This window comes from Paenibacillus hodogayensis (genome assembly GCF_039536325.1).
In the GTDB taxonomy this organism is placed as follows: Bacteria; Bacillota; Bacilli; order Paenibacillales; family NBRC-103111; genus Paenibacillus_AB; species Paenibacillus_AB hodogayensis.
The window spans coordinates 1,165,448-1,223,118 of sequence record NZ_BAAAYO010000001.1; the positions used below are offsets into that span (position 1 = coordinate 1,165,448).

Below are 57,671 nucleotides of genomic sequence, written 5' to 3' on the forward strand. Positions count from 1 at the left end.
GGCGGAGCTGTTGTAGCCGAGCTTGGCGGAAATGTCGCCGATTTTCCAGTCCGTTTCCGTCAGCCACCGTTTGGACAAGCCCAGCCGGTATTGCGCCAAATAATCGCTGAACGAAACGCCAAGCGATTTTTTGAACACGCGGCCGACATGGTTCGGATGAAAATGAAGCTGCGCGGCGCAGCTTTCGAGCGTCAGCTCGGTGCCGAACCGTTCGTGGATGATCTTCAGCGTATCCTTCGTAATGCTGTCGTGCTGCTCCTCGATTCGCGCGGCGAGCAGCTCGACAACCGGATAGAGCACCTCAAGCCGAAGCCATTCCTTCTTCTCCTCGACCGACTCCGCCTGCGCCAGCCGCTCCAGCGCCGCCCGGCCGCCGAACAAATCGCGCAAAAAGGCCGCTTCCCCGCGTATCAAGTCCAGCAATCCGGACAGCAGCCGGAGCGTCATGTAATGAAACTGCCCCGGCGATACGTCGCGCTCGACCAAATAACGAAAAAACGCGTTCAGAGCCTCGTCGGCCCAGTCGCGGCGGGACATGCGGACCGCCTCCAGAAGCTGCCGCTCGAGCGGCTCCGGGTAATCGGCCAGCGGACGGTGTCCGTCGGATTCCGTCTCGTCGTAATGGACGACGACGCCGGGGCCGAAGCGGAGCCGGCACGACAAAGCGTCCGACGCTTCTGCGTAAGCCCTCGTCGCTTCTCCGAGCGAGTGAAACGGACGGCTGACGCCGATGCTCGCCTGAACGCCGAGCGTTTCGGCCGCCCGAACCCGAATCGCTTCGCCCCGCCTGCTAAGCTCCGTCCTCCATGCTTCCTCCGTTCCGTCCGGCTGGATCATCAGTACAGCCTGCGTCCGGCCGAGCAAGACCGGCTTCAAATATTCGCCGGCCGGCAGCGTTTCCTCGACGAGCCGGCCGATGGCGAACAAGATGACGTCCCGGTCGATCGAGACGGCTGCGTCGCTCGCGGGCTCGAACTGGAGCGCGAACACGGCGAGCCGTTCCCAGGCGCCGGGAAGCTCCAGGAGGCGCCGTTTCTCCTCCGCTTGCTCCTTCTGCAACTGACCGGTAAAGAGCTGGAGAGCGAACAACTCCTTCGCCTGCGGAAGCACGACGGCAACCTGCCGCCGCATCTGCGATTCCGCATTCATCAGATGCGCCACCCCTTGCTCGATCTGTCCGAAATCGTCCCGGAACCTTCCTCGATCCGGGCCGGGGGCGGCTCGTCCCGCTTGCGCGAGAATATCGTGCAGCTTTTTGACCGGACGGTACATCTTTTTTGAGCCGAACCAGACGAACGCCGCCGTAACGGCCAGTAAAGCCAAACATGCCGCAAGCGTCATCCATCCGATGGAGCTCGCGTCGCGCCGCAGCTCGTGCAAGGAGTAAACGGAAACGATCGTCCAGCCCGTATACGGCGAACGCGTGTACATGACGCCTATGGAACCGTCGTCGCCGATCCGGAACGTTCCTTGCATGTCCGGACGGTCGGAAACGAACTTGCGCACGGAAGCTTCGAGCGGCTCCTTCATCTTCGGCGTTTCGGCGGCGCCGAGAAGCGTCCGGTAATCCGCGTCCAAAATCGCCCCGATGTTCTTCTCGCTTAACCGTCTGGCCATCTCCGGCAAATCGATTTCCGCCACGAGCAATCCGGAAGGCTTCGCCGCGCCCGTGGCAACCGGCAGCTTGCGGACAAAGACGAGCGCATTCCCGCCTTCCCCCGAAGATTCGGTCAGCCAGGCGGATGCGTTCGGCAGCGACGCGTAGTCCGCATACCGCTGCATCCCGGCAAGACTGCTCAGCCGGTTCAAACGGGTACGGTCGATCGCCCAGTCGTAGTCGAGATTGACCAAAGTTAACGAGCGGATGCCGGGGTTGCCGGAGGAGAGCTTGCTCATCATCCCGGCCAATGCTTGATACGCCTCGTAGTTTTCCTCGGTCAGCGGCTTGCGCATCCATTCCGACACATAGGGGGAGCCGGCGAATTGAATCGCTCCGTAATCGATTTTGGCCAGCATGTTTTCCAACTCTCCGCGAGTTTGGCCGAGCAGCTGCAAGTTCGTCTGCGCCGCCTTCGTCTGAAGCTCTCCGGTGAACAGATGATACGAGAAGTACCCGATAGCAAGCAGCGGCAGCGCCCCGATCAGAAACGTAAAGCCGACCAGCCGGAGCCGGTAAGCGGACAATCGCGCGAGAACGGCCGTTTTTCGCGCGGCGAATCGATGCAGGCCTTGAGACGTCGGTATCAGGCCCATCTGCTTTTCCCGTATTCGCAATCGCAGCCGGGCCCATAAGCGCTTGCCGCAGCGAAACCGCCGCGGGCTGGCGTTGCCGGCTCGAGTATGTGTTCGGCCGCGAGCGGCCGCTCCGCTCGAATAGTCCACTCGATGTTCAAGTTCGTCTCTCCCCTGTCGTATCGGCCATTCCTTATTAATCCGATATGATTAATTATTTGAATCTTAACAACCGCTTCTTCGTCTGTCAATCCAAATAACCCGTTTCCTAGAAACATGTACCGGCTTACGGCTTATCGGTCTGCGGACCGAATGGCAAATCGTTCTTACGAGGGTTTCATGTCCGGCTATATATCCTTACAATGCAAATATATGGATGCGGGTAACGCACAATCCTTAAAACGGTTCGAAAAAAGGAGAAAGCTCGATGGACAATACACGGAAGGAAGCACGTTCGGACAATACGGAATGGGCCGTGGAAGCTCGAGGGCTCGTCAAGACGTTCGGCGACAATCGGGCGGTGGACGGCGTAGACTTGAACGTTCGTGCCGGCTCGATCTACGGCGTGCTTGGTCCGAATGGGGCCGGCAAGACAACGACGATTCGGATGCTGGCGACTTTGCTGCGGCCGGATGCCGGGGAGGCGCGAATACGATCGGGGCGGATCTCGGCATCTTCCTCATTGGAGCCGCAGCCATTGTAGCTGTCTTTGCGCCGCTTACAGTGCGCGCCTACATGCGCCGGACTTAGAAAAAGATTGGTCAGTCGGACTTGGTCTAACGGACGCTGGTCTTTGCAGTGACATCGGCTGAACCGATCCGCGCAAACGGGTAATGACGGCAGCTCATTTCTTATTTCAGAACAACCACCTCGCCTTGTATTAGTATAGTAGTACAATAAGTGCAAAAAAAATCCGTATCCCGATTATTCCCAATGCTCGCTGATCAATTCGACGACCGATTTGAACGAAAGCTGCATGTCCTTCGCCGACTCGATGAACGATATGACGAGATTGCGGGTGAGCTCCGCCTCGATTCGGGCCGAAATAGCCTCATCGACGAAAATGACGCTGCCCTGCGTACTGCTTGTGCGCACAAAGCCTTCATCTTCCATGAGCTTAAACGCCTTTTGAACCGTATTGGGGTTTATATTAAGCTGCGCGGCGATCTCCCGTCTGGACGGCAGCTTGTCTCCCGACACCACCCTGCGAAGCATAATTTGCCGTTTTACGTACATAACGACTTGTACATAAACGGCCTCCCGGTTGTTGAGCTTAAGCTCATAAAAATTCAGCACGCGCATTCACCCGCTTTCTTCACACTATTGTATTATTACACTAGTACAATGTAGCAGTCAATAGCGCCCCCGCCTATCCCGGTCCAACATCCGCCCATTTCATACAGGCAAGCATCCTGTTAAATAACTTGATCATATGATGACTGTAAACCATCAGGAGGGGGCTTTATTATGGCTTATCACCCTTACCATCCTTATAGTCAACACCAGCATCAAGTACACCCCTATTATCATCACGGTTATCACCCGCATTATTACCACCCCTACGGGTACGGTGGCTACCCTTACGGGCATTATCAAACGGGGCATCATTATCACCACAGCGGAATGCAGGGCGGAACGCATGACGGAATGCAGGGCGGAATGCAGGGCGGAACGCATGACGGAATGCAGGGCGGAATGCAGGGCGGATCGCATGGCGGATCGCATGGCGGATCGCATGGCGGATCGCATGGCGGTTGGCATAGCGGTCAAGGCGATGGATACAGAAAAAAATAAGAACGAAGATAAACTTTCTTTAAACGTTAAAAATTTGCAAAGAGGAGAAGGTCCGCCTTCTCCTCTTTGCATGCTTGCCATCATGAGCGCAATAGCAACTAACTCCAGCCCTACCCTATATCGTCCGCCTTCGCCCCGGCCTCATGCGCCGCTTCCTGCCGATATTCCGACGGAGTGACGCCATACCGCTTGCGGAACACCTGCGCGAAATGCCGCACATCCTGATAGCCGATGAGCTCGGCGATGTCGGCCAGCTTGCGCTTGGGATTTGCCAGCAGCAGCCTCGCCTTTTCCAGCCGAAGCTGGATGACGTATTCCTTGAAGCCCTGCCCGGTCTTCTGCTTGAAGAGCTGGCTGAAATAGACCGGGTTGAGGTACACGATCGCCGCCACCTTCTCCAGCGACAAATCGTCCTGATAATGTGACCGCATGTACTGCTGCGCCACCTCGACGGAGCGTTCTCCGCTCCCGGTCGCATGGTGCTCGTAGATCTGCGTCGTCGATGCCTGACGCATACGCTGCACCTCCTCGGGCACCGCCGAGAATCGGTCGATCCGCTCGGTATGCATGATCTGGAACGGCACCCGCAAATAACTGATCAGGTGGCTGCGCAGCTCGCCGAGCAGCCCGGCAAGCCGGGCTTCGCCATGCAGCGTGACGAGGCCGAGCAGGCTGCGGCTGTCGTGGACGGTGACGAAGCCGGCGCCGTACCGTTCGATCAGCTCCGACAGCACGTTCTCGATGATATACAGCTCCAGCCGAACCGCACGGTCGGCCTCCATCTTGATCATGATCAAATGAAAATGCGGATGATGCTCGATCATCGCGCCCATATCGATGCGGCCCGTATCGAGCCCGGCCGCGAAGCGCTGGAAGACGGCCTCCTGCAAATATTTGCGATTCCGCTTGAGCAGCTCCGCTTCCTCCGTCTGCGCCGTTTCCTTGCTGATATCGGCGCTCAGCTTCTCGATCATGTCGCCAAGCGCTTCCTTGCCGATCGGTTTGAGCAGGTAGTCCTTGGCGCCGAGCCGGACGGCCTCCTGGGCGTAGGCGAACTCGGAGTGAGCCGAGATGACGACCCATTTGAGCTGAGGATGCCGGTGACGGGAAACCTTCATCAGCTCGAGTCCCGTCATGCCGGGCATAAGAATATCCGTCAGCACGATATGGATGCGATGCTCGCGCAGCAGCGCGATCGCCTGCTCCGCATTGGCCGCGAGATGAATACGACACTCGGAAAAGCGGTTATGCAGCGTCCGCTGGATGCCTTCGCGGATCACATGTTCATCGTCTACGATCAGGATCTGAATCATCGAGCCTAACCTCCTTTGCGGGCAGCGGCATCGTCAGGACAACCGTCGTTCCTTCCCCCCGAATACTCCGGACTTGAAGTCCGTATGCGTCTCCGAACATCAGAGTCATCCGGCGATGGACATTCGTCAGTCCGATTCCGCGGCGCGCTCTGCCGGGCGACGACAGGGCGGCAGGTCCGTTTTCGAGGGGACTCGGGCCTAAACTGTCCGGGCTTCCGCCAATCCGTACGGGAGCTGCTCCCTCTGACGCGTCCGTCGGCGCCGTATCCCCTAGAAACGAAGCGCGTATCTTCTCCAGCACGTCCGGATCGATGCCTACTCCGTTATCCTGGATGACGATACGCAGCTCGTCGTCGTCCGCTTCCGTATAGACGCGCACCTCGCCCGCACGCTCATGCAGCGGCTCCAATCCGTACTTGACGGCGTTCTCGATCACCGGCTGAATAGTCATCTTGGGCAGCGGAATATCCAGCCACTCCGGCTCTACGCGGATTTCCGTTCGCACCCGGCCGGCCAATCGGTTCTCGATAATGGTCATGTAGTGCTGCATCTGCTCCAGCTCCTGGCGCAGCGTCGTCTTGGACGCTTCCTCCCAGTCGCTGCTGTAGCGGAACATCTGCGATAATGCCAGAATCACCCGCCCCAGCCGGTCGTTCTCTTGCTCGTCGAGCATCCAATAGATCATATCCAGCGTGTTATATAGAAAATGCGGATTGACCTGCGACTGCAAAGCATGCAGCTCCGCGTTTTTTTCACTGATGGAGGCCAGCTTGATCCGTTCGATCAACTCGTCCATCCGGTACACCATCCGGTTGAAGGAAGAAACAAGCGAGTTGATTTCGTCGAACGATTTGACTTTGACCGAGCCGTTGAAATTCCCCATCTCGACCTGCCTCATCTCGCGGATCAGCAGCTTGAGCGGCGAGGACATGCTGCGGGAAATCAGCGTGGCGAGAGCGGTCGCGACCAGCACAAGCGCCAGGACCACGATCAGCAAATAGTTGCGGGTCTTGACGACCTGGGCGTCGATATCCTCTTTGGGGGTCAGGCCATAGACGGTCCAGTCCGACAGCTTGGCGTTGGCCGCGACAATGAGCTGGTCGGTCCCGTTGTCGACGACGATATTCTCCGCTTCCGGACGGGGAAGGCCGCTTAAAGAAGGGCGCTTCGCCTGATCCGTCGAGGCGATGATCCTGTCTTGGCGGTCGATAATATAGACCCGGCTGTTCGGGCTGATCGTAACGTTCGAGAGCGCCGCAACAATCGGCCGGGGATCCGTTTCGATCAGCATGACCCCAATCTCCTTATGCTCGCTCAGGTCGAACAGCTTGCGCCCGAAGACGAACACCGGGTCCTCGCTGAACTGGTTGATGACCGAATCGGGATACAGGCCGAGCCAAACCATTTCGCCGGAGGAGCTCGTAAGCTTCTGGTACCAGTCCGAGGTGAAGTAGTTGGCGTCCATGACGCGGGCGAAGCGCCGCTCGTAGCTGTAATTTTTGCCGCCATTGGTAATGATGTGGATACCGACGATATCGTCCCGCGAATAATAGATCGCGCCGATAATGTTCGTGACCGTGCGCTCGTTGATGACGCTGACAGCCTCTTCCTTGCTCGCATCGCGCTCCTCGATGAGACGCAGCATCTCATAGTTGCTGTTCAATGATTTAGTAACGCTGTCATAACCCTGCAGCAGCAAGTCGAACAGTCCGACGGTTTGCGAAATATTTTTTTCCGCCAGATCGCTGATTTTGTCGTGAATGATCTCGGTCGTCTTTCTGTCGTATAGAAAGCTTACCACAAACAGCAGAATGAGCATGCAGGCCAGAAACAGCAGAAACAGCCGGCTATGAATGGAATTCAGGCTCCGTCTCATGAGGCTCTCCCCTCCTCACACTCCCTCCCGCTATTGTAACATAATGGAAGCGCAAAAAAAGCGGGCGGCCGCTTACCCTTTGACCGCTCCCGCCACCATCCCTTTTGTAATTTTGTCCGCAAGCAAGAAGTAAATGAGGATAACCGGCAGCGCCCCGAGGACGAGGAATGCTCCGATCGCTCCGTAGTTGACCGAGTATTGGCTGACGAAGCTGTTCACGCCGAACGGCAGCGTTTTTAACCGTTCCGCGGAGATGAACGTAGCTGCAAGAATATATTCGTTCCATATATTGATAAAGGTCAGAATGCTGACGGTCATCATCGGCGGAACCGAGATCGGCAGGGTGATGTTGACGAAAATCCGCATGATGCCCGCGCCGTCCATAACGGCCGATTCTTCGATTTCCGCAGGGATCGATTTCATGAATCCGCTCATGATGAAGACGGCGATCGGCGTCTGGAACGCCATGTAAGGCAGGATGATCGATAGATGCGTATTGAGAATGCCCATGTTTTTGAAAATAATCATAAGCGGCAGCAAAGTCGCCTGCAGCGGAATCATCAGGCCGATCAGGAAAACCAGCATGACGGCTTGCCCGTATCTCCACTTGAACCGGCTGATGGCGAACGAGGCCAGCGTGCTCAGCAGCAAAACTCCCGCCATGGTCAACGTAGTCACGAATAAGCTGTTTTTCAAATATTGAAAGTAGTGGCCGGCCTGGATCGCATCGGTGAAGTTTTTCCACTGAGGAGAAGAAGGAGGCGCGAAGAAGGCGCCGGATAAAATCTCCTCATTGCTCTTCAGCGAGTACAGAACGAGCCAAAGCAGCGGATACAGCTGAGTAACGACCAGCGCAGACAAGAAGATGAGGACGAGCGCTTTCGTGAAGGAGAAGCGACTGCCTCTCGCCCGGACGGCCGGTCGGATCGTTGCGGATCGGGATATCGGCTGCATAAGAGAGAACACTCTCCTTTCTACGAAAATTTGCGTTCGAGCCGGTTGAAGAACAGATTGATCACCATGGTCGCGATCAAGCATACGATAACCAGGGAAGCCGCGATGGCGCTGCCGTAGCCGTATTTCATGGACAAGAAGGACATGTTGTACATATGCGTCGAGATGACGTCGGTCGCATGGGCCGGGCCTCCGCCTGTCATGACCATGATCATGTCGAAAGCTTGCAGAGAGCCGATGAACGCCAGTACGATCGAAATTTTGAAAATCGGAACGTTCATCGGAAACGTGATGTACCAGTCCGCTTTCAGTCCTTCGGCGCCATCGATCTTGGCCGCTTCATAAATATCGGCCGGGATGTTCTGGATGCCGGTAAATTGAATGAGCGTATGATAGCCCAAGTATTGCCACAAAGCTACGAAGTACAGGGAATACATCGCAATGGCCGGGTCGGTCAGCCACGATCTTTTCCAGCTTCCGAGGTTCAGCAGATCGAGAACCTGGTTCAGCATCCCGCCCATGGCCGCCGGGTTATAGATCGTTTTCCAGAGCTGGCCGACGATCACGACAGAGAGGATAACCGGCAGGAAGTAGCTCGCTACCAGGAAGTTCGGTTTTTTGATAAAGCGGCTGAGCAGCATAGCGACGAACAGAGCTATCGGAATTTCAGCCATCGAGAACACGGCAAATAGGAACGTACGGCGAAAGGACGACCAGAATACGGGATCCGCGGTCAACAACGTCTTGAAATTGTCAAGACCGATGAATGTAGATTCCCCGATCCCGTTCCAATCGAGCAGACCGCTGTACATGGAGACGAGAATCGGAACGAAGACCAGACTGACATAGAGCAGCAGGCAAGGCAGAACGAAAGCCGCAATGGTCCATTTGGAGACGCGTAATACGTTCACTTGGCTTCCCCCTCCTTTCTTGAGCTTTATCGACATGAAGAGGATCGAAACCGCCGCCCTACCCGCCTGGTAAAGGAGCGATTTCGATCCGGCTGAGAGCTCTTATTTTTTGTTCGATTCGTAAGCGGTTTGATGTTCTTTGGCAACATCCTGAGCGTTCTTCTTCTGTACGAACAAGTTTTGGATGCTCGTCAGATGCCCTTGAGCCGTTCCCGGGTTCATCGTATTGTCGAACGCCAGGTCGCCGCCCTTGACTTGCTTGAAAAGCCCCAAAACTTCCATCGCCATATCGGAGTAACCGGCCGCTTTGAAGTCGCCGTCCACCTTTTGGGCCAGACCGACCGCTCCCTTCGCCGTGAATGCTTCTTTCGGGAAGTTCAGCATGAAATAGTTCAAGAAGTCCTTCGTTTCCTTCAAATGCTTGCTGTTAGCCGACACGGCGAAGGCGCTGCCCGGCGCGAGCATGAATTCGTCCGGATTTCCTTTTCCCTTGACCGTCGGAAATTTGAATACGCCGACTTTGCCGTTGACCGAAGAGGTCTCGATGGCGCCCGTTGCCCAAGTTCCCATATAGTACATAGCGGCTTTGCCGGTTTTGAACAGGTTCTCGCCCGCGTTATAATCGAAGGAAGTCGCGCCTTCCTGGAATGCGCCTGCTTGAACAAGATCCTGGAAGCTGTCTACTGCATCGGTGAATGCAGGATCGGTGAATGTCTTCTTGCCATCCAGAACGCTTTGCAGGAAGCCGGGACCGCCGTTCGTACGGAGCAGAATGTTCATGAACAAGAAGGAACCAGTCCAGGAATCCTTTTCCCCGATCGCAAACGGCTGAATGTTTTTTGCTTTCAATTTCTTGACCACGTCCACGATTTCCTCGAACGTTTTGGGCACTTCGACGCCAGCCTGCTTGAACAGCTCTTTGTTGTAGTAGACAACGCCGATGTTGTTGCCGTCAGGCAGCGCGTACAGATTGTTGTTGAAGGTGTAAGAGTCCAGAATGGAACTTTGGAACGTATCCTTTAATCCGTTTTGCGCGACCATGTCGTTTAGCGGAGCGAACAGTCCGGCATCGACGAAAGGCTTCATTTGTGCCGCAGGGTTTACGATCGTGATATCCGGTACTTCCTTGGAAGCGGCTTGCGTTTTGAGTTTGAGCTTCTGCTGGTCGGTGTTCAGCGTGTCGAGCTCGATCTTGATTTTCGGGTTTTTGGATTGATAATCGGCGACGATCTTCTTGAGCATGGCGTTCTTCGGCTCGGTCGGGTCCGGATAAATGTTTTGGAAAGTAATGGTGATCGTTTCGCCTTTTTTATCGTTGCCGCCGGCAGCGGGAGTTGAAGCGGAATTGCCGTCCGTACTGGCGGTGCTTCCGGATCCGCAAGCGGTCAAGCTCGCGGCCAGCGTACTTGCGAGCAGGGCTTGGAGTGCCGTTTTCTTTTTCATCATTCGTTTATCCCCCTTATAGTGATGGATTGGATGATGATTTTATTATCACGATTTCCCATTCTCCTTACAATGTGGGAACTTTAGAAATAAGGTGGGGTTTTTAAAGGTCGGGGACGCCCTGCGGCTCCATAACGACAAAGAGCCTTTAAACACTAAGACTTCCTCGTGTTTAAAGGCTCTTGCTATGTCGTCTTCGATGGTTACGGCAACACGTTTCCAGCCGAGCGATAGATCGCGTACCACTCTTCGCGCGTCAGACGAATATCGGCCGCTTGGCAGCATTGCTTGAGACGCTCGGCATTGGCCGTACCGATGACCGGCTGCATGTTCGCCGGATGACGAAGCAGCCAGGCGACGGCAATCGTCGTATTGGACACGTCGTACTTGGCGGCCACCTCGTCGATTTGACGGTTCAGCTCGGGGAATTTGTCATTTCCCAGAAACACGCCTTCGAAAAATCCGTACTGGAACGGCGACCACGGCTGGATCGTAATGTCGTGCAGCCGGCAGAAGTCGAGTACGCTGCCGTCGCGGTTCACCGCGGAGCCGTTCTCCATGTTGACGTTGAACCCTTGCGAGATCATGGTGGCGTTCGTAATGCTGAGCTGCAGCTGATTGGCGACGATCGGCTGCTTCACCGCTTTTTGCAGCAGTTGAATTTGCATCGGGTTTTGGTTGGAGACGCCGAAATGGCGCACCTTGCCCGAGCTTTCCAGCAGATCAAACGCTTCCGCCACTTCTTCCGGCTCGACGAGCGTATCCGGGCGGTGCAGCAGCAGCACGTCCAAATAATCGGTGCGCAGTCTCTTCAAAATCCCGTCGACGGATTCCACAATGTGCTCCTTGGAAAAGTCGAACATGCCGGGGCGAATGCCGCATTTCGATTGCAGAATCAGGCTGTCGCGAACGCCGGGGTTCATCCCGACCGCTTCCGCGAACACTTCCTCGCATTTGCCCTTCCCGTAAATATCCGCATGGTCGAAGAAATTCGCCCCCTCTTCGAGCGCCGTGCGGACGAAATGCTCCGCCTCCTTCTTATCCAACGACCCGATGCGCATACATCCGATCGCGATGGCCGGAACTTCTAATGTACTGGTGCCGAGTGGTATCGTTCTCATATCGATATTAACCTCCGATGCTAAAAGTGGGTCGTGCGACAGGGCAAAGACGCCTCTTTCTTCATTGTGGCATATGCGAACCACAGTTTCAATGCGGGAACGACGGCCTTGCTCCGTCTTTCAAGCAGAACGTAGTGAACCGATCGCGAGATTATTACAATATAAAGGTGAATGGCCATTCGGAAAGGAGTAGCTACTTGGATATCGAAGAGCTTAGCGAGCTTATCAAGGTTCATGGCAAAGCCATCTATGGATTTTGCGGCAAGCTTGCAGGCAATAAGGCGGATACGGACGATCTTTATCAGGAGACGTTTCTTAAAGCGATGGAAGTACGCCATAAAATGAACGCTGCCCAAAATCCGAAAGGATTTCTTATCTCGATCGCTATCCGACTGCGCAAAAACAACCGCCGGAAATTTGCCTGGAGGCAGCGAATCGCCCCCACGGCGGAGCTGAACGAGGCGGTGAACAAGCCTTGTCAGCCCGAAGGAGCGGCAACGCCGGAGGACACTGTTCTGTCCCAAGAGCTTAGCGGCATGATCCAAGCTGCCGCGGACAGGCTGAACGACAAGCTGAAGATTCCGCTCTATATGCACTACACCGCGGACATGTCCATCGATGAGATCGCATCGACGCTGAAGGTTCCGCCAGGCACGGTCAAAAGCAGGCTTTACCAAGCCAGACAGGCCATGAAAAAAACATTGGAGGTTGAATCCCGTGAATGATGCCGAAAAGTGGGACCGGCTGCTCAAGAAAGCCCTTGCCTCCGCATCGGAGCCCGAGGAGACGTTGAACCAAAGCATTCTAACCCGGTATCAGGAGGAACATACCTTGAAGCGCGCATATCGAAAACGGATTTCCGCAGGCTTGCTCGTCGCCCTATTCACGCTCGTTATGTCGGTAACGGTTTTTGCCGCTACCCAGTTGTTCAGCTCCAAGCAAGTGGCTGAACACTTGGGCGAGACCATTTTGGCCAAAGCATTTGCAAGCCGCAAAGCCGTTGAAATCAATCAAACCGTTGCCTCCGGCGACTATGCCGTTACTTTGCACGGGATCGTCTCGGGCGAGGGACTGCGAGAATTGAACAGCTCGGCGCAAGATATTTATCCCGACAAGACTTATGCGGTCGTATCGATCGCCAGACAGGATGGCCACCCGATGCCCGCTACAAGCGACCCGGAATACGGGAAAGTGCCGTTCTTCGTTTCACCTCTGATCAAAGGCCAGAAGCCGTGGCAAGTGAACATCGCGACGCTGCATGGCGGCTACAGCGAGGTTGTGTTGGACGGCATTACGTACAGGCTGATCGAATGCGACGGAGTCGAAATGTTTGCCGACAGAGGGGTGTATTTGGCGGTCAGCAGCGGCAGCAGCTTCTATACCAACGCTGCGTTCGCCTATAACGAAAGCACGGGGGAAATCAGTGCCAAAACCGACTATAACGGAATCTCGCTACTGTTTGATCTGCCTCTCGACAAAGCCAAGGCCGATCATGCCAAAGCCGAAGCCTATCTAAAGAAGCTGTTGGAGCCCGCAGCCGCCAAAGAGGCTGATAACGCAAGCAATCAGGCCGAAGCGGAGTTCAGGAGCAAGCTGGAAGCATGGACGAAAAAAATACCGCAAGGCACGGTCATTCCCGAATCGGTCAAACCCGCAACCATCGATGACAAAGGCGGAGTCCACTACGAGTATGACGGCTGGAGCGTCATGCTTCACGCCAGCATACTGTTTGCGGAAGGTCAAACCGGGTATTCGGATGCCGTCCAATTTACCGAAGACAATCGCAACGTTATGGCGCTGCAATTTTCCAGGGATGCGAACGGCGTTATTACCGGCAGAGTCATAAAATTGAATTAGCTATTCCTATTCCGGCAAGAGCGGCGCTCTTTGCCGGTTTCTTTTTTCATGCGAGACCGATTCACATTCAGTTCATAAACTTGCTCTACAATCCATAAGTAATCAGTTACGTAGGAGGAATGGAACATGAATCCTGAATACAGAAAAGCACTGGAGGCAAATCATGGCGATTGGGCCGTAGAGGCGCACGGGCTCGTCAAGGTGTTTGGCGATAATCGTGCGGTGGATGGCGTCGATTTGAACGTGCGCGCCGGTACGATCTACGGCGTCCTCGGTCCGAACGGAGCCGGCAAGACGACCACGATCCGCATGCTGGCTACCCTGCTGCGCCCGGACGCAGGTTCGGGGAGAATTTTCGGATACGACGTCGTCAAAGAATCGCAAATTGTCCGTCAATTGATCGGAGTGACCGGACAGTATGCGTCGGTCGATGAAGCGCTCAGCGCTACGGAGAACTTAATCATTTTCTCCCGGCTGCTCGGGCTGGGACGTTCGGAGGCTCGGCGCAAGGCGGAGCAATTGCTGGAGGAATTCGGTTTGACCGAGGCCGCAAAGCGGCCGCTCAAAAACTTCTCCGGCGGGATGCGCCGCCGGCTCGATCTGGCAGCAAGCCTGATCGCACAGCCGCCGCTCATCTTCCTGGACGAACCGACTACCGGGCTGGACCCGCGTACGCGCGCGCAGATGTGGGAAACGATCCGCCGATTGGTGAAGACGGGATCTACCGTTGTACTGACGACGCAATACCTCGATGAAGCCGATCAGTTGGCCGACCGGGTCGCGGTAATCGATCAGGGACGCGTCGTCGCCGAGGGCACCGTGGACGAACTGAAAGCGTCCGTCGGTACGTCGTCGCTGCATCTGCGCGTCCAAAATCCGCTCGACATCCAGAATGCCCGCCGAACCATCGAACAGGTGCTCCAAGTTCCGTCTAGCATATCGTCGGAAGCGGGTAAAATTACGGCGCCGATGGCGGACGCCGACCGGGTCACCGACCTGCTTGTCGCCCTGCGCGCGGCAGGGATTCACTTGGCCGAGTTGAGTGTGCAGAAACCGACCTTGGACGAGGTGTTTCTGACGATTACCGGTCACGGCGTAAAGGAAGCGGCGTCGCCGGGAGCCGATGAATCGTATAAAGCGGAGGAGGCAAGAGCATGAGCCATACGAACGTTCAGCTAAAAAACCACACGAGCTTCGCCCAAACGGTCCGCCACTCCCTTACGATGGCGTATAGAGGTCTGCTGAAAATTAAGCGCACCCCCGAGCAGCTATTCGATGTGACGCTGCAGCCGATCCTCTTTACCTTGATGTTTACCTATATTTTTGGCGGGGCCATCTCCGGCGACGTGCTGAGCTACTTGCCCGTCATCATACCCGGCATCCTCGTGCAAACCGTCATCACGACTTCCGTCGTCACCGGCGTCCAGCTTCGCGAGGATATGGATAAAGGCGTGTTCGACCGGTTCAAATCGCTTCCTATCGCGCGGATCGCACCGCTCGCGGGAGCGCTGCTCGCCGACACCGTCCGGTATACCATTGCGACCGCGCTCACCTTCACGATGGGATATATTATGGGCTACCGGCCGGAAGGCGGTCTGGAGCATGTCGCGATCGCCGCGGTTCTCGTTATTTTTTGCTCCTGGGCCATCAGCTGGATTTTCGCCTTTTTCGGCGTCATTGCCCGTACGGCTTCAAGCGTCCAAGGCATATCGATGATTGTGCTGTTTCCCCTCACGTTCCTTTCCAACGCGTTCGTGCCCGTGAAGACGATGCCCGGCTGGCTCCAATGGTTTGTCAACATCAACCCGATCTCGCATCTCGTCACGGCTGTCCGCGAGCTGGCCAATTCCGGAACGGTGGGCTGGGACCTTGTCATCTCTCTCATCGGCGCGGCTGTCATCGTCGCCGTCTTTGCCCCGATTACCGTACGTGCCTATATGCGCCGTACGTAGCGCAAGCTGCACGGGAGAAGAAGTAAATCGACGGCAGCTTTAGTACAATAAAGCTGGTGGCCCTTTTACTAAAAAGGTTCACCAGCTTTTTGTCTACAGCTTGCGTCGGGTTTTGCTTATTGATTCGTTGCCACGAACGACTCTGCTGCTGCGGAAAGATAATAAGCCAACCCGGTCTGCTGTCCTTCGAGCATCTGCAGATGAAAGTCATCGCTTAAGAAAAATCGGGTCTGTGCGGCAAAATCGTTAGCCGACGTCAAATGACCGTGCTTATTCATAAATTCCAGATGGACTCGGATCAAATTTCCTATCGGCTCCGCGTTATGCTTGATGCCTTCTCTTAACGAGCTTGCCATTTCATTCATGAAAGTCGCGGCTTCGACCGCTTGTTCATTCATTTCCTGAATATTCTCTCCGGCAACTTCAAGCGGTTCCATCCCATACGAATCCTGCAAATATTGATTCTGCTCGGCCAGCGCTTCGTTCCACTGTTCCTCGTTTTCAAAACCTTTGAACATTTCTTTATTGTCCATGGTTTTTCCTCCCTTTATGCATGCAATGGAATTGCGCAACGTTTGGACGATTGTCTCTAGCCTTTGCTTGCGGTCAAGAAGCAGCTCCTCCTGCTGCGAAAGAATGAATAACCGGTCCGAATGACGTTCCATCATTTCCTTGATTTGATCCAAGGAGAAATCCAATTCTCTGTAAAACAGAATTTGCTGCAAACGTTCCAGCTCTTCGTTTCCGTACAACCGGTATCCGGCTTCGCTAACCTGGCTCGGCAAGAGAAGACCGATTTTGTGATAATGATGAAGCGTTTTGATCGTCACCTTGGACAATTCCGATACTTCTTTCACCGTGTACAACATGGCAATAACCTCCTTTCCTTGCTTAGCTTAAAGTGTTACCTAAGAGGAGAGTCAAGAGGAACTTTCGGTAAGAACTTCAGACTGTTTGAGTTTTCTCTTCTTTCGGACGCTGCGAACGATAAGCCATACCACGGCAACTACAGCCCCGGCCCCCAGCAAAATAAGTCCAAGCATTCGATCGACCATTTGTTCCGCAGCTCTGCCGTACACATAAAACAAAAGGCCGACAGCGTAAAATTTGACGGCGCGCCCTATCGCAGCATAACCCATCAGCTTCCACAACGGATATTTCATGACTCCCGACATAATCGTAAACAGCTTGAACGGAATCGGGGTAAAAGAACCGACCAATATCGCCGCTTCCCCATGCTTGCGGAATATCCCGGTCGCCGCATCCAGCCATTTCTTCTTCATCACCTTGTTCAGTACCAGGTTTCCGGATGTTTTGCCGATGGCGTAGCCGATCGGCGTCCCGATCAGACTACCGACATAACCGACCGTTGCCAGCCAGATGGCCGTCTCCGGATTTAGCGCACTAAGCGATACTTGCAGGAAGAAAGCCGGGATAGGGAACAAAATCGCATCGATCATCCCATGGATAAACAGCCCGGCAGCTCCGAAATCGCGAAGAAATTCAACGACTGTACTCAATAAAACACCTTCTTCATGTCACCTCGATTTTGATCTACTCCTCCCATTTTAGACTAGACAAGGACATTGCAATACCGACTCGCGGCGAGAATGGAGTTGGACTTTGGTCGTGTTCTATATGGGAGAATACCAGGGTTGTTGATTATATGGGGGATTGGAATGACTGTATTTCGAGAGGGAGAACCTAGGCTTGACCGCCGCCCCGGAGCCGCTGGCATCCGCCTTCCGCCTCTGTCGCGGCGATCTTTCAGGGGCGCCCGCTCTCGGCTGGATGAGCCAAAAAGCCAAGCATGGCGGACGAATTTTGTGGCATAACGGAGCGACCTACGGCTCCCACAGCTTCGTCGGCTTCGATGAGGACCGGCGGCTCGGCGTGGCGGTGCTGGTGAATCACGGCGTATCGGTATGGAGATTGCTTGGATTTGCGAAAATGCCTTCCGATCAGATCGGAATGGCTCTATTGAAAGAACAATTGTAAAGCTGTTTCAAGCTGCAAGCCGGCACCGGTCCCCACACCGCGCCGGCTTGTTTTGCTTTATACTGGAGGAAAAATAATGTGTTGACTTGGAGTCGGCTCCAACGTTTATCATTCGGAACAAGGACCCCGGAGCCGAGCAAACGGTGGCAGCCGGAGCCCGTACGCCAATGTCGGCGGGTCGGAAGATGGGTTGGCAGATGCATGTATAACGGGCCTAAGGAGGTGTAAAGGATGTATACGATCCGTCAGGTTGCCGAGCGGACGGGGTTTAGTCCCGACACGCTAAGGTATTACGAGAAGATTCGGCTCGTGGAGCCGCCGCCCATGCGGGGTGCAGGGGGCGTGCGCCTGTATAGCGAAGACGATGTCCGTATGCTGAGCTCTTTGCATTGCTTGAAGAAAACCGGGCTGTCGTTGGACGACATAAAGGAATTTATTCAGGAAGGCCGGTGCTTCGCCAACCATGCGAACTTGAACGACGACGATCTGCATAAGGTTGCAGACCGGGTCCAGATTTTAGCCGGACATCTGGAACAAATGGAGCAGCAACGTCAAGAGCTGGATACGATTATTCAGCGGACCAAGGAGAAGCTGGATGCTTATAACGCCATTTTGCAGCAAGCGGATAAATCCAAACCATAAGGGGGCATTTCAAATGAAGATCGCTTGTATCGGCTCGGGGAATATGGGAGGCACTTTAGGGAGAAGATGGGCTTTGCAAGGACATCAAGTCATGTTCGGCTCGCGCGACCCGCACAGCGATAACATGCGCGCCCTGCTCCATGCTGCCGGAGCGAATGCGCAAGCCGGAACGGTAAGCGAAGCGGCCGCCTTCGGCGACGTCATCCTTATCGCCGTATTGCCCGACGTTGTGGAGCGCGTCCTGGACGAGGCTGGCGATCTGAACGGCAAGATCGTCATCAACTGCACAAATCGCTATGACGGAAAGTCGGCCGATTTGGAGGTGCTCCATCTGGCGAAACATGCCCGCGTCGTTCGCGCCTTCCAGACGCTGCCGTGGGAAGCGCTGGCTAACCCTCAATACGGTCAAGTAAACGTGAGCGCGTTCCTGAGCGGCGACGATGCGGAGGCCAAGGCCGTGGTAGCCCGGTTATCCGCCGATATCGGCCTCGATCCGATTGATGTCGGCGGTTCGGCAGACATGGAAAAGATCGAAATGGCAGTCGGACTCTTGTGGGGCACGCTTTCCGCCCGGTACGGACGGGATTACGGCATCCGCGTAGCAAGACGCGAGGCGGATCATCCGGCTTGACGATACAAGGCTGACATCATCGCCTATTTGGGGTAGCTGTAAGGATGCTGACGAATGACCCGGATCAGGTTGAGCGCGGCGGCGGATAGCGGTTCGTTTTTGCGCGTGCAGATGGCGATCGTATTTTGCAAATGGATGCCGTCCACATGAACCCTGCACAGCTCCCCGCGCTCGACATATTCGCGGACGACGAGCGACGACACGAAGTTCGCCCCGTATCCGGCGATAACCGCCGTAATCGCTTCGTGCAGGCCGTTGAACTGCAGCGTAATCCGTGGCGGCGGCGCGTTGTACGTGCGGCACAGCGCCAGCAGCCGTTCCCGGGTCGAGCTTCCCTCTTCGCGCATCACGAAAGCTTCCTTCATCATGTCGAGCAGCGAAACATGCCGGCCGGCATACCGGTGCGTCGGCGACACGACGAACCACAACTCGTCGTGGAACAGCTCCTCGGTTTCCACCGAATCCGGGTATTCCTCCGGCAGCCCCCCGTATATCGCCATATCCGCCTCCATGTTCAAAAGCTGCTTCAGCGCATCGCTGGAATTCGTCGTCGTGATCGTCATTTCCACCTGCTCGTACTGCTGCTTGCATTTGGCAATCCAGGCCGGTATGAGAAAATGCGCCGGCAAATACGTCGCGGCTAACCGGATATGCCCGCTCGTGCCATTACGGTAATCCTCGGCAAACTGCTCGATTTGCTGTTCGACGGCAAACAGCCTCTTGGCGAGCAAAGCCAGTTGTTCCCCCGCCTCCGTCAACGCGATTCCTCTCCCTTGCGGCTTGAGCAAGGACAAGGACAGCTCCTTTTCGAATTTCTTCACCTGCGCCGTAATGGACGGCTGGCTTATCGTCAGCAGCTCCGAGGCGCGCGTCACGCTTCCTGTCGAAGCGATCGTATGAAACAAACGCAAGGCGTGTAAATTCATACCGGCTTCTCCTTTGCCAATATCATATATTTATTATATAGATAATCGAAAAAGATATATTATATTTATGATTATAATTGATTTACACTAAAGGCGGAAGTTCAATCAAGAGTAGGGAGCGTGAGGAGCTATGCAAGCAGCGAATACGTGGGAACAAGTTGATCGGTATATATCCGAGCAGCTGCTTCCCGATGATGCCGTGCTGGAGGAAGTGCTGGCCGCCAACCGGAAGGCCGGGCTGCCTCCCATCGAGGTGACGCCGAACCAGGGACAATTGCTCAACCTGTGGGCACGCATGCAGCGAGCCGAACGCATTCTGGAAATCGGCACGTTGGGCGGCTACAGTACCATCTGGCTGGCACGGGCGCTGCCCGTCGGCGGGCGGCTTGTCACACTCGAGCTGGACCCCCTTCATGCCCGGACGGCTCAGCACAACTTTGCTCTCGCTGAGCTGGAGAGCAAAATCGAGCTTCGCGTCGGCCCCGCGCTGGAGCAACTGGCTCGGATGAAGGAAGAGAACGCGGCGCCGTTCGATCTGATTTTTATCGATGCCGACAAGCCTAACAATCCCGGCTATTTGCAGTGGGCGCTGCATTTTTCCCGTCCCGGCACGGTTATTATCGGAGACAACGTTATTCGCGACGGCGAAATCGTCAACGGGCATAGCACCGATCCGCGCGTCCAAGGCGTCAGGCAGTTTTACCGCATGCTGGCCGCAGAGCCCCGGATCAGCGCGACGGCGATCCAGACGGTCGGCAGCAAAGGGTACGACGGATTTATGCTCGGTATCGTGAACGGGTAAACGTACTGCTCCCCTACCAGGAGTTGACACCGGCGGGAGTCGAATTTACAATGATCATAGCAACTATCATCATGTCTATTATAAAGGAGACTCCCGTTGGACTTAGACAAGTATATCGGCGTGATCGTGCACCGAGCGGATTTGAAACTGAACAATTATTACCAGAAGGTCGTCAATCCGTTCGATATTACGGTGGACCAATGGGAAATTCTGGTCATCCTTTGGGAGAAGGAAGGGATTACCCAGAAGGAGCTTGCGGAGAAGCTGTACAAGGACCAGACGAACATAGCCCGCATGCTGTTCAAGCTGGAGAAGAAAGGCTTCATCCATCGCGTCACCCACGAGACCGACCGCCGGTCGCTGCGCGTCTATTTGACCGCCAAAGGGAGAGAAGTCCGGGAAGAAATCCTCCCTCCTTCGATCGAAGCGTACAAAAAAACAATCCAAGGCTTGTCCGAGGACGAGGTGGAAACGTTTCGCCGAATATTGGCCGTTATGTACAACAACGTGAAAGACTTGTAGAAGCACAGGCTCCGGCTTTGAGCATAGATGGATCGAGGGTCTACAAGCCCTATACGAGAATCGGACAGCGTCCCGGTTTCATTCCGCAACGAATGAGACCGGGATTTTTCGTTTGCCCGGGCTTGTGAAACGGTCGGCGTAAGCCTGCCTCTTCTTTTTTTTCAATAGCCTGTAACGAAATCGCGTTTTGTTCCACTTATGTAGCGGGGGGTGAGAAGTTGGAAAGCATGGAGCAGCTTTACGAGACGTATGCTCAAACGGTTTTTAAGTATTTGTTCAGCATTACGCAGGACGCTGATTTGGCGGAAGAGCTGACGCAGGAGACGTTTTATCAGGCGATGAAAACGATTCATCAGTTTCGCGGCGAATGCAAAATGTCCGTATGGTTATGTCAAATCGCCAAACGGGCCTGGTACCGGGAACTGAATAAGAGCAAAAAAACGCCCTCCCTATCCATGGAGACGCTGGAAACGTCTCTACGCGCCGAGAGAAGTTTGGAAGCCGACGTTTTGCATACCGAAGACAAGCTCGCCCTGTTTCGGCTGCTCCATCAACTGGACGAGAAAACGAGAGAAGTGATGTATCTGCGCCTTTCCGGGGAATTGAGCTTTGCCGAAATCGGCGACATTGTGGGGCAAAGCGAGACTTGGGCAAGGGTAACCTTTTACCGCGGCAAACAAAAAATGACGAAAGGGCGATCCGAATGGAACGAAAATTAGATTGCAAAATCGTGCAGGATTTGCTGCCTACTTATATCGAAGGGCTGACAAGCGAGTACACGAACAAAGCGATTCAAGAGCATCTGGCGACCTGCACGGATTGCCGGACTGCATGGGCGGCCATGACCCGGGAAACGCAGCAGGTAAAGGCGGCCCCGCAAAAGCAGATCAACTTCCTAAAAAAAATCAAGCGCCGGCAATGGATCGTAACCGGGATCAGTGTCTTGATATCCGCCGCGATTCTGATCGGCTGCTACTATGCGTTCGGCAGCCGGAACTTCCCCATTCCGAGCAGCGAGTTGGCGATCCGCGACGTCTATCAGATGAAGGACGGCTCCATCCACTACAGCCTGTCGGCCAATGTGGAAAGCTACGTAGGCCGCCAATCGTCGCATAGCAACGGGGAGTCGGAAACGGTCCGGGTCTACGAGAATCGACGGCTTACCTCCAAATCGCCCAAAAGCCCGGTTTCCTTGCCCGATAGATGGTCGACACTGCACGACTCCAACTCCAATAAAGAGAAAACCTCAATCTATTACGAGGGGAAAAATAAGAACGACCGGATTGTCATCTGGAAAAAGGGCATGGACATCCCGAAAGCCACGGCGGAACAGGAGACCAAGTACCAGAACTATTTGAATGGGAAACGATAAACCGTTGACCCCGGGCATATCCGGATGTAGAGGCTTGCAACCGCCGCACACAAGAAATCTCCGCATTCAAACGAAACCGATCCCTCGCACCCTCCGCCATCGAGCCGCGCTTTCCCGCACGCCGAAAAAGGCTGCGACGAGGATGTTCCTCGCGCAGCCTTGTTTCAACGTAATCCGGGTAAACGATCGGTTAAATGAGCTCCGAACGCTGCAAAAGCTTTTGAATCAAAATCGCAACCTCGGCCCGCGTAATGTGCTCTTTCGGCGCAAGCTGCTTGTCGGCACGACCGGAGACGATACCGGCCTGCAAGCAATCGGCAATCCCGCTCGCCGCCCATTCGGAAACGCGATTCGCATCCGCGAACGAACCGAGCCGCTCGCTTGCCCCTTGGGCCGGCAGCTTCGCCTTGAGACCGGTAATCTTCATGGCGTTCGCCATCATCGCCATCGCCTGTTCGCGCGTAACGGGATCCATCGGACGGAACGTGCCGTCTTCGAATCCGCTGATCAAACGGTTCGAGTAAGCCGTTTGAATGACTTCGCTGTACCAAGCCGGCGCCTTCACGTCCGAGAACGGCGTCGCCCCTTTCTCCAGCTTCAGCCCGAGTCCATTGACGATAATCGCCGCGAACTCCGCACGGGTCATGTCCTGATCCGGCTGGAACAGGTTATCGCCGGTGCCACTGACGATCATGCGCGAGCCCATGTCGTTGACCGCATCCTTCGCCCAATGGCCGGCAACGTCCCGGAATTCCAGCGGATGCCAGACGATGGAGTAAGTGCTGTTCGTCAGACTGTTCACTTTGGCATATCGTTTTCCGTTTACGTCGATGATTTGGGTCGGCACATGACGGACCGTTCCGTCCGGCTCGATCACAACGGCGGTGGTGATTTTGCTGGGGTCCACGCCGTCGGGAATTGCTACCGTTCTTTCCACATACGCATTGAATTGGGAAAGTTCGATCGTGGTATCGCCATATATCGCTTTTACCGTAAAGTTTAGCGGCGGAACGACAACGGTAAACTCTCCTCTTGCCGCCGCGTTATCCACCACCTTCACGGTTTCCGCAGGCGGTACGGCGATTTCGATCCGTATTTTAATATCCTGAAGCGAAACGGCTTTGCCAAGCTGCTCGGATATCGCATTGATGTTGATTTGCTGAGCCGGCAACGTGTAGGTGGCCTTCTCGGTTTTTACTTCCACGACCGCCTGCTTTTGCTCCATGTTTTTGACCATTTGACCGTTCAGTTCGCCGATCACGACATCCGACTTCTCCGCAACCTGAATGGTGATGACGGCTCCTGATCCTTCCGCCCCAAGCTTCTCTTCCAGCTTCTTCGGATCGATTGCTATATTCGTAACCGATTGGCCGTTAACGGAGGTTGTCGTTGCCGTGCCTATCTTCTCTGCTTTACCGTTAATCAGAACATCAGCTCCCGTGCCTGGCGCCGGAGATTGTGGAGCTGCCGGCACTGAAGGTGCCGATCCGGGCGGATTTGCCGTTCCGCCACCGCCGCCGTCGCCGGTCGACGCCGACCTTGGCGTAACCGCATTGGAAGCTGCCGAAGGCGCGCTGCGGCCTATCCCATTGATCGCTTTGACGGTAAACGTATAAGTCGTATCGTTCGCCAAGCCGGTTACCGTGATCGGGCTTGCGCTGCCTGTCGAAACGATGTTCCCGGGCGAAGCCGTAACCTCGTAGCCGGTAATCGCGCTGCCGCCGTCATCCGCAGAAGCGGCAAAGACAACGACCGCGGTTCCGTCTCCCTCAGTTGCGGTTACGTTCGTCGGTGCCGACGGAACGGTTACGGGCATTGCGCTGACCTGATTGGATGCCGCGCTTTCCCCGCCCGGATTGACCGCCTTGACGACAAAATAATACGTCGTTCCGTTGGCCAGGCCCGTCGCCGTGTACCCGTACACCGCGCCGCCGACAGTCGCGACTTCGTTTCCGTACGTAGCGGCCGACACGCTTTGATAGACTTTATATCCGGTTGAGCCGGCTACAGGATTCCAGGAAAGCGTGACTTGCCCGTTGCCGGCTACAGGTGCCTGCAATACCGGCGCTCCCGGCGATGCAACCTGCGGAGTCGCGCTCGCTTCATTCGAAGCGGTACTGTCCCCGCCCGGATTGGTCGCTTTTACTACAAAATAATAGGTCGTGCCGTTGAAGAGTCCCGTCGCCGTATAGCTGTATACGTTGCCGCTGACGGTCGTCATTTCGCTGCCGTACGAGCCGGACTCCACGCTTTGATAAACTTTATACCCGGTCGAGCCGGCTACGGCATTCCAGACCAGCGTGACGTGGCCGTCGCCGGCTGCCGACGATTGCAATACCGGCGCTTCCGCCGGCGGATTCGTCGGCGTTGCGCTGGTCGACGCGGACGGCGGGGAATCGCCTTTCGCATTTTGCGCCACCACCGTGAACGTATACGTCGTGCCGTTCGTTAAGCCGGTGACCGTTATCGGGCTGTTGATTCCGCCCGCCGTCCGGCCTCCCGGACTGGACGTTACCATATAGCCCGTAATCGCGCTGCCTCCGTCGTCGGCGGGCGGCGTAAAGCTGATGGTAACCTGACCGTTGCCGGCTATGGCGGTCACCCCGGTCGGTACGTTCGGCTGAGCGACCGGCGTTACGCTTCCTGAAGACGCGGAGGACGGCGAGTCGCCGATCGCATTCGTCGCCACGACCGTGAACGTATATGCCGTTCCGTTCGTTAATCCGGTGACTGTAATCGGGCTGGCGATTCCGCTCGCCGTCCGGCCGTCCGGACTGGACGTTACCTTGTAGCCGGTGATCGTGCTGCCTCCGTTGTTGGCCGGAGGGGTGAAGCTGACGATGGCCTGACCGTTCTCGGCGGTCGCCGTCACACCGGTCGGCACATTCGGCGGAGCCGCCGGGATTACGGCGGCAGAAGGCGCGGAAGGCTGAGAGTCGCCTTGCGCATTGTGCGCCACCACCGTGAACGTATATGCGGTCAGGTTCGTCAAACCGGCCACCGTAATCGGACTTGTCGTCCCCGTTGCCGTCGCTCCGCCCGGCTGGGCAGTAACCGTGTAGCCGCTGACTGGGCTGCCTCCATCTGCGCCTGGCGTGAAGCTGACCGTCGCCTGGCCGTTGCCCGGCTGCGCCGTAACGCTGACGGGCGCATCCGGCTTATCGGTCGGCGTCACGCTGTTGGACGGCTCGGAGAAGGCCGAGTCGCCGATCGCGTTCGTTGCTACGACCGTAAACGTATAGGCCGTGCCGTTCGTGAGTCCCGTTACGGCAATCGGGCTGGTCGCTCCTGTTCCCGTCCGGCCGTCCGGGCTGGATACGACCTTGTAGCCGGTAATCGCACTTCCTCCGTTATTGGCCGGCGGCGTGAAGCTGATCGTCGCCTGGCCTCCCGCCGTCGTCGTTGCCGTTACCCCTGTAGGCGCGTCAGGCAGGTTGGCGGGGGTCACGCTCGCGGAAGGAAACGACGGCAGCGAATCGCCCAGCTCGTTCGTCGCCACGACCGTGAACATATACGCCGTGCCGTTCGTCAGACCGGTTACCGTAATTGGACTTGCCGCTCCCGATGCAGTCGCTCCGCCCGGAATGGACGTCACCTTATAGCTCGTTATGGCGGATCCGCCGTTGTTGGCCGGCGTCGTGAAGCTGACGGTCGCCTGACCGTTACCCGGCTGGGCCGAAGCACCGGTCGGCGATCCGGGCGGTCCTACGGGCGTAATACTGGCAGAAGGGTCCGAAGGACCCGAGGTTCCGATCGCATTGAACGCCTCCACCGTAAACGTATAGGCCGTTCCGTTCGTCAAGTTACTGATCGGAATCGAGGTGGCAGCTGCACCCCCGAGCGCTGTCACTCCGCCTGGGCTGGACGTCACCTTGTAGCTCGTGATCGGGCTTCCGCCGTTATCGGCCGGCGGCGTGAAACTGACCGTCGCCTGACCGCTCCCGGAAGCTTGCGCCGTCACGCCCGTCGGAGCGGACGGCGGATTGGCCGGCGTTATGCTGGCGGTCGGCGTGGAAGGAAGCGAGTCGCCTTGCGCATTTGTCGCTACAACGGTAAACGTATACGCCGTCTGGTTGGTCAAGCCCGTGACAACCAGTGGGCTTGCCGCTCCGCTCGCCGTGAATCCGCCCGGGCTGGAGGTTACCGTGTAGCCCGTAATGGGGCTTCCCCCGTCGTCCGCCGGCGCCGTGAAGCTGACGGTCGCCTTGCCGTTGCCCGGCTGGGCCGATGCGCCCGTCGGCGCGTCCGGCGCCGTCAGCGTAATGACCAGCTTCTGAACGCGCTGGTTGTTCGTGTCGGCAACATAGATCGCCCCAGAGGCGTCCACGGCGATGCCGTGCGGATTGGAGAACTGACCCAGGGCGCTCCCCTCCTCCTCTCCCCACAGCCTCCACGTATTGGTGGAGGCCGTCAGCTTGTGAATGCGGTTGTTGGCAACGTCGGCTACATAGACATTACCGCTGCCGTCCACCGTCACCTGATGGGGGCTTCTAAAATCTCGCGACTGGCCGCCTTTCTTCCATTCGCTCCATTGTCCGGTCACTGCATCCCGCTTCTGGATGCGATTATTGCTCGTATCGCCTACATACACATTGCCGGCCGAATCGACCGCAACGCCGGTCGGCTTGTAGAACTCGCCCAAGGCGTTGCCGCTCTGATTGCCGCTTTTTCCCCATACGCTCCATTGGCCGTTACTGATTGTCAGCTTCTGTACTCGGTTATTTTGGGTATCGGCCACATAAATATTGCCGCTCCCGTCGACGGCTACGCCCTCTGGCAGATTGAATTCGCCCGCAGCCGTCCCGGAGGCGTTGGCCGCCTTTCCCCACGTCTGCAGAAACACGCCGCCGGCACTCAGCTTCTGGATGCGGTTGCCCCTCGTATCGGCAATGTAAAGGTTGCCGCTGCCGTCCACCGCTACCGCCGCCGGGCTTTGGAATTGACCGTTGCCCGTTCCGTAGCCGCCGATGGACGTCCACGAGCCGCCCAAGAGCTTCTGGATGCGGTTGTTGCCCTGGTCCGCCACATAGACGGCTCCGCTGCTCGCGTCCACGGCCAACGTCATCGGCTTCTTGAACTGACCGTTTCCGCTGCCCTCCGTAGGACCGATCACGCTCCACTCGCTCCAGACAGACCCATTCAGCTTCTGGACGCGGTTATTGGCATTGTCCGCCACATACACTTGTCCGCTCGCATCGACCGCGATTCCGCTCGGGTAGTTAAACTCCCCCGGACCGGTGCCCGCGCCGCCGCCGCTTTTCTTCCACTCGGTCCATGTCGAGCCGACGCGCTTCTGAATCCGATTATTGCCACTGTCGGCTACGTATACGGTCCCGTCGGCACCGATAGCGACCGCGCCGGGTGCTGAAAACTGACCGAGCGCGGTTCCCGCACCGCTCGCCCAAACCGACCATGTGCTACCGTCCAACACTTGAATCCGATTGTTGCCGCTATCCGCCACGTAGAGACGGCCCTGTCCGTCAACGGCCATCCCGCGCGGCTTGTTGAATTGCCCCACAGCAGAGCCCGCGCTGCCCACCGTGCTCCATGTATTGCTGCCCGCCGGGAGCTTCTTGATGAGGTTGTTGTCCGTATCGGCCGCATAGGCATTGCCGCTTCCGTCCAGGGCGACCGCAAGCGGCTTGTTGAACCCGGTCGACCACGAGCTCCATGTGTTGGACGCCACATCCAGCCGCTGAATGCGGTTGCCGTAATATTCCGCCACGAGGAGCGTCCCCCCGCTTTGGTCCACCGCTACGCCGACAGGCGTATTCAGCTGTACGGAGGGGGAAACGGGCACCGTGCTCCACGTCTGCGCTGCCGCATCGTATTTTTGAATGCGATGGTTGTTCTGATCGGCCACGTACACATTCCCGCTGCCGTCGACGGCAACGCCGCTCGGAAATTTGAACCCCCCTAGCTGGGAGCTGGGCGCAGGTCCGATCAACGCGTATTGGCTCCATGTTTCCGCCGCCCTCGCCGGCACCGCCAACAGGAATATACTCAATACTAGCAGGGTCAGACTTCGGGCAAGCCACTTCCTCTTCATCTGCTTCATCCTCTCTAGGTACGCCGTTCCCGGCCTCTTAGACGACGGCTTCCTCCGACGAAAACCGCCGCCATTCGATTTCATTCGACGCAATCAGGACGATTATACTAGATCGCGATAAACAAATAATAAACAAAAAGCCCCGGAATCCGGATGATTCCAGTAGCGGCGCCATTTCCGCAAAAATGCCGTAAACGCCGCTGCGAGGCATCGGCTATCGAGGATTAAAAAAATCGCCCTGCCGCTAAAGGGCAGGACGATTGTTCACTGATTGATTCCGCCGGTCAAACGATCACGGCCGTTCCGCTAACCGCAACCATAAGCATGCCGTCGCGGATCACTTCATAATCAACGTCTACTCCGATGATTGCGTTGGCTCCTATCTGCGAAGCTTTTTGTTTCATCTCCGCGAACGCGGCATCTCTCGCTTCCTGCAGCTTGCCTTCGTAAGCGCCCGAACGGCCCCCAACAATATCGGTTATCGAAGCGAGAAAATCTCTGACGACGTTGGCCCCCATAATGACTTCGCCGGTGACAATGCCTACGTATTGCTTGACTGGGTACCCTTCAAGGGTTGATGTTGTTGTAAGGATCATCGGTTGTTCCTCCTCCATGATTCATTATCGGTTAATACGCATGCAGGCCCGACCCGTTTCAAGCTCTCGAAATTTCCGTTTGCCGCAGAGACAATTGCTTTCATAATACCATAACGTATGCTTCCGGCAGAAAGTGCTATAATGAGGAAGAATCAGCATATGCCATTCAGTCCACGAAAGGGAAGGAGAACCATTCCATGAACACGAAACAATTGGATCAAATCCGTACGGGAGAGGGCTTTATAGCGGCCCTGGACCAAAGCGGCGGAAGTACTCCTAAAGCTCTGCAGCAGTATGGCGTCCCGGACGACAGCTATTCCACCGAAGAAGAAATGTACGGACTGGTGCACGAGATGAGGACGCGTATTATTAAAAGTCCTGCGTTCGACTCCCGCTACATCTTGGGCGCGATTCTGTTCGAGAATACGATGGATCGTTCCATTGACGGGCAATATACCGCGGATTATTTGTGGGAGCGGAAAAGCATCGTGCCTTTTTTGAAAGTGGACAAAGGACTGGCCGAACCGGAAGACGGGGTTCAGCTCATGAAGCCCATCTCCGGTTTGGACGAGTTGCTGAAGCGGGCGGGCGAACGAAACATCTTCGGGACGAAAATGCGTTCGGTAATCAAGGACGCCAATCCTGCCGGGATCAAAAAAGCCGTCGAGCAGCAGTTTGCCCTCGGCAACCAAATCATCGGGGCGGGGCTTGTACCGATTATCGAACCGGAAGTGGATATTCACAGCCCGGACAAAGAAGCGGCGGAACAACTTCTGAAAGAAGAATTGTTCCGGCAGTTGTCCGCTCTCGATCAAGACGCCAAAATCATGCTTAAACTTTCCATACCGACAGTAAACAATTTCTACAGCGATTTGATGGACGACCCCCACGTGATTCGGGTTGTCGCTTTGTCGGGCGGCTATTCGCAAGCGGAAGCGAACGAGCGTTTGGCCCGCAACCACGGCTTGATCGCCAGCTTCTCGCGCGCCTTGTCGCAAGGGCTGACCGCCGGTCAAACGGACAAGGAGTTTAACGATTTGCTGTCCCGAACCATACAGGACATATACGAAGCTTCCGTGAAGTAAGCAACCTCCGTCGTCCTTGAAGCGGAGTGGAAAGACCCCGAATGCGGGAACGCTCGGGGTCTTTTCTTTGGTTCGGCTTGCATCAAATTCGGTTATCGCGATCCACCGTAATGACCACATTTCCCTTTTTACGCCCTTTTTCCACATAGCGGTGCGCCTCGGGAACTTGCTCCAGCGGGTAGCGTCTGTCGATCACCGGATGAAGGCTCCCCGACTCCACCAGCTCTTTGAGGAACGCCAAATCTTCCCCGCGTACCTTGGCGATCCCCTGCCCATCCACGGTCACATAAGTTCCGTTCGGCTTCAGCGCCTGCTTGCACTGGGCTTTCGAGCCTTTCCCGACCGCATCCAGAACGATGTCGTACCGTTCTCCCCTTCCAGCGAAATCCTCTTTAGTGTAATCTACGACCCGATCGGCTCCGAGCGATTTCACCAGCGGCATGTTTGCCGTGCTGCATACCCCTGTCACTTCCGCACCGAAATACTTAGCAAGCTGCACCGCGGAAGTGCCTACCGCTCCGGAAGCCCCGTAGATCAGCACGCTTTGTCCGCTCCGAATGTGGGCTTTTCTAAAAAAATGCAAGGCCGTGGTCGCTCCGAACGGAACGGCTGCCGCTTCCTCATAGGTCGCATGGGCCGGCATCAAGGCCACCGCTCCGTCTTCGGGCAGGCAGACGTACTCGGCATGCGCGCCGAAGCGCATACCGCTCAGGGCATAAACCCGGTCGCCTTTCTTAAAGCGCGTAACGCGCTTGCCCACCGCCTCCACTTTTCCGGCCAGCTCCACGCCCAAAATCGGATTCCTCGGCTTTCGCAGGCCGAGCGCGAGCCGCATGGGCAGCCAAAGCAGAGGCGGGCTTTTGAAGGTGCGGACCCGACAGTCTCCCGATGTTACCGTTGTCGCATACACTTTTACCAACAGCTCACGATCCTTGGGAGCAGGTTTCTCCACCTCTTGGAGCTTCAGAACGTCCGGCGATCCGTATTTGGTGCATATAATGGCCCGCATGAGTCTCCCCCTAAACCTCGATGTGCCCTGAGTATAGCTCGATGCGGCCTCGACGCACAGATACTAAAGTATGGTTTCACCAAACATGCGGTTCCGGCGCTCACGGCCAAGCTTACAGCAAACCGAGCTCGCGGGCGCGCGCGACGGCTTCCGTACGCCGCTTGACGTGCAGCTTGTCGAACAAGTTCCGGTTATGCCCTTTGACCGTACTCATGGCGAGGTAAAGCCGATCGCAAATGTCGCGATTCGATAGCCCTTGCGCAATAAGCCGCAGCACTTCCGTCTCCCGCTCGCTGAGCGGCTCGATCAGAAGGACCGCCGGCCGGGAGGCCGAACGCCGCAGCGTACCGCTATCCGCTTCTCGTTCTTCCTCCGCTTCGCATGCAGCCAGCAGACGCGCCGCGTATTCCGGCATCGTTCCATCAGCGGCCGCCCCGGTCAACAGTACTTTCATGGGAATGCCTTCATCGGTAAAAGTACGTATGAAGCCTCCGGGCTCGCCCATCGTCAAAGCGTCCCGCAACATGTGTGCGGCTTTAAGCTTATCGCCATGCGCATGCAGAGCTGCCGCCAGCACAACCGTAACCTTAAGCCGCTCATCCTCCCGTTCCTCTGCCTCCGCCTGCGCGCGCATGGGCTCCAGCAGCGCCAGCGCTGCGGCCGCGTCCCCCTGCGCCATATATACCCGGGTCCGGCTGAGACGAAGCCCGTTCTTCTGCGCCAGATGAGCGGCGGCGGCCAATTCGCCCTGGCGAAGCAGCACAAGAACATGCGCCTCGGCGATAAGGGGCATCGCCTTCACGAAATGGTGCTGGCGAGCGTAGCGGTCCGCCTTCCTGATTATAGCGGCCGCTCCGCTCGAGTCTCCCTGCGCAAGCTTCAGTCTCGCGAGAAACGCCTCAGCCGCAACCACTCTGTCCGCGAGTTCGATCCGCTGCGCCAGCTGGGCGGCCAACTCCCCATGATGCCGGGCCGAGTCCAGATCGTTCCATTCATACCAAATACGGGCCAAGCCGAGGTGCGCTTCGCAAGCGGCTGGCAGCGGCGGATCGCCCGCTATTTTCAGAACGCTCCGGTACGATTCGGCCGCCGCTTCCAGCTCATTTTCCAACTCCTGTATGTGCCCCATACCAAGAGAAGCCATCAAGGTGATCATGACATGCCCGATCCGCCGGCTGACCGTTAGCGCTTCCGCATACGCTCTGCCCGCCCCGGTGCGATCCCCTTGGAGCTCGTAGGCGTATCCCAACGACCAGACGGCGGCTGTGCGGACAGGCAGGTTGTCGGGGTGCAGGTATTCCAGGGCTCGCCGCGACTCGGCAAGGATCGTATCGGCCTCATGCCTGCTGACGGCCAGCGTCGCGCGTATAGACGCCATATGACCGATAACGTCCCGGATCTTCACGTCCGGCACGCCCCCCGGCAAGGAGGCTTCGGCAGCTTGCAGCAGCGGTTCCACGCCGGCTGATTGGCCGGCCATCAGCATGACGGAAGCCTGTATGACCCGCAACCCGGGTCTTGCATCCAGCTCTTCCTTGGACAGCCCATCCAGCCACTCCCGCACGGGAGCCGACGCTCCGCGAAAATGCAGGGGCATCCCTTCTCCTTCCGCCAGTCGGGCGGCGCGCTGAATATCACGGGCCGCAACCGCATGGCGAAAAGCTTCAAGCTCCAAACCGTTGTCCTCATACCATTCGCTGGCGCGACGATGCAATTCGGCCACTGCCCGTTCTTCGTCCCCGGCTGTCATAGCAATGCTTTGGCGCAGCCGCTGCCGCAGCAAATCCGCAAAAAGCTGGTGATAGCGGTACCAGCGCCGCTCATGGTCCAGAGGGACGAGGAACAGATTGGCCCGTTCAAGCTCATCCAAGATGACTTGCCCGGAAGCGGGTGGGCCCCCGGATTCACCGACGCGCCCGCCAAGAACGGCCTCGCAGAGCGGACCGCACAGCCGGTCGAGGATGGAGGTATGCAGCAGGAAAGCCTGCATGCTTGCGGATTGCCGATTGAGCACTTCTTCTACGAGATAGTCCAGGACGAAGGAGTGGTTGCCGGTGAAGGATTGGATGAAGCTGGAGGCGTCTTGTTGTTCCTTGATGGAAAGGGCGGCCAATTGCAGGCCGGCAATCCAGCCTTCTGTGCGGGATTCAAGCAGGGAGACGTCTTCCAACGAAAGGGTCAAGCCCATGACCCGGCCCAAAAAATCGGCCGCTTCCGGGCAAGTAAACCGCAAGTCCGCGGCGCGCACCGAAGTCAGCTGGTCCCGGACGCGCAGCCGGGCCAAGGGGAGACGGGGGTCCTCGCGGGTGGCGATGACCAGATGCATGTGCGGCGGCATACGCTCAAGCAGCAGGGCGACCACGCGGTCAACCGGTTCGGTTTTGATGACGTGGTAATCATCCAGAACAAGCACGAAAGGGGAGGGGACGGCGGCAATTTCGTTAAGCAACGCCGTTACGATCGATTCGATCGGCGGCAACGGAGAAGACTCGGGCAACCTCCGCGCAATCTCCTCCCCCTGCTTGCCGATCGTCTTCAAAGCCGCGAAAAGGTACGTCAGGAAACGCGCCGGATCGTTCTCTCCTTCATCCAGCGACAACCAAGCGACAGGCCGTTCGCAGCCGGCGAGCCATTCGCCGACCAGCGTCGTTTTCCCGAAACCGGCGCCGGCAGCGATGACGGTCAGTTTGCGGTGCAAGCCGCCGTTCAGCCGCTCGATCAGCCGGGGACGGGTAACCGCGTTCGCCCGGCGCGGGGGGATATATAGTTTGGTGGCTAGAATGGGAATGGTCATGGTTAGATTATAATAACCGCGCTCTTTCATCGTCAACCATAACGGCGCGGTCTATTCCACTCCCTCTGGACCGATGCCATTGCGGGTACCGTTCTCGGGAGCATCGGCCAGCATGGTTGTATCATGCTCAGCCACCGTGTGCAGCACCTGCTCCGTGCCGCAAACGTATACCCCGATGCCGCTTACTTCCTGGATGCCCTTCTCGTAAACCTGCGACATGGCGTCCGCCACCAGGACAACGCGGAAATCCCGCTCGCTCGCTTCGTAGATCGAGGTTCGCGGGCAATTCGGGAAGTTGCAGCCGATAAAGACGAGCGTGTCGATTCCCCGCTCCCGCAAAAACGTCTCCAGGCCGGTCCGGTAAAAGGCGCCCCAGCGCGGCTTGTACATCGCCCACTCGCGCTCCCCGACCTCCTGAAACCCGCCGTTCAACAGCTTGTCGGCGTCCAGCGGCGCATAGCCCGCCGCACGGATCGCATCGGCCAGTTCTGCGCCTTCGGTGCCGGGGGCGGCGATCCGGGCGCCGTTCTCCACTGCTTCCCTGCGGCATAGATCGACGTTCGATCCGTCCTCCATGTATAGACGAATGACGTGAAGGACCGGCAACCCTTGAGCCCGGTAGGCGTTCAGCACCCTCTCCATATTGGGCAGCGCCGCCGACGTGCCCTGGATTTCGGCCGGAGCGCCGGGCAGCGTAAAGTCGTTTTGCGTATCGATCGTGACCAACGCGGATGTGCGCCAATTGGGACGCGTATAGCTGCTCATAAGTTCCCTCCGAATGAAATGTGCTTACTCCCAGTGTACCTTATATTGGTGACAGAATCCGTTAACATTTCAAAGATTTTTAACCCTCCAAGCCAAAAAAGGCTGCGAAAAGGAATATTCCTTCGCAGCCCTGTGCGGATTTCTATAAGCCCAGCTTGTGACCCTTTTCCAGACGCACGATCTGCTTCTCGCCGTCGTCGGCCAGCGTCCGGAACTGCTCGATCGTCTGGCGCATTTTGGGCAGCGCCTCCTGCTTGTAGGCGCTGATGGAATCGAGCGCCGACATCACATCGGAAAAGGCTTGCTTCAGCGTATCGACCGAGATATTCGCCTCCATCGATTGCTTCTGGATCGCGGCGCCCTGCGTTTTCAGCATGCGGGACGTATTGGCGATCAGTTCGTTCGTCGTTTGGTTTAATAGCTCGATCTTCTTCAAAACGATTTTTTGATTGTAGAGGGCGCTCGCGACCGTCACGGAAATTTTCAACGCCGTGATCGTCACGTTTTTCGCCCGGTCTACCCCGCGAATCAGCTCTTTGTTATTGCGGATGACGACCTCGATCGCCATGATCCCTTGCTGGTTGACGACCAGCATCTGCTGCAGGTCCATCACCCGCTGACGAAGCGGGAACAGCACTTCCTCGGTAATAAAGCGGATTTTGTCCTGGTCCTCGTTGCGCAGCTTCGCTTGCTCGATCTGCCCTTCGATCGATTCGTCCATCAAAGCTCCGAGCTGAATTTCCTTCTGCAGCTTTTTGGTCAAATCCCGAAGCGTCTGCTGCTCGATCTCCAGCGTAGTGTTGTCGTTTTTGAGCGTAGCTTTGCCCTTATCCAAGGACAGCACGATATCCGCGATGACCGAATCGGCTTTCTGGTAGCGGAGGAAATAAGCCCGCAGCGGATTAAACAGCTTGCCCAGCAACCCGGTCTTGGCAAAATCGATGAGGCTCGGGTCCAGATCCTTCAGCTGTATATGCAGCTCCGTCAGCCCTTTGGCCACTTGACCGCCTTCGTCCCCCGTCTTGGACAAATTCCCGACGGATACTTGGAGCAGGGCGTTTTTCTCCGAGGACGACCTCATCGTATTCATCCCGAACGATTCGATGGAACCGAGAATTTCCCTGCGCTTCTCCAGCGATTCGACATCAAGCGTCATGATCGCCGAGACGTTGGCAAGCGCCAGCTCCTTCAGCTTCGCCACCTCTTCGGGCACCGGCTTGACCTCTTGTTCGATTACGGCCTTAATTTCTTCCGGACTTGCGACTTCCATGGAAAACGACATCGTATTCCTCCCCCGGTATGATAGCTTTCAGGCCAACGCTACATTTGAACGTTGAACAAATTTCCGATCTTATAGACGACGTCGTCGGTGTCCGCGTTGATGCTGGCCGCCTCGTTAATGCTGGAGATGCTTTGCAGCGCCTTAATGTTGGCGTTATACCCGACCGTGTAGATCGGCACACCGTAAGCCTCGATGAGTCCCTTGATGTCTTTCAACGAATAACCTTCGTTTGTCTCGCCATCGCTGAGCACGAAAATGATCGGCTTCATGTTCGGGTCCTCGGCCATCTTCTCCTGCAGCATCTTCACCGCCACGACAATCGCGTCGAACGTCGCCGTGCCGCCGTTGGCCTGGAGGCTGTTCACCGCGCCGACGAACATGGATTGCTGGTTCGTATCGAACTTGCCGATCGGCAGCCGGACAGCTACGTTGCTGGAATAAGACACGAGCCCGATGCTGTTCTCCTTGCCCAAATATTTCTGACCTTTGAGCAGCGACTCTTTCAGGCGGTTCAGCGGCTCGCCCGCCATGCTGCCGGATACGTCGGCGACGAACACGGCCGCAATCGGCTTGCCGCCGTTCTTCTTCTCTTTCCACAGCTTCTGGGCGGCCGACAGCAAGCTGCCGTCCACTGCGGCCATCTCCGGCTTATAGTCGTCGAGATTGTTGAAGCCTTTGTCCTTCCCCGTTTTCTGATACGTATCGCGGGTGACGAATTCGGCGAACTTCTTTACGATCTCCAGCTTTGCGGGCGGCAGATCGCCGAGCGCGTACAGCGGACTGTCATGCCGGACGCCGAAAGGCGTAAACACGTAGCCGCCCTTCAAGTCGGCCGCATTGGCATACGTCTGATACTCCAGCACGAACCCGTCCAGCATGCCGGACTTGGCGGCATCGCGCATCTGGATCGTCGTCGAGGCGATGAACGGCACATTCGCTTGGAATTTCTCGAATCCTTTGACAGCCTTGTCGCCGAGCAGATTGGAGCTGTCGAACGTATTCAGCGCCGTCACGAGGAAGTTCAGACCGGTCGAGCTGGCGAACGGGTCCGTATAGCCCATCGAAAACTCGTTGTTGGCAATGGCCTCCGTCACCGTCTTGATGTTGATCGTGCCGTACGCGCTCACGAGCGCATCGTATTTGGACTTCGCGATGACGATCCCCGGCACGTTGCCGACAAGACGCGGCGTTACCATTTCGGTTTTGACGCCGCTCGCCTTGACCATCTCGCCCCACAGCTCGTTCGAGGGGGTGAAGGCGTCCGGGACGTATTTGCCCGACTTGATATAATCCGCCGCCGTTCCCGACGCGATGTTGCGCACCTTGACCGATACGGGCTTGCCGTCCACGGTAATGTTCGCTTTGTTGAACTCGGTGGCCACGTCGGTCAGCCAACCGTCCACGCCGGTGCCGGATTTTTCCGTAGAAGAGAAAATTTCCACAAAGTTGTTTGACGTGTTGGGTACGGTAACCGGAAACTTGGATATATCCGGCAGCGACTCGGCCACATCGATCGGGTTCAGGTCGATCTGCCCTTTTACCGTAGGCTCGTTCGTGACCTTGATATTGGCGTAAAGCTTGTTCAGTTGCTTGGCCGCGTCCTCCAACGTGACCTGGGATTTGGATTTTCCCAGATTGGAGGTTAGATTGACCCCAACGTAAACAAGGGCGAATACGACCGCCAGGATCAGGAGCGCGATCAGGAAAAATGTGTTTTTCTTCTTTGCCAACCTAGCACCTTCTCACTGTTTGTAATATTTGGTTTGCTTGATTAACGAATCGATTTCCTGCATGCACGGCATATTCTCGATGTCGCCCGGCTCGAAGCTGTCCAGGCGGGATATTTCCAGCAGCAGCTTATCCAGCTTCAGCAGGATTTCCTCGTTATTGTCCAGAGAGTATTTTAGGAAAGCCAGAAAATCGTTGTACAAGTTCGTTTTCTCCTGCATCAGCTGCTTGGAAAAACGCGCCGTCTTCTGCGTCATAACGCTAGCGAACTCCGCCTCGTCAAACACGTTAAGCCGGTTCAGCATGCTTCTGACGTTCAAGTAAAACAGCTTCTCGACCTCGCGGATGACGGAAGCGAACTTCTTGTAGCTCAGCTCGCCCGGTTCGAACCGCTGGTTAAGGACGTCCATCAACGTTTCCCGCTTTTTTCTGATCCGCTCCAGCTGCTCCAGGGCGAAACGAATATCGCCCTCCAGCGGTTTGACGCGCCGGTAGCGGGTCAGCGCCTCCACGTAGTCCTCATGCGTGCTGATTTGCTTGACCGGCAAGGCTTCGGGCTGCCGGGCCAGCAGGACGTAGCTCCCGTACAGCAGCGCAATCGCGCTGGCGAGCAGCAAGGTGATCCCGGACGCCGTGGCGAGCGCGCCGCCGCCGATCTCCAAGCCTACGATTCCGGGCGAGAAAACGATAATATTGAGAACCGCCACGCCTACGATCAAGCCGAACAGTTTTATGTATTTGGTTCCAGTCAAGCGTTACACCCCCTTTACCCCTTCAAGAAACGCGTCCGTACCTATATCTATGGAGAAGATTCGACATTTTCCCTCATTTTCCTTTTTACAACTCCTTTTCCCGTCGAGAATTGCCGAAACAATTTGCGTTCGCTCCAGCCGCGGTCCGTTCCGTTCGCCGCCGGGGGAGCCGGTCGGCTCCGGAGAAAACATTCTCTGTATCACTATACGACGAAAAAGCTTGGCAGTTTCGCCAAGCTTTTAAATGTGGAGAGAAGAACAGGCGGCTCACATAAATTGCTCCAAGTGATGCTTGGCTTGAAGCAGCCCCTGCTCGATTCTGGCGTCGCTGCCCGACCAGATCGGGTCCTCATGCTCGATGCTGATCGTTCCCTCATAGCCGATATCGTGCAGCGCGGCGATAAACTTATTCCAATCGACATCCCCTTGACCCGGAATACGGTGTCTCCACCATTTGCAGGTCATCATGCCTTCCGTCCGCAGCACCCGCTCAAGCACCTCGGTATCTTTCGCTTGAACGATTGCAATTCTGTCTTGAAAGTCGTGAACCGCCTGCACGTAGTCGATGCCCTGCCAGACGAGGTGCGACGGATCGAGATTAAGGCCGAGACGTCGAGAAGGCAGTCTGTTGAAGATTTCCCGCCATAAGGCCGGAGAGACGGCCACATTGTGCACCGGCGGCCAAAACTCGTACATCGGGCAATTTTCGAACGCCAGCGTTACGCTGCAGGACTCGGCAAATTCGACGACTTCCGGAAATACCCTCTCGACCAGTGGCAGATTATCCTCTACGGATAAGGAGGGATCTCTGCCCGTAAACGTGGAGACGACCGGTATACCCAATCGGGCGGCTGCCTTCAGCAAAACTTTGATGGTCTCTACCGCCCGCCTTCTCTCCTCCGCAGAGGGAGACAGGAAAGGAAGCGCTCCGAACATAATGCCCGTAATCGGCATATCGTGCTTCTCCTGCAGGGAAAGAATCCCGGAGCAGCCGATGCCGTTCGCCAGCTCGTTCCAATCCGCGAACGTATATTTCGGCCCGCCATGCAGCTCGATGCCGGAGAAGCGGTTGGCTTCGGCCCACTCGAATGTCTTCTGCAAATTCCAATGATTCCAGCATGAATGATAAAAACCGATCCTCACCGACAAACCGCCTCTCTGGATGGAATGCTCATTTACAAATAGACGATAGTCCCGGTTCTTACCGATTCGAGCACGGCATGGGACAATCTCAGCATATCGAGCCCTTGCCGGAAGCCGACCGGAGCCGGCTTGCCCTCCCGGATCGCTTCGACGAACGCTTCGAATTCCTGCTGGAACAATTCCGGCTGTTCCACCGTTACCGTCTCCGTCTTGTCTCCCTCGTACAACTCGAACTGCACGGCCGCTCTCCCGAACGAATTGAACGCCCCTTCCGCGCCGCCCTTCGGTCCGTAAATGCGATCCTTTCTTCCGCGAATCTGACTTTTCTTGGGAAGCCCCCATGAAACGTTCATCGTACCGATATCCCCGGACTCGTATTCCACGGTAATGACGGCCGTATCGATGGCTAATTGCTCGAAATGGGCAATTTCGGGACGGCCTTTAGCCAAAATGCCGCCACTGGCGAATACCTTTTTCGGCTTGGAACGGAAAACGGTCTGCCACATCAGGAAATAATGGCAGCAAGCGTCCATGACAGGCCCCTGGTTGCCATTCGCGTCGTGCATGGCCACCTTCGGCCTTACTTCCTGCATCAGGTCCGAGCTGAATACGAGCGGACGCCCGAATCGGCCTTCGCTCGCCCACTGCTCGACCAAGCCTACGCCTTTGGCATAGTTTCGTTGAAAGCCGATACCGAATTGTACTCCCGCGCGCTCGACCGCCTGCTGCATGGCCTCGGCCGCTTCGATCGACGAGGCCAGCGGCTTCTCGCAAAATACGTGCTTGCCCCGCCCGGCGGCGTAAACGGTAACCGGAGCATGAAAAACAAGCGGGAGGCAAATGGATACGATGTCCACCTGCGGATCGTCGATCGCTTCCTTGTAATCGCTGTACAGGGCCGGAATATTATACGCATACGCCAATTTGACAGCTCTGTCCGAATCGGTGTCGGTAATCGAGACGACCTGGTGGCCGGCGGAAATCCAGCCTTTGACATGATTGCCGCCCATATCGCCCGCGCCGATAACCGCAATTTTTAATCTGCTCATCGTTGTCTCCTCACCATCCAAAATGGTTTCGCAAATATGTTCTGCTGATGCCCGCGCTTTCGGACGGGTCCTTGTCGGTGTCGTCCTGCTCTACGGTCCACCAGGGCAAGTGTAGAGCCGCTGTACGCCGCAGCGCCGCTTGCAGGTCGATATCCCCCTGGCCGAGCTCTTTCCATTGTCCGCCGGACGTCGAATCTTTGACGTGAACGTAGCGAATATGCGGGGCGTAGCGGTCTATAAACCGGGCGGGGTCTTGGCCGGCCCTCCATACCCACGCCAAATCGGCGGCGAGCGGAACCCCGTAGCTTCCTGTCAACTCGTCAAAAAACGGGGAATACTCGAATTCGTCCGCATGATTGTGATAGCAAAAAGTGACATTGCTTTTCGCGCATATTTCCGCGAGCCTGCCGGCCAGCTCGAACCAGCGGCCGTATTCCGGCTGCTTTCCGAGGCTGACCAGCAAATAGTCCGTGCCGATCGCATTCATCTTGTCCAGAAGCGCATGGATGTCCGTATAATCGGCCGCTTGCGGATCGAATTGTTTCAAGCCGGCATGCAGAGCTACAAGCTTGAGCGGCGTGGACGACAAATACGTTTGCAGTTTCTCCATATCGTCTAGCAGCGTGAAGCGGCTCTCGACTCCGGCATACCCGCACTCCCATGCTTGATCGAAAATAGCCGGGAACGTTTGATTGATGTTGACCAGACCCCATATTCGGGCCTGAATGGCAATTTGCGGCGATGTCACGGGCGAATCAAGCCTCCTTCCTTGCGCTTCCCAGGTAATCGGGATATACGCTTCTGATTTGTTGAAAAGCGCTCAAGTAGTCGGCGGAAGGTTTATATTCGAGCCCGACAAATCCGTCGTATCCCGTCTCCGCGACCGCCTCCAAAAAGGCGAATGCATCGATTTCGCCGCCCACGGGCTCGTTTCTTCCCGGCACTCTGGCCAAATGATAGTAGCCGATTGCGCGGTGCCCTTCGCGAACCGCCCGGACGATGTTCTCCCCCATCACTTGCCTATGATAAGCGTCGTACAGCACTTTGACATTCGGGCTTGCCGTCTCCTCAATAATCCGAAAGCCCTCTTCGGCCGTATCGCAGTAGACTCCTTTATGGTCGACTTTGCTGTTCAACGGCTCGATCAGCGCGGTAATTCCGGCTCCCTCCAGCAGAGGCGCGATATATTTCAGCGATGCGACCGTTTCCTGCCTGTGCTTTTCCACACTCCAGCCCTCGATCTTATTCCCCGGCACCATAATCAGGTTGCTGCAGGACAGTTCCCGGGCGTAGGCGACGGCCGTCTCCGTGTCCCGGGCCAGCCTGTCCCGGTCTTCGGGAAGGAAGAGCACCGGGCGCGCGCCCGGGGCGAATCCGGTCGTGCCGCCCAGGCAGCTTACCTCGAGCGGCGCGGTTTGGCGCACATGGACCGCTTCCGGCAGCTCCACGTTTCTCCATACGAATTCGCAGCCTTCAAATCCGAAGCTTTTCGCGGCCATCCACCGGTCGCGAAAAGGCACTTCCTTGCCAAAGTTCATTTCCAAATGCGCGGAAAACTTGATCATGCCCGGCCACCTCCGTCTATGCTGCCGACTTCTCCGCAGCTTTGTCTTGCGGACTGCTTACTTGAGCTTCGCCTTCTCTTCTTGAACCTTCAGGTTCACTTGTTCCTCCGCTTCCCTGAGCGCGGTATTGATATCTTTTTTTCCGTCGGCAATATCGTTAAACGCCTGATTCAAAATCGGAGACGCTACATAGTCAAACGGTTCGATCACTTTGATAGCCGCTTTCCCGGAGAAGTCGGCCTGCACATTTTTACCTTTCGTGCTTTCCTTGTTCGCCCCATACTGCTTCTGGATTTCCGGGACGCTGGACCCGACGACAAGAGCGGCATCCCGCGCGATCGCGCTTTGAATCTCGTCCGAATAATACAAAGCCAACACCTGGAAAGCGGCATCCTTCTGCTTGCTGGTCGCCGCAATGGACAGCATGGAGCCCAGCAGATCGGGCACCAGCCGGTTCTCGAACGTAGGCGCCACGACATAATCCCAATTGAGACCGGCCACCGGGTTGCGAAGCAGCCAGGACGAGTTATTGAGAAGCATGGCGGTGTTCTGCTCTTTGGAGAACAGGTCGCGGGCATTGGCGGTTGTCCGGTTGCCGGGGATGTCGTTAATCGTTTTCCAGGCGGAGGCCAGCTTCTGCCATTCCGGCGTAAACAGCTGCGCCTTGTCGTCCTTGCCGAATACCGGAAGCTGCAGCTGCGATTTCAGATTTCCGTAACCGGCCGTGTTCAAGCCGTAGTAGTTGACGCCGCCCTCCGTCCGCGTCAGCTTCTTGGCCAGTTCGATCACTTCGTCCCAGCTCATCCCTTCCTTGGGATAAGGGGCGTTAAACCGATCGAACAAGTCCTTATTGTACAGCAATATTTTTACGCTGCGGTCTCCGGGCAGCGCGTAGATTTCGCCTTTTGTGCCATAAGCCTTGATGCTGTCGATCAAAGTCGGGTCCAGCTTGGATAAGTCAAATTTATTTTTTTTGATCAGCTCGGTTAAATCGTATTGCAGGTTGACTTCCATAATCGGCCGGAGGTTCCCGTTCGGCAAAAGAATGTCCGGTATGTCGCCGGTTGCGATTCTCTCTTGCAGCGTTGGCTTTTCATCCACATAGTTCATCGTAATGTAGGGCAGCTTGGACTTGATCTCCGGCTCCATATACTTCGTGAACACCTCTTTATAGGCCGCCGAAAGCTGAGCCGTGAGCGTAACCGGAGCATGCTCGGGCTTTGCATCCGTGCCTGCCGACGAGACCGTCTCCTTTTGCGAGCATCCCGAAGCCGCCAGTACGACCGGTACCAGCAAACCGCTTAACCACCATTGATTTCTACGCCATTTTGTTTTCATGAGAAACGACCTCCTGTAGTTTTCGTAATCATGTTTTCGTCGTTCCAATGTCTTTACGAGCGGGCTTGGAATACCGGCCGCGGCAGTCCCAGATGCTCGCGAAGCGTCGCGCCTTCGTACTCCGTCCGAAACAACCCCCGGTTCTGCAGCTCGGGTACGACCCCGTCAATAAATGTCTCCAGCCCGTCGGGCAAATAGGGAGGCATGATGTTAAAGCCGTCGCAAGCTTCCCGCTTGTACCACTCCTCCATAAAATCGGCAATCTGCACTGGCGTGCCGACGACTTTGCGGTGCATCCGGCTCCCGCCGTAAAACCGCCCCAGCTGCCTGAGCGTAAGCGAATCCGATTGCATGAGCTTGGCGACCAGTTGGAGCCGGCTTTGCATGCCCGTTGCTTCGCTCAGCTCCGGCACCGGACCGTCCAGCGGATGGACGGACAGATCGTAATTGATTTGGTCGGATAAAATGGCAAGCCCGGCCACCGGGTCCGCGAACTCCGCCAGCAGCGCCTCCGTCTCCTTGGCCTCGGCCTCGGTGGCGGCTACAATCGGCATCATTCCGGGCATCACCTTGATGGCGTCCGGCGAACGTCCGTATGCGGCGGCGCGCGCCTTCATATCCGCATAAAAGGCCCGGGCTCCTTCCAGCGACGGCTGCGCGGTGAAGACGACTTCGGCCGCTCCGGCAGCAAAATCCCTGCCGGTGTTCGACGATCCGGCTTGGACGAGCACCGGACGCCCCTGCGGAGAGCGCGGCACGTCGAGCGGCCCGCGGACATCGAAATGCCGGCCCCGATGGTGCAAGTAATGGACCTTGTCCGCCTCGGCATAGAGCCCGGCCCGTTTGTCGAAAACGAACGCATCCTCCTCCCAGCTGTCCCACAGCCCGTTAGCGACTTCGAGAAATTCGCGGGCCCGCTCATAGCGCAGTTCGTGATCGGGAATACGGTCGCCGCCGAAGTTGCGGGCTTCGTTGTCGCTTGTGGAAGTGACCACGTTCCACGCCGCCCGGCCGCCGCTCAACAGATCCAGCGAGGCGAACTGACGCGCCACGTGGAACGGCTCGCTAAAGCTTGTGGATACGGTCGCCGCCAGGCCGATCCGCTCCGTCGCTCCCGCCAAGGCCGCGATCAGTGTAAACGGGTCCAATCTCGCCGAATGCAGCGATTTCACCGTCGCATGAAAGCTGTCGCCGTAACGGTCCGGAATGCCGTACCGATCGGAGAAAAAGACCATATCGAGTTTTCCCCGTTCTGCGGTCTGAGCCAAATGCTTGTAGTATTCCAGACGGAAAAACCGCTCCGTAGGCGCCGCAGGATGGCGCCAAGCGCTGGCATAATGTCCGGCGGCATCCAGAAACACACCCAGACGCAGCCCACCCGATCCGCTTTCGTTTGTTCGACTCATACTGCTCCTCCTGACCGATAGTGAGACAACACGTCATCATTTCCGGATACCAGCCGCGTTATCGAACAAAAAAGACATAGGTCCGCCGTAAGGCGATTCTATGTCCCATTGGAATGGTAACGATGAAATGATAAAATTGTGTATACCCATAATTTCGCTGTGCTTTGTCGGATATATACACAATAACAGGCTTGCTCCGTTATCGTCCATATCATAATGTGTCGAACTTTATTTGTCAGTTTGTGACCTTTAAAAGGAGTGAACCCCCTATGCAGGACGAGCCTATGGAATATGCAGAACGCTATTTTTTCACCCCGACCGTCCTCGATAAATCCAATGCCGTATGGCCGATCCGTCTGGGAAGGAATGCCGCCAAGCCCCACTACCGCATCGGCCCCCGGACGACAACCTATTACAGCCTGCACTTCGTGCTGGAAGGAACGGGTACGTTTGTCCAGGATAACAAGAGCTATGCTTTAAGCCCCAACGATCTGTTCTGCTTATTCCCGAACCGGTCCCACGAATATTTCACTTCGGCGAAGCATCCTTTGCAGATGGCCTGGATCGCCTTCGACGGCAAAAAGGCGCTGTCGATTCTGGAGCGGCTGCGCATTAGTCCTGCCAGCCCTTATTCGCAGAACGCCATTCGTCCGGAAGTGCGGGAGCTGCTCGACGTTTTTTTCGGTTTGATTCAATCCCGCGGCCGAAAAGCGTCGGATTTAGCTAAGCTGAGCGTGCTGTACAATGTGTTCGAGGCGCTTAGCCATCCCGATGCCGGTCTGGAAAACGAGCCCGGGGAGCATTCCGGCAGCTGGCTGCAGAAAGGAGCGGATTATTTGGAGATGCACTACGCGGAAGGGATCACGATCGAGAAGGTCGCCTCGTTCGTCGGGGTGGATCGGGCCTATTTCAGCCGCAGGTTCAACGCTGCATACGGCACGTCGCCGATCAAATATTTGCAGAGCCTCAAGATGAAGGCGGCCCTTAAAATGCTGGAGGATACGACATGCACGCTGACCGAAATCGCGCTTTCTGTCGGCTACCCGGATTTGTTTTCGTTCTCCAAAGCGTTCAAAAAGCATTTCGACAGGTCTCCCGGCGAATTTCGGCGTTCCGTTCATGGCGAACCGGATTGATCGTTAACGGCTCGGACTGGCCCGTCGGCTTCCCTAAATGGTATAGTTGCCATAGAAGGGAGAGCGGTGAACCTGATGCGAGCCTATGTACCTGTGCAGCCGCCTGTTCTGCAAGGCGAAACGTCCGATGACCATTACCGGTACCGCGAATACGCTCCGTCCAGCCGGCTGGAGCCTTATGTAGCCTGCTATTGGACGGTCGATTCATCCGCAGCCGCAGGTCCGCCCCTGCATCGGATCGTACCGGACGGATGCGTGGACATTATTGTGGACCTCAGGGCGTCCGGCTCTTCCAAAGCGTCTTTCGCGGTCGGCTTGATGACCGCTTTCGAAGCGTTTCGCCTGACTTCCGACTACTCCTTGTTCGGTATCCGTTTCTTTGCGGACCGGGCGCGCCTGTTCTTGAACTATCCCGTCTCGGAATTCACCGGGTCCCGCATCCTTCTGGAAGATATTTGGGGACAAGAGGCAAAACCTTTCATCGAAGCGGTTCAATCGGCCGGCGAAGCGGAGGAAGCGACGGGACGGGTTGAAGCGGTATTGCTCCATAAGCTGCAGAGCCGGCAGCCTCGTACCGAGCCGCTGCTGCAAGCGGCCATGGGTTATCTATACGCCAGCAAAGGGGCGTTGTCCGTCGGCGCATTGGCGGAACAGCTGAGCTACAGCGAAAGAACCGTAAGAAGGGTGTTTCAGAAGGAATTGGGCATCAGCCCGAAGGAGCTTCTGGACATCATCCGGTTTCAATGTATTTTGCAAGAGATGCATAAAGGCATTTCTCCGTGGCGGCTGACCGATATCGCAGCGGCGTACGGCTATTACGATCAGTCGCATTGGATCGGCAGCTTTAAACGGCTGTACGGATTGACGCCCAGTCAAGTGTTAAAGTGATGGGAAGGCCGCGCCTGCTCGCTCAAGCAGGAATGACCGATTGCCGTAAACAGCCCAACCATCCCGCAGACGGAACGTCGGGGATGGTTGGGCTGTGTTTATATCTCCTGCAAGGCAAGCTGCCGGAGCAGCTTTCTTTCTATGTGTATTTACTCGGCAGCGGCGGCTTGCCGTTCGGCGATTTGCGTCTTGTACTGCTTTAGCAGCTCGGCAAGCGACGATTGAATCGTTCCCGCATTCTCGCTTTGCACCGCTTCGTCCAGCGCAATTTGAGCCTTGATCAGCGAAGAGAACGCAGTCGCTTCCCGAAGCTCGGCCACTCCCGTCGTCGCGGCGGTTCCAGCCTCCGACACTGCTCCGATCGCGATGGCGACGCCTTCTTTCATTTCTTCAGGCGAAAGCTTGATCCCGTCCGTGGAGAACGTGATGCTTTTTTCCAGATTGAATGGTACTGCGCTGGTCGGGAGGGCTTGCAAAGTCGCATCGTCGGCCGGGAGTCTGTCGCTGATCTTGACAAACGGCAAGGCGGTCCCTTCCTTGATATCGAGCTTCAGCTTTTCCAGATCGGCTTCAGAGAGTTTAACGGCGGCCACGCTTGCCTTCACGCCTTCGAGCGCGCCTCCGTTACTGCTGACGGTCACGCTGTGCACGCCCCAAAGCTTGTTATACGTCTCCAGCGTGCTTTCCCAATCGCCGACCGTATCCGGGGCATATTTGCGGGCCAGCTCAAGCGGATTGGACAACGTTCTTTTGACGATCGAGAACGTCTCGGCATTGGCCTGCCGGGTAACGGCTCCGCTTCCTTCTGTCGGCTTCGCTTCGTTATTATCCGCGTTGGCGGCAACCGGGGCGGCGATGGCGGACATAAGCAGGGCGGACAGGGCGACGGTTTTGAAGTTCATACGGTAGTTCATAGATCAACACTCCTCATCGTTTTTGTAGTGGTTTGTCTTACACGTCTTACTTTACCGAAGGAGTGTGGCACAACTATGGTGGGTTTGTGGAAAAACAATGGCAGGGCCCGAATGCCGCCGTTCCTTGTTGCAAAAGCAAAAGAGCCCGCGGCACGTCGGCCGGAGCTTCTCTTTAATGTGAATGCGGAGCCGTTTCTTTAGCGTCCCGGCATACCTAACGTTCTTGAGCTGTAAGGGTCGGCATAATCGGCTTCACGCCGCTCCCAAACATCGGCATATTGAGGATCTCGCTTGAACTGCTCGAGCACATAGGAGCAGGACGGGATAATTTTCCTTCCCTTGTCCCTGGCCTCGTCCACGACATAATCCAGCAGCCGTTTCGCCAGTTGCTGACCGCGATATGCCGGATCGATATAAGTGCTGTCGACAATCCACGTGTCCACGTCCACGAAATGATACGTCATTTCGCCCACGGTTCCGCGGGCTCCTACGAGGACGTAGCTGTTGCCCCGCTTCTGCGCCTCCAGCTCGACATTCGTCTCGTCCGGAGCCGGTTCTTCTTGTCTATGCATCGCTTCCTGCACCTCCTGATCGCTGCTCTGCTGAGCACACAATGGCGCCTATCCTTGATCTCTCTTCCTGCCGTAACCTTCCCCGAAAGAGCGAGTATGCATGTGCGCCATTGTGTACTACCCCTTATTACCCTTATCCGAATAGGATGAAGCATTGGCGGCTCAATTGACAGGCTTGCATGAAATCGTCATTCGTATTATTATCATTATATAGAATGATAATAATTAATCCGGAGGACATGCAAGTGAAAAAAATCGATCTGCTTCTTCACCCGGTCCGCATGCGGATTGTGCAAAAATTGATGCAAGGCAAGCCGCTGACGATTGCTCAGCTTACAGAGGCGCTGCCCGATGTCCCTCAAGCTACTTTATACCGGCATATGAAGCTTTTGCTGGAGCACGGTCATGTGGAGGTTGTCGATACCCGTAAAGTGTCAGGCACGGAAGAACGCATATTTTCGGTTAAAAAGGAGACGTTGGAGGTTCCGGCGAGCGAAGTAGAGATCACCCCGCAGGAAGACCATATCCGGCATTTCGCGGTATTCCATGCTAACCTCCTTCAGCAGGCCACCTCCTATTTGACGGAGACGCCGCCCGGACAATACCAAAAGGAAGGCTTTTCCTATTGGCAAACGCCGCTGCATTTGACTGACGAGGAGTTTCACGAGCTGGTTGCGTCCATTCAAGAGCGGATTGAACAAGCGTTTCGGCACGAAAAGACGCCCGAACGCACCACGCGCACTTTCGCCGGTATGTTTATTCCGCAACATGGACCCTAATCCATACATGAGGAGAGATAACGAATGAGCATTCAAGTAAACTTGGACAAACATGATATCGTGCTGCATATCTCCGGCTTGACCGCGCTGGCCAATCTGCGCAAGGAGGTCCGGATTCCTTACGATTCCATCGTGAACGTCCGGGCCGAGCATTTCGAGTTTCCGTGGAGCGCCGTGAAAAGAACGGGCATCGCGATGCCAAACGGCTATAAAGCAGGGCATTTTCTGCATGCCGGACAACAGTATTTCATGGCCTATCGGGATGCCGATCAAGCCGTCGTACTGGATTTGAAAGGTTGCGAATTTGACAAAGCGGTTCTGCAAAGCGGGGAATCGGGACAGCTGGCGGAGCGCATTATGCAGCATTGTGCCTTGACCTGACCTGATCCATCCGGTCCGGCAGCGAAAGGAATACCGTTTCGACATATCGTCTATGATTTATCCGCATTGGGCACAGTGTAGATAGACCGTGATGAACAAGCGAATACCGGCATCGGTCCACACTGATAAGAACAGGAGCAGATCCCGTGAACGATACGATGGCGGCAGCCATAACCCGGTCCCCGAACAGAAAGCTGCTGTATCACTTTACGCGGGCGAGCAACTTGCCGGCTATCGCCTATGCCGACGCGCTGTTGGCGAGCGCCCGCTTCTCTCCATCCGCCGCAGGCGAGCGCCGTTTGCGGCCGGTGGCGGCGAAGCTGGAGCAATATCCGGTCACGTTAAACGCCCACCTTAGAATAGCCGACAGCATGATCGACGCCTCCACCACCCAAGAACAGTTTCGGGCGGCTTTGGACCGGCATGTTTTCCTGTGGCCCACCCGTCCATATTGTCAGAAAATGATCGACACCTACACGCGCCGGGAACCGGACGAACGATTCGCCATTCTGGAGCTGGACGCCAGTTCCCTGCTCGCCGACCATTACAGCGCCGTCAAGCTGTCCAAGTACGATTCGGGCAGCTCGCCGCGGTTTCCCGCACTGTGCTCGTACAAGAAAAGTCCGGCCATGTTCGTGCCGCTCGGTCTATTCGGCACAGCCGTCAACGCCACAGTCCCCGTTAAGCCCTCGGACATTCGCGAGGTGCTCGTTGAAGACCGGGTCGCAGGCATCTCCCGCTACTTGCGCTCCGTATATGTCGACCGCTGCGAGGACGCTCCCGAGAAATGGAGATGCCTGGCGCGGCCGCTAGCCCCTTGGCGCTCCTCCTCCCCTCGTTAATTCATCTCTCCTTCTATTGACATCAAAATCAAGGAATGATATAAAAAAAGTAGGCTGGCACTCAGCGAACGAGAGTGCTAACGAATACGACCAAGAAGATTGATCAGACTGGATGCCGTTCCATATTGAAGGGAGAACTCCGAGTGGAAAAAAAACAGTTTCAGGCGGAATCGAAACGACTGCTGGAAATGATGATCAACTCCATCTATACGCAGAAGGAAATTTTTCTGAGGGAGCTCATTTCCAACGCCAGCGATGCCATCGACAAAATTTATTATCTCGCCCTGACCGACGACAAGCTCGTATTCGACAAGGATAACTACTACATCAAGGTAACGCCGGACAAAGCGAACCGCACCTTGACGATCCGAGACACCGGAATCGGCATGACGAAGGAAGAGCTGGAGACGAATCTGGGCGTTATCGCCAAGAGCGGCTCGCTCGCCTTCAAGAAAGAAAACGAATCGAAGGACGGACACGATATTATCGGCCAATTCGGGGTCGGCTTTTACTCCGCTTTCATGGTAGCGGATCTCGTAACGGTAACGAGCAAAGCTTTGCAGGGCGACAGCGCCTACAGATGGGAATCGACCGGAGCGGACGGCTACACGATCGAGCCTTGCGAGAAAGATACCGTCGGCACGGAAATCGTGCTGAAAATCAAAGACAACACCGAAGACGAGAGCTACGACGAGTTTCTGGAAGAGTACCGGTTGAAATCGATCATTAAGAAATATTCGGACTTCATCCGCTACCCGATCAAGATGGACGTCACTGGCAAACGGATCAAGGAAGGCAGCGAGGACGAGTTCGAAGACTACGAGGAAGAACAGCATGTGAACAGCATGGTGCCGATCTGGAGAAAAAACAAAAGCGAGCTGACGAACGAGGATTACGAGAAGTTCTACGCCGAGAAGCATTACGGCTTCGACAAGCCGCTGAAGCATATTCATATCAGCGCCGACGGCACGGTCGTCTATCAGGCGATCCTTTACATTCCCGAGAGCATTCCGTTCGACTACTACTCCAAAGAGTACGAGAAAGGTCTGGAGCTTTATTCCAACGGCGTCCTGATCATGAACAAGTGCGCCGACCTGCTGCCGGACTACTTCAGCTTCGTCAAAGGGATGGTCGACTCGGAAAGCCTGTCTCTGAACATTTCCCGCGAAATGCTCCAGCACGACCGGCAGCTCAAGCTGATCGCCAAAAATATCGCCAGCAAAATCAAAAGCCAGCTGCAAAGCCTGTTGAAGGACGAAAGAGACAAGTACGAGCAATTTTACAAGTCGTTCGGCCGTCAATTGAAATTCGGCGTTTACAGCGATTACGGCACCCATAAGGATCTGTTGCAGGACTTGCTTCTGTTCACCTCCTCCAAGGAGAAGAAGCTGGTTACGCTGGACGAATACGTATCGAGAATGCCGGAAGACCAGAAGTACATTTACTACGCCTCCGGCGAAACGAACGAACGGATCGAGAAGCTGCCGCAAACCGAGCTCGTCTCGGAAAAAGGCTACGAGATTCTGTATTTCACCGACGATATCGACGAATTCGCAATCAAGATGCTGATGACTTACAAAGAAAAGGAATTCAAATCGGTATCGAGCGGCGATCTGGGCATCGAAGCCGACGACAAAGACAGCGAAGCCGATGCCGGCCAGGCCGACAACCAGCCGTTGTTCGACTATATGAAGGATCTGCTGAACGACAGGGTGACGAAGGTGAAGGCGTCCAAGCGGCTCCGCTCCCACCCCGTATGCTTGTCGGCAGACGGCGAGCTGACGATCGAGATGGAGAAAATTTTGAAGGCGATGCCGAACAGTGGCGACGTCAAGGCGGACAAGGTGCTGGAAATCAACGTCAATCATGCCGTATTCCAGTCGCTGAAAGACGCTTACGAGCAGGACAAGGAGAAGCTGAACCTGTACACGGCTCTGCTCTACAACCAGGCTCTGCTGATCGAAGGGCTGCCGATTCAAGACCCGGTCGAATTCACGAACGATATTTGTAAAATAATGGTATAAAGAACACGCAAAAAACCTTCCTCCCGCAAGCGCGGGTCTGGAAGGTTTCTTTGCCGTCTGCTTTCGTTCGGCACAGATGCCGTTGAGGGAACTGCGCGGGTCCCTGTCCCGGCATGGCCGCACAGAAGCACCCGAGGCCGTGAGCGCCGTAACCGGAAGAAGTCCTGGTCGCCGGCTTGTCCGTCTAGTCGAGCAGCCCGGCGTAACGCAGGCCGTTCACGATACCGCCCTCATCCACATGGGTCGTCACGTGATCGGCGAACGGCTTCAGCTCCTCGTGCGAGTTGCCCATGGCGATGCCGAGCCCGACCATCGTCAGCATTTCCTTATCGTTCAGGCCGTCTCCAAAGGCGACCGCATGCTCCGGCCGTACGTTCAGGTGATGCAGCAGCGCTTCAATGCCCTGCGCCTTCGAGCGGTCGTGCGGGATGACGTCCATCGCTTTCGGATGCCAACGGATGTAGCGCAAATCCGGAACGACCTGATCGTAGACCTGCTCCTCGCCGGCTTCGCAGTGAAGGAAAATTTGGTAAATCGCTTCGTTCCTCCAGAAGTCGGGGTCCTGTCCGGGCAAATCGACCTTCAGCGACGAGACGGCTTCGACGACATGCGGGTGTGACGCTTCATTGGCATAGAAAGCGGCATGGCCTTCGAAGACGAGCGAATGGTTGTGTTTGGCCGCGTGACCGACAAGCGCCTCTACGCTTGCGCGCGGAATTTCCCGCTGAAAAATCGGTTGGCCCTTGTATACGACGTAAGCGCCGTTTAAGCTGACGAACGAATCGATGCCGAGCTTCTCGGCGATCGGAGCGAAGAAATAGGGTGCCCGTCCGGTTGCGATAACGACTTCCACCCCGCGGTTTTGCAGCTCCCGGACCGCTTCCACCGCGTCGGGGGGCAGCTGCTTCTCTTCGTTCACCAACGTCCCGTCGATGTCGAAAAATACGATTTGATAACTCATCGGCTCTCTCTCCCTATCTGTCCGGCTCTGTGGTTGGCCGTTATCTATGGTCGTTACTATATCACACGGGCATGTATATTGCACCCGCCACCTGTCACCATTCAACTTTGCCGCTCAATCCCGCTCCCGCGCCAGAAGCCCCAGCTCCTGCGCCTTCAGCAGCGCCTGCGTCCGCGAGGAAACGCCCAGCTTGCCGAATATGCGGTTCAGGTACACTTTCACGCTGCCGACCTTCAAGTCAAGCGCCATGGCGATATCGCGATTCGTCGCTCCCCGGCCAAGCCACAGCAGCACCTCCAACTCCTTCGGCGTCAACGGGTCCGGCAGCACGAAGGGCCGTGGCTCCGTCTCGGCAGGGAACGCCGCCAGTAGCCCGTCAATATATGCCGCATACGGGGCGGAGCGCTCCAGAGCGGCATAGCGCTCCAGCAGCCGCCTCATACCGGGCCCTTCGTCCACAAAGCTGCGAACGTACCCGTTGCCTTGCCCGATCTCCAGCGCTTCCTCCAGATAACCGTACGCCGCCGGGGCATTCCCCCTTCCGCTCTCGAGCAGCGCCTGCTGAACGGAAACCTCAACGATGCTGACCAGACACTGCTCGCGCTGGCCTTGGGACTTCAATATTTCCAGCAGCCGCTGCGCTTCCCCGTACCTTCTCTCTTCGCCGAGCAGCCGGGCCAATACCGCATATTCCGTATGCTTGTGAAACGTCGGCCTGTCCGAAGCGGCAATGCCAAGCATACCGATCAGTTCCTTCGCCTCGGCATTCCTTCCCCATTGCAGCAGCAGCCGGGCCCGGAACGCCCGCAGCGTACTGAGCCAACGCTGCTCCCCGATCTGCTGCACGAACCGGATCGCTTCGTCGATCGCTTCATCGGCGGCATCGGCCTCTCCTCGGGCAAACAGCACGCGGGCGCAAGCGAGCCGGTTCGGCACGAACAAGCCCGCTATCCGGTTGCCGCGCGCCATCCTTTCCGTCTCCGGCAGCAGCTCCTCGCACTCCGCAATACGGTTCCACTCGTAATAGCCTTCGATCAACGACTGGATAATATAGTGATAGAACAGCGAATCTTGCCAGCCGTGCTTGCGCAAAATCCCGATGATTGTCCGGGTCAGCTCCTCCAGATCAGGGAACAGCGAGCCTTTCAGCCCGAAGGCGGTTCTGCGGACGAAAGGCTCGTTCGTATTGTAGTTCAAATTATAGAAGACCGGATTGCGCGGAATGCTCTCGGTAATTTTATCCGCATATTCGATCCAGGTAGCGTAATCGCCGGTCGTGAACGCATAATTCGCCTTGACGAAAAAAAGTCCGCTGACCCATTCGTCCCGCTCGGTCGACGGCGACAGTGCGGATACGCTCCGCTCGATGGCCTCCAGCTCTTGGGCGGCCCGGTCGAAATGACCCGTAACAATACGAAGGAACGCATGCAGCAGCGCCAAGTGCGGGCTTACCTCAGCCCCGATTTCCCCCAACCGCTCGAACCAGCGAAGGAGCGTCGCAAACTCGCCCCTTTGCAGCACGTTGAAAATATGCCCCTCGAGCAGCTGCGCCGATAAGCCTTCCTCCCCCGCGGACAGCGCATGCTCGATCGCTTCATCCAGCAGCCCGGCGCGGGCAAAGCATTGACCGGCCAACCGGTGCAGCGCGGCCAACCTGGCAGGATCGCCCTGCCTGATCCGGCTTTGCAGAAATTCAGCAAACAAGTGGTGGTAACGGAGCCAATGCTGCGACTCGTCAAGCGGAACGACGAACAGATTGCGGCTCCGCAGTTCGTCCAGTACGGTCCGGCTGTCCTCTCTTCCCGTCAGCGCATCGCACAGCTGCGAATTCATTCGCGTCAATATGGACGTTTGCAGCAAAAAATCGCGCATGTCCGCAGACAGCCCGTCGAATACTTCGTGGAACAAATAATCGGCTACCGGCCGGTGGTCGCCCGAAAACTGCTCGATAAACCGGTCGTAGTCCGTGCGGCTGCGCATCGATATCGACGACAGCTGCAGACCGGCCGCCCACCCTTCCGTCGCCTCTGCCAATCGCCGGACATGGTCCGGGGATAGCGGAAGACCGGCCACTTCTTTATAAAACGCCGCGGTCTCCTCAAGCGTAAACCGCAGCTCCGCGGCGCCGACCGCGATCAGCTCGTCGGCCAGCCGCACTTTGTCCGAAGCAAACGGAAGCTCGTTGCGGCTCGCGATCAGCAGCCGGAACCCGGCGGGCATATAAGTAAGGAAATATGATAGGCTTTCGTGGATGGCGTCGTTCCGAATGGCGTGGTAATCGTCCAAAACGAGGCTGCCTTCCCGCCCGGCGGCGTACAGCTCGTTGATCAATACATCGATGGTCGTCGTAATCGAGACAAAAGGAAAGTTTTGCAGCAAAGGCAGCACTCGCTCAAGAATGCCGGAAGACAAGGCATGGTCCCAAGCATAGGCGACGTACCGCCAGAAGCGGATCAGATCGTTGTCCCTCTCATCGAGCGACACCCAGGCGGCCGGCTTGTCGCTTGCCGCAGCCCATTGGCCAAGCAGAGTCGTCTTGCCCGAGCCCGCCGGAGCGCAGATCGCCGTTAGCCGGCGCAGCCCGGCGCCGAGCGAGTGGAGCAGCGCAGAGCGGCTCAGCGCCTGGCCGCGCGGGACGGGACGGGCGATCTTGGTAATCAGCAGGACGGAATCGGCTGCAGCTTTCATAAGTCCTCCCGGTAGTCCGAATGGAATCCTGCCTCCATTATACCTAACGGCAGACTAAAGCGGCAATGCCCGAGATTCCCCATAATAACCGCTTCAAGCAAGTAGAGCCGGCCTTTGCCCTTACCAAATATATCGTTTGTAGTACCAGCTTCCGACTAACGCCACAATCCCGAGAACGACATTCATCCAGCCGGTGAACACGGCAGCCTTGCGCTCCCTGGTCATTTTGCCGTCTTTTTTATAGTGGGAGAGGTCGACAAGAAGCGTAAACAACCCGCTGGTCAAAAACAAGATGATGATGTAATTCAAATAACCGACGTAGCTGCTTGTCCACACCGGACATCCCTCCGATATCGTTCCGCAGCGTCCGGCGGATCAGGTCGTTTTGCCTCCGACCCGGCGAATGCTGTACGTAATTTGCATGTTGACGCGAATGTCTTTATACATGCTCTCCCAATTTTCCTTGGTGCGGATTTCCTTGTTCCAGTAGCCTGGCTGCTTGGCCCGCACGTATTCGCCGAAGCCGAAAATGTCGGCGCCCTTTTCTTGGGTTTTGCGCACGAGGGTGTTGAACAGATTCGGCCCCAGCTTGGTGAGCTCCTGCTCGATCTGAGCGATTACCTGCCGGCTCAGTTGAACCTCTTCGTTCGATTTTTCCAGCAGATTGCCTTCATTGTGAATTTTCACGCTAATTTCCGGCTTACCGTTGCGGATGGCTACGTCGATACGCGATTTCCGGTGCGTAATCTGATACATGACGGACGTTTCCGTGTCGGGAATTTGTACGAGAACGGAATAGCCGCCCGATTGCATATTTTTAATACCCATATAAGCACCGATTTCCAGCGGCTCCGTATGGCCGACCATCCGATCCGAGCGGAAAAAGGCGAGCCCGGCGACCTCGAAGCTGCCGCTTTCCACCGTCCGGATGTAGGGCAGTAACGGATCGGCCCCCTTGGAAGAGGCGGCGGACCAGTAGTACCCGGCGAACGCGTTGGGCAGCTTTCCCATCTGGACGGCGTGGTCCATCGTGCTGAGAATATACAGAATCGGTACCCGCTCCAGCTGCGGCACGATCCTCATCAGTTCGCCCGCCTCTCCTTCGGATACGATCATCCAGGACGTACGGCGCACTTCCGGATTGCGCCTTAAATATTCGTTTATATTGGCGAGTCCCTCTTCGGCGACTTTCTTGGAGATGACGATTACGCGCAGATGACCCCAGAACAGCCGGTGCGCCACTTCCTGCTGAATACTGTTGAAAGCGTCGTCGATCGTATGGCCGACGGCGTTCACTACCCATACGGGCTTCTCGCCGGATTTAGAGCCTCCGCCTCCCTCGCTCGGACCTAGAGGGATGCGTCCGGGAACGGCAATTTGTACGGTCACCCTAAGCTTGGGCGCGTCCATTTTCGGACGATTGTCCCCGATGAACGTAATATTCTTCGGCTTGTCGACCTCGTCCTTCGGGGCGGCATCGATGCCGACGCCGAGAATGATCGCCCGCTCCTCGATCTCCAGCCTGTCCCAGCAGCCCGTCAGCAGCGTTGCCAGCAGCATGGCGACGAGCGAGACCAGC

At 56.4% G+C, this 57,671-nt stretch carries 51 protein-coding genes and 2 pseudogenes (2 of these 53 running past the window's edge); 21 read left to right on the top strand and 32 right to left on the bottom strand.

From position 1 onward, the window contains the following. Positions 1–2,253, bottom strand: partial view of a helix-turn-helix domain-containing protein gene (locus tag ABD796_RS04695; RefSeq protein WP_344903574.1) — the 5' portion only. Its footprint begins 111 nt before the window's first position; the window shows 2,253 of its 2,364 coding nt (coding positions 1–2,253); the start codon lies at positions 2,251–2,253; its stop codon lies off the left edge, out of view. Then, positions 2,244–2,393, bottom strand: coding sequence for a hypothetical protein (locus ABD796_RS04700; RefSeq protein WP_344903576.1), 150 nt, complete (start codon positions 2,391–2,393; stop codon positions 2,244–2,246). The genes ABD796_RS04695 and ABD796_RS04700 overlap by 10 nt, the downstream gene beginning before the upstream one ends. A 266-nt stretch (positions 2,394–2,659) precedes the next feature. On the opposite strand from ABD796_RS04700, the pseudogene ABD796_RS04705 reads away from it, so the two are divergent. Together ABD796_RS04705 and ABD796_RS04710 are read left to right on the top strand one after the other, a co-directional pair. After that, a pseudogene (locus ABD796_RS04705) lies at positions 2,660–2,884 on the top strand (ATP-binding cassette domain-containing protein); the annotation flags it as partial. Further along, positions 2,878–2,982 (top strand): annotated as a pseudogene (locus ABD796_RS04710) (ABC transporter permease); the annotation flags it as partial. The pseudogenes ABD796_RS04705 and ABD796_RS04710, both read left to right, overlap by 7 nt. A gap of 174 nt (positions 2,983–3,156) precedes the next feature. On the opposite strand, the gene ABD796_RS04715 reads toward ABD796_RS04710, so the two are convergent. Beyond that, positions 3,157–3,534, bottom strand: a complete 378-nt coding sequence (locus ABD796_RS04715) for a GntR family transcriptional regulator (RefSeq protein WP_344903578.1) — start codon at positions 3,532–3,534, stop codon at positions 3,157–3,159. Positions 3,535–3,699: 165 nt separating this feature from the next. On the opposite strand from ABD796_RS04715, the gene ABD796_RS04720 reads away from it, so the two are divergent. After that, on the top strand, positions 3,700–4,026 hold the full coding sequence (locus ABD796_RS04720; protein ID WP_344903580.1) for a hypothetical protein: 327 nt from the start codon (positions 3,700–3,702) through the stop codon (positions 4,024–4,026). A gap of 110 nt (positions 4,027–4,136) precedes the next feature. On the opposite strand, the gene ABD796_RS04725 is transcribed toward ABD796_RS04720, so the two are convergent. The 6 genes from ABD796_RS04725 to ABD796_RS04750 form a co-directional block, all read right to left on the bottom strand. Beyond that, positions 4,137–5,336: a response regulator gene (locus ABD796_RS04725; protein WP_344904222.1), complete on the bottom strand. Its 1,200-nt coding sequence runs from the start codon at positions 5,334–5,336 to the stop codon at positions 4,137–4,139. Beyond that, on the bottom strand, positions 5,311–7,215 hold the full coding sequence (locus ABD796_RS04730) for a sensor histidine kinase (RefSeq protein WP_344903582.1): 1,905 nt from the start codon (positions 7,213–7,215) through the stop codon (positions 5,311–5,313). Before ABD796_RS04730 ends, ABD796_RS04725 begins: the two co-directional genes overlap by 26 nt. Before the next feature lie 72 nt (positions 7,216–7,287). Then, positions 7,288–8,169 (bottom strand): carbohydrate ABC transporter permease, encoded by an 882-nt coding sequence (locus ABD796_RS04735; protein ID WP_344903584.1) that lies wholly within the window; start codon positions 8,167–8,169, stop codon positions 7,288–7,290. 20 nt (positions 8,170–8,189) lie between these two features. Beyond that, positions 8,190–9,080, bottom strand: a complete 891-nt coding sequence (locus tag ABD796_RS04740; RefSeq protein WP_344903586.1) for a carbohydrate ABC transporter permease — start codon at positions 9,078–9,080, stop codon at positions 8,190–8,192. Between the two features lie 102 nt (positions 9,081–9,182). After that, positions 9,183–10,523 carry an extracellular solute-binding protein gene (locus tag ABD796_RS04745; protein WP_344904225.1) on the bottom strand — a complete coding sequence of 447 codons (1,341 nt, stop codon included), beginning with the start codon at positions 10,521–10,523 and terminating at the stop codon, positions 9,183–9,185. A 203-nt stretch (positions 10,524–10,726) separates the two neighbouring features. Next, positions 10,727–11,644 carry an aldo/keto reductase gene (locus ABD796_RS04750; RefSeq protein WP_344903588.1) on the bottom strand — a complete coding sequence of 306 codons (918 nt, stop codon included), beginning with the start codon at positions 11,642–11,644 and terminating at the stop codon, positions 10,727–10,729. Positions 11,645–11,841: 197 nt separating this feature from the next. Here ABD796_RS04750 and ABD796_RS04755 point away from each other — a divergent pair, with 197 nt between their 5' ends. From ABD796_RS04755 to ABD796_RS04770, 4 genes are all read left to right on the top strand, one after another. Beyond that, complete coding sequence (locus ABD796_RS04755) at positions 11,842–12,369, top strand: RNA polymerase sigma factor (RefSeq protein ID WP_344903590.1); 528 nt, start codon at positions 11,842–11,844, stop codon at positions 12,367–12,369. Next, complete coding sequence (locus ABD796_RS04760) at positions 12,362–13,501, top strand: hypothetical protein (protein WP_344903592.1); 1,140 nt, start codon at positions 12,362–12,364, stop codon at positions 13,499–13,501. The genes ABD796_RS04755 and ABD796_RS04760 overlap by 8 nt, the downstream gene beginning before the upstream one ends. A 126-nt stretch (positions 13,502–13,627) precedes the next feature. Then, the gene (locus tag ABD796_RS04765) at positions 13,628–14,659 is read left to right on the top strand and encodes an ATP-binding cassette domain-containing protein (RefSeq protein WP_344903595.1); all 1,032 of its coding nucleotides are present in this window, start codon (positions 13,628–13,630) and stop codon (positions 14,657–14,659) included. Then, the gene (locus ABD796_RS04770) at positions 14,656–15,453 is read left to right on the top strand and encodes an ABC transporter permease (RefSeq protein WP_344903598.1); all 798 of its coding nucleotides are present in this window, start codon (positions 14,656–14,658) and stop codon (positions 15,451–15,453) included. Before ABD796_RS04765 ends, ABD796_RS04770 begins: the two co-directional genes overlap by 4 nt. 116 nt (positions 15,454–15,569) lie before the next feature. On the opposite strand, the gene ABD796_RS04775 is transcribed toward ABD796_RS04770, so the two are convergent. Together ABD796_RS04775 and ABD796_RS04780 are read right to left on the bottom strand one after the other, a co-directional pair. Further along, a complete protein-coding gene (locus tag ABD796_RS04775) occupies positions 15,570–16,322 on the bottom strand; it encodes a MerR family transcriptional regulator (protein ID WP_344903601.1) in 753 nt (250 codons plus the stop codon). A gap of 51 nt (positions 16,323–16,373) precedes the next feature. Further along, a complete protein-coding gene (locus tag ABD796_RS04780) occupies positions 16,374–16,913 on the bottom strand; it encodes a YqaA family protein (RefSeq protein WP_344904228.1) in 540 nt (179 codons plus the stop codon). A gap of 250 nt (positions 16,914–17,163) precedes the next feature. Here ABD796_RS04780 and ABD796_RS04785 point away from each other — a divergent pair, with 250 nt between their 5' ends. From ABD796_RS04785 to ABD796_RS04795, 3 genes are all read left to right on the top strand, one after another. Continuing rightward, positions 17,164–17,451: a serine hydrolase gene (locus tag ABD796_RS04785; protein ID WP_344903604.1), complete on the top strand. Its 288-nt coding sequence runs from the start codon at positions 17,164–17,166 to the stop codon at positions 17,449–17,451. A gap of 231 nt (positions 17,452–17,682) precedes the next feature. Further along, positions 17,683–18,093: a MerR family transcriptional regulator gene (locus ABD796_RS04790; protein ID WP_344903607.1), complete on the top strand. Its 411-nt coding sequence runs from the start codon at positions 17,683–17,685 to the stop codon at positions 18,091–18,093. A gap of 13 nt (positions 18,094–18,106) precedes the next feature. Beyond that, positions 18,107–18,724: an NADPH-dependent F420 reductase gene (locus ABD796_RS04795; protein WP_344903610.1), complete on the top strand. Its 618-nt coding sequence runs from the start codon at positions 18,107–18,109 to the stop codon at positions 18,722–18,724. Positions 18,725–18,747: 23 nt separating this feature from the next. Here the strand turns inward: ABD796_RS04795 and ABD796_RS04800 are convergent, their stop codons facing one another. Next, positions 18,748–19,650 carry a LysR family transcriptional regulator gene (locus ABD796_RS04800; protein ID WP_344903613.1) on the bottom strand — a complete coding sequence of 301 codons (903 nt, stop codon included), beginning with the start codon at positions 19,648–19,650 and terminating at the stop codon, positions 18,748–18,750. A 130-nt stretch (positions 19,651–19,780) separates the two neighbouring features. Between ABD796_RS04800 and ABD796_RS04805 the strand changes: the two genes are divergently transcribed. The 4 genes from ABD796_RS04805 (at position 19,781) to ABD796_RS04820 (ending at position 22,346) form a co-directional block, all read left to right on the top strand. Then, positions 19,781–20,452, top strand: a complete 672-nt coding sequence (locus ABD796_RS04805; protein WP_344903617.1) for an O-methyltransferase — start codon at positions 19,781–19,783, stop codon at positions 20,450–20,452. Positions 20,453–20,548: 96 nt separating this feature from the next. Further along, a complete protein-coding gene (locus tag ABD796_RS04810; protein ID WP_344903620.1) occupies positions 20,549–20,974 on the top strand; it encodes a MarR family winged helix-turn-helix transcriptional regulator in 426 nt (141 codons plus the stop codon). A gap of 227 nt (positions 20,975–21,201) precedes the next feature. Continuing rightward, on the top strand, positions 21,202–21,693 hold the full coding sequence (locus ABD796_RS04815; protein WP_344904231.1) for an RNA polymerase sigma factor: 492 nt from the start codon (positions 21,202–21,204) through the stop codon (positions 21,691–21,693). Next, on the top strand, positions 21,678–22,346 hold the full coding sequence (locus ABD796_RS04820; RefSeq protein ID WP_344903623.1) for a zf-HC2 domain-containing protein: 669 nt from the start codon (positions 21,678–21,680) through the stop codon (positions 22,344–22,346). The genes ABD796_RS04815 and ABD796_RS04820 overlap by 16 nt, the downstream gene beginning before the upstream one ends. A gap of 190 nt (positions 22,347–22,536) precedes the next feature. Here the strand turns inward: ABD796_RS04820 and ABD796_RS04825 are convergent, their stop codons facing one another. Then, a complete protein-coding gene (locus tag ABD796_RS04825; RefSeq protein ID WP_344903626.1) occupies positions 22,537–28,395 on the bottom strand; it encodes a fibronectin type III domain-containing protein in 5,859 nt (1,952 codons plus the stop codon). Between the two features lie 284 nt (positions 28,396–28,679). Next, a complete protein-coding gene (locus tag ABD796_RS04830; protein ID WP_344903629.1) occupies positions 28,680–28,991 on the bottom strand; it encodes a YbjQ family protein in 312 nt (103 codons plus the stop codon). 197 nt (positions 28,992–29,188) lie between these two features. On the opposite strand from ABD796_RS04830, the gene ABD796_RS04835 reads away from it, so the two are divergent. Then, positions 29,189–30,076: a fructose bisphosphate aldolase gene (locus ABD796_RS04835; protein ID WP_344903632.1), complete on the top strand. Its 888-nt coding sequence runs from the start codon at positions 29,189–29,191 to the stop codon at positions 30,074–30,076. A gap of 82 nt (positions 30,077–30,158) precedes the next feature. Here the strand turns inward: ABD796_RS04835 and ABD796_RS04840 are convergent, their stop codons facing one another. The 12 genes from ABD796_RS04840 to ABD796_RS04895 all read right to left on the bottom strand — a co-directional run bounded on the left by ABD796_RS04840 (position 30,159) and on the right by ABD796_RS04895 (position 44,907). Beyond that, entirely contained in the window at positions 30,159–31,085 is a 927-nt protein-coding gene (locus ABD796_RS04840; RefSeq protein ID WP_344903635.1) for an NAD(P)-dependent alcohol dehydrogenase, read from the bottom strand. Between the two features lie 112 nt (positions 31,086–31,197). Further along, on the bottom strand, positions 31,198–33,879 hold the full coding sequence (locus ABD796_RS04845) for a winged helix-turn-helix domain-containing protein (RefSeq protein ID WP_344903638.1): 2,682 nt from the start codon (positions 33,877–33,879) through the stop codon (positions 31,198–31,200). Between the two features lie 51 nt (positions 33,880–33,930). Further along, positions 33,931–34,644: a cysteine hydrolase family protein gene (locus ABD796_RS04850; RefSeq protein WP_344903641.1), complete on the bottom strand. Its 714-nt coding sequence runs from the start codon at positions 34,642–34,644 to the stop codon at positions 33,931–33,933. Between the two features lie 142 nt (positions 34,645–34,786). Continuing rightward, on the bottom strand, positions 34,787–35,926 hold the full coding sequence (locus ABD796_RS04855; protein ID WP_344903644.1) for a toxic anion resistance protein: 1,140 nt from the start codon (positions 35,924–35,926) through the stop codon (positions 34,787–34,789). 38 nt (positions 35,927–35,964) lie between these two features. Next, positions 35,965–37,656: a vWA domain-containing protein gene (locus tag ABD796_RS04860; RefSeq protein ID WP_344903647.1), complete on the bottom strand. Its 1,692-nt coding sequence runs from the start codon at positions 37,654–37,656 to the stop codon at positions 35,965–35,967. A 12-nt stretch (positions 37,657–37,668) separates the two neighbouring features. Then, complete coding sequence (locus ABD796_RS04865) at positions 37,669–38,406, bottom strand: hypothetical protein (protein WP_344903650.1); 738 nt, start codon at positions 38,404–38,406, stop codon at positions 37,669–37,671. Between the two features lie 267 nt (positions 38,407–38,673). Then, positions 38,674–39,549: a sugar phosphate isomerase/epimerase family protein gene (locus ABD796_RS04870; RefSeq protein WP_344903652.1), complete on the bottom strand. Its 876-nt coding sequence runs from the start codon at positions 39,547–39,549 to the stop codon at positions 38,674–38,676. A gap of 32 nt (positions 39,550–39,581) precedes the next feature. After that, positions 39,582–40,598: a Gfo/Idh/MocA family protein gene (locus ABD796_RS04875; RefSeq protein WP_344903655.1), complete on the bottom strand. Its 1,017-nt coding sequence runs from the start codon at positions 40,596–40,598 to the stop codon at positions 39,582–39,584. A gap of 10 nt (positions 40,599–40,608) precedes the next feature. Next, positions 40,609–41,346: a sugar phosphate isomerase/epimerase family protein gene (locus tag ABD796_RS04880; protein WP_344903658.1), complete on the bottom strand. Its 738-nt coding sequence runs from the start codon at positions 41,344–41,346 to the stop codon at positions 40,609–40,611. 7 nt (positions 41,347–41,353) lie between these two features. After that, on the bottom strand, positions 41,354–42,163 hold the full coding sequence (locus tag ABD796_RS04885; RefSeq protein ID WP_344903660.1) for a hydroxypyruvate isomerase family protein: 810 nt from the start codon (positions 42,161–42,163) through the stop codon (positions 41,354–41,356). Positions 42,164–42,220: 57 nt separating this feature from the next. Continuing rightward, the gene (locus tag ABD796_RS04890; protein WP_344903663.1) at positions 42,221–43,501 is read right to left on the bottom strand and encodes an ABC transporter substrate-binding protein; all 1,281 of its coding nucleotides are present in this window, start codon (positions 43,499–43,501) and stop codon (positions 42,221–42,223) included. Between the two features lie 53 nt (positions 43,502–43,554). After that, positions 43,555–44,907, bottom strand: a complete 1,353-nt coding sequence (locus tag ABD796_RS04895) for an LLM class flavin-dependent oxidoreductase (protein ID WP_344903666.1) — start codon at positions 44,905–44,907, stop codon at positions 43,555–43,557. Between the two features lie 269 nt (positions 44,908–45,176). Between ABD796_RS04895 and ABD796_RS04900 the strand changes: the two genes are divergently transcribed. Further along, positions 45,177–46,043, top strand: coding sequence for an AraC family transcriptional regulator (locus ABD796_RS04900; protein WP_344903669.1), 867 nt, complete (start codon positions 45,177–45,179; stop codon positions 46,041–46,043). 75 nt (positions 46,044–46,118) lie between these two features. Further along, complete coding sequence (locus tag ABD796_RS04905; RefSeq protein ID WP_344904234.1) at positions 46,119–46,931, top strand: DUF6597 domain-containing transcriptional factor; 813 nt, start codon at positions 46,119–46,121, stop codon at positions 46,929–46,931. 149 nt (positions 46,932–47,080) lie between these two features. Here the strand turns inward: ABD796_RS04905 and ABD796_RS04910 are convergent, their stop codons facing one another. Then, positions 47,081–47,845 carry a hypothetical protein gene (locus tag ABD796_RS04910; protein ID WP_344903672.1) on the bottom strand — a complete coding sequence of 255 codons (765 nt, stop codon included), beginning with the start codon at positions 47,843–47,845 and terminating at the stop codon, positions 47,081–47,083. Between the two features lie 197 nt (positions 47,846–48,042). Beyond that, complete coding sequence (locus ABD796_RS04915) at positions 48,043–48,417, bottom strand: GNAT family N-acetyltransferase (RefSeq protein WP_344903675.1); 375 nt, start codon at positions 48,415–48,417, stop codon at positions 48,043–48,045. A 245-nt stretch (positions 48,418–48,662) separates the two neighbouring features. Here ABD796_RS04915 and ABD796_RS04920 point away from each other — a divergent pair, with 245 nt between their 5' ends. From ABD796_RS04920 to htpG, 4 genes are all read left to right on the top strand, one after another. Continuing rightward, positions 48,663–49,196 carry a helix-turn-helix domain-containing protein gene (locus ABD796_RS04920; protein ID WP_344903678.1) on the top strand — a complete coding sequence of 178 codons (534 nt, stop codon included), beginning with the start codon at positions 48,663–48,665 and terminating at the stop codon, positions 49,194–49,196. A 24-nt stretch (positions 49,197–49,220) separates the two neighbouring features. After that, positions 49,221–49,577: a hypothetical protein gene (locus tag ABD796_RS04925; RefSeq protein WP_344903681.1), complete on the top strand. Its 357-nt coding sequence runs from the start codon at positions 49,221–49,223 to the stop codon at positions 49,575–49,577. Between the two features lie 146 nt (positions 49,578–49,723). Further along, on the top strand, positions 49,724–50,419 hold the full coding sequence (locus ABD796_RS04930; RefSeq protein ID WP_344903684.1) for a DUF7002 family protein: 696 nt from the start codon (positions 49,724–49,726) through the stop codon (positions 50,417–50,419). Between the two features lie 143 nt (positions 50,420–50,562). Next, positions 50,563–52,443, top strand: a complete 1,881-nt coding sequence (gene htpG / locus ABD796_RS04935) for a molecular chaperone HtpG (RefSeq protein WP_344903687.1) — start codon at positions 50,563–50,565, stop codon at positions 52,441–52,443. A 184-nt stretch (positions 52,444–52,627) separates the two neighbouring features. Here htpG and ABD796_RS04940 read toward each other — a convergent pair whose 3' ends face one another. The 4 genes from ABD796_RS04940 to ABD796_RS04955 all read right to left on the bottom strand — a co-directional run. After that, entirely contained in the window at positions 52,628–53,404 is a 777-nt protein-coding gene (locus ABD796_RS04940) for a Cof-type HAD-IIB family hydrolase (RefSeq protein ID WP_344903690.1), read from the bottom strand. 114 nt (positions 53,405–53,518) lie between these two features. Beyond that, positions 53,519–56,092: a winged helix-turn-helix domain-containing protein gene (locus ABD796_RS04945; protein ID WP_344903693.1), complete on the bottom strand. Its 2,574-nt coding sequence runs from the start codon at positions 56,090–56,092 to the stop codon at positions 53,519–53,521. 120 nt (positions 56,093–56,212) lie between these two features. After that, a complete protein-coding gene (locus ABD796_RS04950) occupies positions 56,213–56,428 on the bottom strand; it encodes a CLC_0170 family protein (protein ID WP_344903696.1) in 216 nt (71 codons plus the stop codon). Between the two features lie 39 nt (positions 56,429–56,467). Continuing rightward, positions 56,468–57,671, bottom strand: the 3' portion of a protein-coding gene (locus tag ABD796_RS04955) for a Ger(x)C family spore germination protein (protein WP_344903699.1). It continues 68 nt past the right edge of the window; only the last 1,204 of its 1,272 coding nucleotides appear in the window; the start codon falls outside the window, past its right edge; the stop codon is at positions 56,468–56,470.

Bases quoted from the DNA above. Each gene is read 5' to 3' on its own strand.
- ABD796_RS04875 (WP_344903655.1), bottom strand. From the start codon at position 40,598: ATGAGCAGATTAAAAATTGCGGTTATCGGCGCGGGCGATATGGGCGGC.
- ABD796_RS04855 (WP_344903644.1), bottom strand. From the start codon at position 35,926: ATGTCGTTTTCCATGGAAGTCGCAAGTCCGGAAGAAATTAAGGCCGTA.
- ABD796_RS04850 (WP_344903641.1), bottom strand. From the start codon at position 34,644: ATGAGCAGCTATACGCGTCCCAATTGGCGCACATCCGCGTTGGTCACG.
- ABD796_RS04770 (WP_344903598.1), top strand. From the start codon at position 14,656: ATGAGCCATACGAACGTTCAGCTAAAAAACCACACGAGCTTCGCCCAA.
- ABD796_RS04715 (WP_344903578.1), bottom strand. From the start codon at position 3,534: ATGCGCGTGCTGAATTTTTATGAGCTTAAGCTCAACAACCGGGAGGCC.
- ABD796_RS04900 (WP_344903669.1), top strand. From the start codon at position 45,177: ATGCAGGACGAGCCTATGGAATATGCAGAACGCTATTTTTTCACCCCG.
- ABD796_RS04815 (WP_344904231.1), top strand. From the start codon at position 21,202: ATGGAGCAGCTTTACGAGACGTATGCTCAAACGGTTTTTAAGTATTTG.
- ABD796_RS04840 (WP_344903635.1), bottom strand. From the start codon at position 31,085: ATGCGGGCCATTATATGCACCAAATACGGATCGCCGGACGTTCTGAAG.
- ABD796_RS04825 (WP_344903626.1), bottom strand. From the start codon at position 28,395: ATGAAGAGGAAGTGGCTTGCCCGAAGTCTGACCCTGCTAGTATTGAGT.
- ABD796_RS04800 (WP_344903613.1), bottom strand. From the start codon at position 19,650: ATGAATTTACACGCCTTGCGTTTGTTTCATACGATCGCTTCGACAGGA.
- ABD796_RS04885 (WP_344903660.1), bottom strand. From the start codon at position 42,163: ATGATCAAGTTTTCCGCGCATTTGGAAATGAACTTTGGCAAGGAAGTG.
- ABD796_RS04945 (WP_344903693.1), bottom strand. From the start codon at position 56,092: ATGAAAGCTGCAGCCGATTCCGTCCTGCTGATTACCAAGATCGCCCGT.
- ABD796_RS04735 (WP_344903584.1), bottom strand. From the start codon at position 8,169: ATGCAGCCGATATCCCGATCCGCAACGATCCGACCGGCCGTCCGGGCG.
- ABD796_RS04905 (WP_344904234.1), top strand. From the start codon at position 46,119: ATGCGAGCCTATGTACCTGTGCAGCCGCCTGTTCTGCAAGGCGAAACG.
- ABD796_RS04940 (WP_344903690.1), bottom strand. From the start codon at position 53,404: ATGAGTTATCAAATCGTATTTTTCGACATCGACGGGACGTTGGTGAAC.
- ABD796_RS04910 (WP_344903672.1), bottom strand. From the start codon at position 47,845: ATGAACTACCGTATGAACTTCAAAACCGTCGCCCTGTCCGCCCTGCTT.
- ABD796_RS04895 (WP_344903666.1), bottom strand. From the start codon at position 44,907: ATGAGTCGAACAAACGAAAGCGGATCGGGTGGGCTGCGTCTGGGTGTG.
- ABD796_RS04775 (WP_344903601.1), bottom strand. From the start codon at position 16,322: ATGTTGTACACGGTGAAAGAAGTATCGGAATTGTCCAAGGTGACGATC.
- ABD796_RS04925 (WP_344903681.1), top strand. From the start codon at position 49,221: ATGAGCATTCAAGTAAACTTGGACAAACATGATATCGTGCTGCATATC.
- ABD796_RS04750 (WP_344903588.1), bottom strand. From the start codon at position 11,644: ATGAGAACGATACCACTCGGCACCAGTACATTAGAAGTTCCGGCCATC.
- ABD796_RS04730 (WP_344903582.1), bottom strand. From the start codon at position 7,215: ATGAGACGGAGCCTGAATTCCATTCATAGCCGGCTGTTTCTGCTGTTT.
- ABD796_RS04780 (WP_344904228.1), bottom strand. From the start codon at position 16,913: ATGATCGATGCGATTTTGTTCCCTATCCCGGCTTTCTTCCTGCAAGTA.
- ABD796_RS04820 (WP_344903623.1), top strand. From the start codon at position 21,678: ATGGAACGAAAATTAGATTGCAAAATCGTGCAGGATTTGCTGCCTACT.
- ABD796_RS04890 (WP_344903663.1), bottom strand. From the start codon at position 43,501: ATGAAAACAAAATGGCGTAGAAATCAATGGTGGTTAAGCGGTTTGCTG.
- ABD796_RS04845 (WP_344903638.1), bottom strand. From the start codon at position 33,879: ATGACCATTCCCATTCTAGCCACCAAACTATATATCCCCCCGCGCCGG.
- ABD796_RS04830 (WP_344903629.1), bottom strand. From the start codon at position 28,991: ATGATCCTTACAACAACATCAACCCTTGAAGGGTACCCAGTCAAGCAA.
- ABD796_RS04765 (WP_344903595.1), top strand. From the start codon at position 13,628: ATGAATCCTGAATACAGAAAAGCACTGGAGGCAAATCATGGCGATTGG.
- ABD796_RS04835 (WP_344903632.1), top strand. From the start codon at position 29,189: ATGAACACGAAACAATTGGATCAAATCCGTACGGGAGAGGGCTTTATA.
- ABD796_RS04795 (WP_344903610.1), top strand. From the start codon at position 18,107: ATGAAGATCGCTTGTATCGGCTCGGGGAATATGGGAGGCACTTTAGGG.
- ABD796_RS04720 (WP_344903580.1), top strand. From the start codon at position 3,700: ATGGCTTATCACCCTTACCATCCTTATAGTCAACACCAGCATCAAGTA.
- ABD796_RS04915 (WP_344903675.1), bottom strand. From the start codon at position 48,417: ATGCATAGACAAGAAGAACCGGCTCCGGACGAGACGAATGTCGAGCTG.
- ABD796_RS04805 (WP_344903617.1), top strand. From the start codon at position 19,781: ATGCAAGCAGCGAATACGTGGGAACAAGTTGATCGGTATATATCCGAG.
- ABD796_RS04745 (WP_344904225.1), bottom strand. From the start codon at position 10,523: ATGAAAAAGAAAACGGCACTCCAAGCCCTGCTCGCAAGTACGCTGGCC.
- ABD796_RS04790 (WP_344903607.1), top strand. From the start codon at position 17,683: ATGTATACGATCCGTCAGGTTGCCGAGCGGACGGGGTTTAGTCCCGAC.